Below are 57,671 nucleotides of genomic sequence, written 5' to 3'. Positions count from 1 at the left end.
GAAAACACGTCTGAAAGAAATGACTCCGGCGAATTACATCGGTCGCGCCATCACCATGGTTGATGAACTGAAGTAATCCTCCTTCTACCCTCTTTCCGCCCGGAAAGAGGGTTGCTTTTCCCCGGTTTAATAAATGTTTATCCCCACGACAACATAATCGGCGTTAAACTATTCATACCATTAATTTAGGGAGAAGAGATGATGCGCGTATTGGTTGTTGAAGATAATGCATTGCTACGCCATCACCTGAAAGTACAACTTCAGGAGATGGGACATCAGGTGGATGATGCCGAAGATGCAAAAGAAGCCGATTATTATCTCAATGAACACCTGCCTGATATTGCCATCGTCGATTTAGGATTGCCGGATGAAGACGGTCTGTCGCTGATTCGTCGCTGGCGCAGTCATGACGTTTCATTGCCGGTTCTGGTGCTGACCGCCCGCGAAGGCTGGCAGGATAAAGTCGAAGTGCTCAGTGCTGGCGCAGATGACTACGTGACCAAGCCGTTCCATATTGAAGAAGTGGCCGCGCGGATGCAGGCACTGTTGCGTCGTAACAGTGGGCTGGCATCGCAGGTTATCTCTATTCCTCCCTTCCTGGTTGATCTCTCCCGCCGTGAATTCTCCATTGACGACGAAGTCATCAAACTCACTGCGTTCGAATACACCATCATGGAAACGCTTATCCGCAATAGCGGCAAAGTGGTGAGCAAAGATTCGCTGATGCTCCAGCTTTACCCAGATGCCGAACTGCGCGAGAGCCACACCATTGATGTGCTGATGGGACGTTTACGTAAAAAAATCCAGGCTCAGTATCCCCAGGATGTGATAACCACCGTTCGTGGCCAGGGTTATCTGTTCGAATTACGCTAAATGAAAAGGATACTCCGCCATATTTTACCTCTCTCGCTGCGGGTTCGTTTTCTGCTGGCGACCGCAGCCGTTGTGCTGGTGCTCTCCTTGTCTTATGGCATGGTCGCCCTGGTCGGGTATAGCGTTAGTTTTGATAAAACCACATTTCGCCTGCTGCGCGGTGAAAGTAACCTGTTTTACACCCTGGCAAAGTGGGAAGATGACCACATCAGCGTGGACATGCCGGAAAACCTGAATCAGCAAAGCCCTACCATGGCATTGATTTACAATGAAAAGGGGAAATTGCTGTGGGCGCAGCGTGATGTTCCCTGGCTTGTCCAGCGCATCCGCCCGGAGTGGCTCAAAACTAACGGTTTTCATGAAATAGAAGCCGATCTTAACGCCTCCAGCACCTTGATCCGTAACGATCTCTCCCTCCAACAGCGACTGGATGAGATCCGTGCAGATGATAACGAAACGGAGATGACGCACTCCGTCGCCATTAACCTTTATCCTGCGACAACGCACATGCCGCAGTTGACCATCGTGGTGATCGACACTATTCCGGTTGAACTAAAACGTTCCTATAAGGTGTGGAGCTGGTTCATTTACGTTCTGGCAGCCAACCTGTTGCTGGTCATCCCTCTGCTTTGGCTGGCCGCCTGGTGGAGCCTGCGCCCTATCGAGTCGCTGGCAAAAGAGGTGCGCGAACTGGAAGAGCATCACCGTGAGAAGCTCAACCCGGACACCACCCGCGAACTGACGAGCCTGGTACGTAACCTTAACCGCCTGCTCAAAAGCGAGCGCGAACGCTACGATAAATACCGCACCACCCTCACCGACCTGACACACAGTCTGAAAACACCGCTTGCGGTGATGCAAAGCACGTTACGCTCAATGCGCAGCGCGAAGCTCAGCGTCGATGATGCCGAGCCGGTGATGCTTGAGCAGATCAGTCGTATTTCGCAGCAAATCGGCTATTACCTGCATCGTGCCAGTATGCGTTCCGGTAGCGCATTGTTAAGCCGTGAATTGCATCCGGTTGCTCCTCTGCTGGATAACCTCACTTCCGCGCTGAATAAAGTTTATCAACGCAAAGGGGTAAATATCAGCCTCGATATCTCCCCGGAAATCAGCTTTGTGGGTGAGAAAAATGATTTTATGGAAGTGATGGGGAATCTGCTCGATAACGCGTGCAAATATTGCCTGGAGTTTGTGGAGGTGTCTGCCCGACAGACAGAAAACGAGCTGCATATTATTGTTGAGGATGACGGCCCGGGAATTCCGCGCAATAAACGCGATGTCGTTTTTGACCGCGGGCAACGAGCCGACACGCTGCGCCCGGGCCAGGGCGTTGGTTTATCTGTCGCGCTGGAGATTGTTGATCAATACGATGGCAAGATTGAAACTGGCGAAAGCTTGCTGGGTGGCGCACGAATGGAAGCTATTTTTGGTCGTCAACAACCCACATCGAACGATAGTTAATCCGTTATGTGAAAAATGCGAGGATCTCGCACCCAGTCTCTGCTGCTTCCGTTATAATCCGTTTCAGTAAGAGCCTGCGGAATAAAAAAATATGGAATATCACTTAACACTTAACTGGCCCGAATTTATTGAACGCTACTGGCAAAAACGCCCGGTCGTTCTGAAGCGCGGGTTCAGCAATTTCGTCGACCCCATCTCACCTGATGAGCTGGCCGGTCTGGCAATGGAAAACGAAGTGGACAGCCGCCTGGTAAGCCACCAGGACGGGAAATGGCAAGTCAGCCACGGTCCGTTCGAAAGCTACGATCACCTGGGTGAAAACAACTGGTCTTTACTGGTTCAGGCGGTCAACAACTGGCATGAACCTACCGCAGCGTTAATGCGTCCGTTCCGCGCCCTGCCCGACTGGCGAATGGACGATCTGATGATCTCCTTCTCCGTTCCCGGCGGTGGCGTTGGCCCGCATCTGGATCAGTACGACGTGTTTATCATTCAGGGTACCGGTCGCCGCCGCTGGCGCGTGGGTGAGAAAGTGCCGATGAAACAGCACTGCCCGCATCCGGACCTGCTTCAGGTAGATCCATTTGAAGGGATTATCGACGAGGAGCTGGAGCCTGGCGACATTCTCTATATTCCACCTGGATTCCCGCATGAAGGTTACTCGCTGGAAAACTCCCTGAACTACTCCGTTGGTTTCCGCGCGCCAAGCGGCCGGGAAATGATCAGCGGTTTTGCCGACTACGTGTTGCAGCGTGAGCTGGGCAGCTATCGTTACAGCGACCCGGATGTACCGGCACGTGAGCATCCGGCCGATATCCTGCCGCAGGAGCTGGATAAGTTGCGCGGGATGATGCTGGATTTGATTAACGAACCTGAACATTTCAGACAGTGGTTTGGTGAGTTTGTCAGCCAGTCCCGTCACGAGCTGGACGTTGCGCCGCCGGAACCGCCATACCAGGCCGACGAAATTTATGATGCGCTGCAACAGGGCGATAAGCTGGTTCGTCTGGGTGGATTACGCGTGCTGCGCATTGACGAAGATGTTTTCGTTAACGGCGAGAAGCTGGATTCTCCGCACCGCCCGGCACTGGGATCCATCGCCAACAATATGGTGCTGACTGCCGATACCTTTGGCGATGCACTGGAAGACCCGTCATTCCTCGCGATGCTGGCCGCGCTGGTGAACAGCGGGTATTGGTTCTTTGAGGACTGAGTCGTCTTAACGCCCGGTGGCGCTGCGCTTACCGGGCCTAAAATTTGAACGTAGGCCGGGTAAGGCGTAGCCGCCACCCGGCTTAACGTGGCTACCGTTTCGCCGTTAACTCCGCGATCCGCACGATCACTTTCACCGCTTTCTCCATGCCTTCCAGCGTCACGAATTCGTGTTTGCCGTGGTAGTTATACCCGCCGGTAAACAGGTTCGGGCACGGTAGTCCCATGAACGAAAGCTGCGAGCCGTCGGTGCCGCCGCGAATCGGTTTCAACAGGGGTTCAATATCGCAGTCCCGCATCGCCTGCTGGGCGATATCAAGGATATGCGGATGCTCCATCACCTTCTCGCGCATATTGTAATAGCTGTCTTCGATGATCAGCTCAATATAGCAATCAGGGTGCAGCCCCTTGCCCACCTTTTTGGCGATTTCCATCATCTTGCGCTTGCGGGCTTCAAAGGCTTTGCGGTCGAAATCGCGGACAATGTAGTGCATCTGCGCGCTGTCCACGGTGCCTTTGATATTGGTCAGGTGGTAGAACCCCTCATACCCTTCGGTCAGTTCCGGGCTCTCTTCTGCCGGGACTTCTGCATGAATGCGTGCCGCCAGCGACAACGCATTCACCATCACCCCTTTTGCCGAGCCTGGATGTACGTTGTTGCCCACAATTTTAATAGTGACCGACGCCGCATTGAAGTTTTCATACTCCAGTTCGCCAACGCCGCCGCCGTCAACGGTATAGGCCCATTGCGCGTTAAAGGCTTCAACATCAAAATGCTTCGCGCCCTTACCGACCTCTTCATCTGGCGTGAATGCCACGCGGATATCGCCGTGCGGGATATTTTTGCCTTTCAGTACCGCCAGCGCCGTCATTATCTCGGCAACACCGGCTTTGTCATCCGCACCCAGCAGGGTTTTACCGTCGGTGGTGATCAGCGTTTGCCCCAGCAGCTGATGCAATACCGGGAACATCACCGGAGAGAGCACTTCATCACCAATGCCCAGCGCAATATCACCGCCGCGGTAGTTTTCGACAATCTGCGGGTTAACATGCTTACCGCTAAAATCCGGTGAGGTATCGACATGGGAGATAAAGCCGATGGCCGGGATCTCTGCGTCGACATTCGCAGGCAGCGTCCCCATCACAGTGCCTTTATCGCTGAGTGTGACGTTGACCAGCCCCAACTCCTCGAGTTGCCCTTTCAGCAGGTTTAATAACTTCCACTGACCTTCGGTGCTCGGCACCTGTCGGACACCCGGTTTAGATTGGGTATCCAGCGAAACGTACTGTAAAAAACGCTCAAGTAATTTATCCATGCAGTCACCCTCACTTTTTGTGACAACATTATCAATAAGCATCAAAACGCAAATATTGCGTCAGGTCACTTTTATCCCGCAAACGAGAATTTTTTCCGTTTATGCTGAGGTGCGATAATAAATGTAGCTTATGAATCAGTGACAAGGATTGGCGATTACAGTGGTTTGCCGTAAAATGTCCGCCCTCATTAAGAGTCACCAAGGTGGTTACACACAAACCCCGCTTCGGAATGCCACCCGGAGCGTCTATATGGGACAGCGCAAAAATTGAATACACAACCCCGTTCCCTTTCGCCGCTGGTGCAACTGGAACGAATTCGTAAAAGCTTTGATGGTAAAGAAGTGATTTCCGATCTCAATCTGACCATCAATGACGGTGAGTTTCTTACGCTGCTTGGCCCTTCAGGCTGCGGCAAAACAACCGTATTGCGCCTTATCGCCGGGCTGGAAAATGTCGATAACGGCCACATCCACCTTGAGAACCTCAATATAACCCAGGTTCCTGCCGAAGAACGTCACGTCAATACCGTCTTTCAGAGCTATGCCCTGTTCCCGCACATGACCGTGTTTGAGAACGTGGCGTTTGGCCTGCGGATGCAAAAAACGCCGGCAAACGAGATCCCACCCCGTGTGACCGACGCGCTGAAAATGGTGCAGCTGGAAGAGTTTGCCCAGCGTAAACCGCATCAGCTTTCCGGTGGTCAACAGCAGCGTGTCGCCATTGCGCGCGCCGTGGTCAACAAGCCGCGCCTGCTGCTGCTGGATGAATCCCTCTCGGCGCTGGATTATAAACTGCGCAAACAGATGCAAAATGAGCTGAAAGCACTGCAACGTAAGCTTGGCATTACGTTTGTCTTCGTGACCCACGATCAGGAAGAAGCGCTCACCATGTCAGACCGCATTGTGGTGATGCGTGACGGCAAAATTGAGCAAGACGGTACGCCCCGCGAAATCTACGAAGAGCCCAAAAACCTGTTTGTGGCAAGCTTCATCGGCGAGATCAATATCTTCAACGCAATGGTGATTGAGCGCCTGGACGAACAGCGGGTGCGGGCAAATGTTGAAGGTCGCGAATGCAATATCTACGTGAACTTTGATGTTCAGCAGGGGCAAAAACTGAATGTGCTGCTGCGCCCGGAAGACTTGCGCGTCGATGAGATCCACCATCAGGCGGATGCCGAAGGGCTTATCGGCTATATCCGGGAACGGAACTACAAAGGGATGACCCTGGAGTCCGTGGTTGAGCTGGAAAATGGCAAAATGGTGATGGTCAGCGAATTCTTTAACGAGGACGACCCTGACTTTGACCACTCCCTCAATCAGAAAATGGTTATTAACTGGGTAGAAAGCTGGGAGGTTGTACTGGCTGATGAAGAACACAAGTAAATTCCAGAATGTGGTGATTGCCACTATCGTCGGTTGGCTTGTGTTGTTTGTCTTTTTACCCAACCTGATGATTATTGCGACCAGCGTCTTAACCCGTGATGATGCCAATTTCGTTACGCTGGTATTTACGCTGGACAACTACTCACGCCTGCTCGACCCGCTCTATTTTGAGGTGCTGCTGCATTCGCTCAATATGGCGCTGATAGCGACCGTCGCCTGTCTGGTATTGGGCTATCCCTTTGCGTGGTTTCTGGCGCGACTGCCGCAGAAAGTGCGTCCCCTGTTGCTTTTTTTACTGATAGTTCCCTTCTGGACCAACTCATTAATCCGTATTTACGGGCTGAAGTTATTCCTCAGTACCAAAGGGTACATGAATGAATTTCTGCTCTGGCTTGGAGTGATCGATACGCCTGTGCGTATCATGTTTACGCCAGGGGCGGTGATCATTGGTCTGGTGTACATATTGCTGCCGTTTATGGTAATGCCGCTCTACTCTAGCATTGAAAAGCTCGACAAGCCGCTGCTGGAAGCCGCGAAGGATCTGGGGGCGAACAGGCTGCAAACCTTTATCCGCATCATTCTTCCACTGACCATGCCGGGGATTATTGCCGGATGTCTGCTGGTGATGCTACCTGCCATGGGGCTGTTCTACGTTTCCGACCTGATGGGCGGGGCGAAAAACTTGCTCATTGGTAACGTCATTAAGAGTCAGTTCCTTAACATCCGTGACTGGCCGTTCGGCTCTGCCACCAGCATTACCCTGACACTGGTAATGGGCCTGATGCTGCTGGTGTACTGGCGCGCCGCACGTTTACTGAACAAGAAGGTGGAACTCGAATGATCGGTCGACTGCTTCGCGGCGGTTTTATGACCGCCATTTATGCCTATTTATACATCCCGATTATCATTTTGATCGTGAACTCGTTTAACAGCTCGCGTTTCGGGATCAACTGGCAAGGTTTCACGACCAACTGGTACAGCCTGTTGATGAACAACGACAGCCTGTTGCAGGCGGCTCAGCACTCGCTGACGATGGCTATCGTCTCTGCAACCTTTGCCACGCTGATAGGCTCCCTGACCGCGGTGGCGCTCTATCGCTACCGCTTTCGCGGCAAACCGTTCGTCAGTGGGATGCTGTTTGTGGTGATGATGTCGCCAGATATCGTGATGGCGATTTCACTGCTGGTGCTGTTTATGCTGCTGGGTATACAGCTTGGCTTCTGGTCGTTACTGTTTTCCCATATCACCTTCTGCCTGCCGTTTGTGGTGGTCACCGTCTACTCGCGTCTGAAAGGGTTTGATGTCAGGATGCTTGAAGCGGCGAAGGATCTGGGTGCCAGCGAGATGACTATCCTGCGCAAAATCATACTACCGCTGGCAATGCCTGCCGTTGCCGCCGGGTGGCTGCTGAGCTTTACCTTGTCGATGGATGACGTTGTGGTCTCCTCTTTCGTGACCGGGCCTGGCTATGAAATTCTGCCGTTGAAGATTTACTCGATGGTGAAAGTTGGCGTTTCGCCTGAGGTGAACGCGCTGGCGACTATTCTGTTGGTGTTATCGCTGGTTATGGTTATTGCCAGCCAACTTGTTGCGCGTGATAAAACAAAATCTCTGGGGACATCGAAATGAAAAAAATGTTTGCCGCTGCGGCGCTGGTGCTGGGTATGAGCACGGCGCACGCTGATGACAGCAAAACACTATATTTCTACAACTGGACCGAGTACGTGCCGCCTGGTCTACTGGAACAGTTCACCAAAGAGACCGGCATCAAGGTTATCTATTCCACCTATGAGTCGAATGAAACCATGTACGCCAAGCTCAAAACGTACAAAGATGGCGCGTACGACCTGGTGGTTCCATCGACCTATTTCGTCGACAAAATGCGCAAAGAGGGCATGATCCAGAAGATCGATAAAACGAAGTTGTCCCACTTCAATAACCTCGATCCGCAGATGCTCAACAAGCCGTTCGACCCGAATAATGACTACTCCATTCCGTATATCTGGGGTGCAACGGCCATTGGGATCAACAGTGACGCCATTGACCCGAAAACCGTCACCAGTTGGGCAGATCTGTGGAAGCCTGAGTATAAAAGCAGCCTGCTGTTGACCGACGATGCGCGCGAAGTGTTCCAGATAGCACTGCGTAAGCTGGGGTATTCCGGTAACACCATCGATCCGAAAGAGATTGAAGCCGCCTATAACGAGCTGAAAAAACTGATGCCAAATGTGGCGGCGTTCAACTCTGATAACCCGGCTAACCCGTATATGGAAGGTGAAGTGAACCTCGGGATGGTCTGGAATGGCTCCGCCTGGGTTGCGCGTCAGGCCGGTACGCCGCTGACAGTTGTCTGGCCAAAAGAGGGCGGGATCTTCTGGATGGACAGCCTCTCTATTCCGTCTAACGCCAAAAACGTTGAGGGTGCACTTAAGCTTATCAACTTCCTGCTGCGCCCGGACGTGGCAAAACAGGTTGCCGAAACCATCGGTTATCCAACGCCAAACCTGGCCGCGCGTAAACTGCTAAGCCCGGAAGTCGCAAACGATAAGTCCCTGTATCCGGATGCCGACACAATCAGTAAAGGCGAATGGCAGAATGATGTTGGCGACGCGAGCCGCCTTTACGAAGACTATTACCAGAAGTTAAAAGCTGGCCGCTAATCGGCATCACGTTCTTCCTCACTCCGTCTGCACGGAGTGAGGAAGGATTAATTAACAGCATTCTCCCCGGCCCAGAGCGTTGCCATTCGCATAGCCTCGATAACCTCTTCCTCTGACAGCCCCAGCGCATTGCACATTTTGGCCGCATCACTCCACTTCTGCTGTTCGTACAAACGACAAAGCGATACCATTTCGGCCAACACGCCTTCCTGATGACACAGCGCATTGCTCACACTTTGCGGCACCGCAATTTGCTTCATCAACTCCGTCATCGGCAATTCAAGGATGGTATCGAGTAACGAGAACAAGCCGCAGATAAACGCATTTTCAGCCAGCATTGGCTCATCCATTTTCTCAGCCACCAGCTCGCAGAATTTGCCCCGCATCATGCTCAGAGGGTAAAGTTCGTTGACGGTATCAGTGCCTGCACTGGCCAGCACCACGACCGCCACAAACCGTCTGAGCTGGTTTTCACCCAGATACATGAGCACTTCGCTCAGGGTTAACTTACTGAAATTACAGGCTCCTGCATATTTAAATGCGGTGTGTTTCATATACCGCATGATCTTATAGGACAACGTGAGGTCAGTTTTAATCAACGACTCAATTATCCTGAAATCGGGTTTATTGCGTCCCACTTCCACCTGAAGCCGGAAAATTGCCAGCTGGTTTTGCGATAAGCGTTTATATTTAATGATCTCCGGACGGCAAAAAAAGTATCCCTGAAAAAGTGAAAATCCTGCATCGCGATATTTCTCGAATTCCTCTTTAGTCTCAACTTTTTCAGCAAGATACTTAATATGTCCGGTCAGGTTTTTACGGTGTTGCAAATAATTTTCAATTTGCGCTAAGGTATTATTCCTTACGTCAAATTTCAGTATCGAAATATAGGGTAAAAAAACATCCCATTCAGCCGCCAGAGTAAAATCATCCAGCGCAAAACGATAACCATTAGCATTCATTTCTTTGACGGCCTGAAGAAGCTCTTCTCCGGGTATGGCGTCTTCAAGGATTTCAATGACCACGTTATCTTTATCCAGCGCTTCCCCGCTGCGATTGATGACCATGTGTGAGGGGAAATTAATAAACGACGTCAGTGCGCCTGCGATCCGCTGGGACGGAACACATAAGAATTGGTCAGAAATCATCCGGGATGTGGCATATTCCGCCGACACATCCGGGAAGCGGTTATTCATCCCATCTCTGAACAACAATTCATACGCAATGGTATTCATGTCCGTATTAAAAATGGGTTGTCTTGCGATAAATGCGTACATATACCGCCCTCCTTATCGGCCTTATTGTTATAAGCATCCTCTTTCTACACGAGTATATCGATCATTATCGAGCGCTATTTTGATTTATGGCACAAATTAATATAAACCACATAAAATGAAAGGCTTTATGATTTGTAAAATTTAAATTAAATAAACTCTCCGCTATACAGAAAAATGACGATATATCCGATAAATGATCTGTGCCTGCCCGCCAGGCACAACTTTACGGGAGAAGAGAATGAAAAACGCCATGGTCCAGAAGCAAAGAATAAGAGTCAAGACGTTGATGCTGTTATCCATTTTCATCACCGTGACGGTGGGTTTTACGGCAACGATTGGTTTTATGATGTGGCAATGGATGGCTCAGCAGGAACAGCTGGCTAAAAAACACGTCCAGCAAATTGCCCAGGTTCAGTCGTTACAGGTCAGCAAGCAGATGGATTCCGCGCTAGCTGCCGCCCATGATATTGGCAACAGCGCGCTGGCGCTGCGTGACGCGGGGATCCCCGGGCGCCAGGGGCTAAACCAGTTGCTGGTTCATTATCTCGCGGCTCACCCCAATTTTCTGTCCATGTCGATGGCTTTTGAGCCCAATGCTTTTGACGACAAAGATGCCAGCTTTGCCGGTCAGAGCGGTGAGGATGCGGCAGGCCGCTACGCTCGTTACGTTGACCGCGATGCCACAGGTAAACCAGCTTTACACCTGCTGACCGACTTCGAAACGCCGGGCAGCGGCGACTACTATCTGCTGCCAAAGCAGCGCCAGAAAGATGTCATCATCGAGCCCTATATCTACCCCTATAACGGCGTGGATGTGATGCTCACCTCGATTGCGGCACCTGTCATGCACAATGGGCAGTTTCTGGGGTCTGTGACGTCTGATTTCTCGCTCGCCACGCTGCAAAAAATGATTGGGGCCATTAAACCCTGGAACGGCACAGGCTACGCTCTGCTCCTTTCGGCTGGCAATAACGTGGTCTCCAGCCCTGATAAAGGCGCAGTAGGTAAACCTTACTCCGGTAAAGTGACAGGCCGCGAGGTTTCACGCGCCGACGACCCGCTGCTGAAAGAAGAGGCGTTTATTACCTGGCAGACAATTAATATCGGCAACAGCCAGACGCCGTGGAAGCTGGCCATCGTGACGCCGGTGAGTGAAGTGATGTCCGAAGCGCGCCAGTTTTTGCTTAAAGCCATTATTCTGATGGTGTTAAGCATCGTGGTGGTGAGCCTGGTGATGGCGCAAATCTTTACCCGCAAAGTGGATCGGCCGGTTGGTGGAGAGCCTTTAGCGGCCGCAGGGATCGCCCTTGCGGTTGCCAGAGGAGATTTGAACAACGCTATTCCTGTGCGGGCGGGCGATACCAGCAGCATTTTTTACGCACTGCACACCATGCAGATGCAGCTTAAACGCATCGTCGATAACATCAACGAAGCCAGCCATTCTGTGCATGGCGGTACCAGCGAAATTGCGGCCGGTAATCTCGACCTGGCGTCCCGCACCGAAGAACAAGCAGCCGCCATTGTGGAAACCGCCGCCAGCATGGAGGAAATTTCTGTCACGGTGAAAAACAACGCCGACAATGCACATAAGGCGACGCGCCTCACCGACCAGGCGGCTACCATTGCCGGTCACGGCGAAATGCTGGTGAATGAAGTGGTGGAGGTTATCGGCGAAATCGACGAGAGCGCACGTAAGATTGGTGAGATCAACAGCATCGTGGACGGTATCGCCTTCCAGACCAATATCCTCGCGCTGAATGCCGCCGTGGAAGCAGCCCGGGCAGGCGAACAGGGACGCGGTTTTGCCGTGGTGGCAGGTGAAGTACGTAACCTTGCCCAGCGCAGCGCCAGTGCGGCCAAAGAGATCTCGCAACTGATTGCCGAGTCTTCGGGTCGCGTCAGTAAAGGGGTTGAGCTGGTTAACGAAACCGGTGGAATGATGAAACAGATCATTGAGGCCGTTTCACATGTTCATCTGGTGATTAACGAGATTGTACAGGCGCTGGACGAGCAAAACCGGGGCATTAGCCAGGTCAGCACAGCAGTCAATCAGATGGACAGCACGACCCAGCAGAATGCGTCGTTGGTTCAGCAGATCTCTGCGGCGGCCATGTCGCTGGACGAACAGGCCAAATCGCTGGAGAAGACGCTGGCGTTCTTTAATTCATAACCAAAAACAAGGCCGGGTAGCTTTTCGCACACCCGGCCTCGCCAATACACCATGCGCAGTTACAGCCCTTGCAGCAGCTTATCGACAAAATCCGGTACAACCTGACTTGCCAGCCCGTAGTGCTTCTCTTCAAACTCGCTACCGACCTGACTCGGTTCCAGGTTAAGCTCAACGGTATGCGCCCCCTGTAACCGGGCTTCATGAACAAACCCTGCCGCCGGATAAACATGGCCTGAGGTGCCGATGGCGATAAACACATCCGCCATGGCCAGCGCGCTATAGATTTCATCCATTCCCAGCGGCATTTCTCCGAACCAGACCACGTGCGGGCGCAGGCGCGACGGGAACTGGCAGCAATGGCAACGGTCATCAGGCTGCACATCGTCCGTCCAGTCGAGCACCTGTCCGCTCCAGGCGCAGCGCACCTTCAGCAGTTCGCCGTGCATATGGATGATATTGCGGTTACCAGCACGCTCGTGCAGGTTGTCGATGTTCTGGGTTATCAGCAGAAAACGGTCACCCAGCGTATCTTCCAGCCGGGCCAGCGCCAGATGAGCCGCGTTCGGGGCCACCTCAGGTTGCTGAAGCTGCCGACGGCGCGCATTATAGAACCCCTGGACTAAATCGGGATCCCTGGCGAAGCCTTCTGGGGTTGCCACATCCTCTACACGGTGCTCTTCCCACAGCCCGTCAGCCGCACGAAACGTGCGAATACCGGATTCGGCAGAGATCCCCGCGCCGGTCAGTACCACCACTCTGGGTTTATCCATCGCTTCTGGCATCATCCTGTCTCTGAAAAAGATCCGCTGGCGCAAGCGCTCACGCAAACGGCGTTTATTTTTACGAAAACGGCTGAGTCGACCTAACCGACGCGACAGCATAGTAACCTCGTAGACTAATCGGAGAGATGAAGGAAAGCGGCTCCGCGCATTCCTCCTGCATCCCCGTGGCGCGCACGTTCAATACGCGGCACACGGGCAACGGGCAATAAATGTCGGGGCAAACGCCCGGACAACTGTTCTGTTATCGCGGTAAAGTTTGATAACCCGCCGCCAATCACCAGCAGATCGGGGTCGACGATGGTCAGGATATTCCCCAGACACACCGCCAGCAAATCCAGGTAGCGTTCAACATGTTCACGCGCCTGTTCATTACCCTGTTCCCACAACGTAATGATGTGTGGGGCATCAATTTTCTGATGATAGAAGTGTTCGTATAGCCATGCAAACCCACCCCCGGAGAGATAGTTCTCGATGCAACCATGCTGGCCACACCCGCATCGGGTGAGCGGAAAATCACGCCCCACGACCTCCAGCGCATCCACTGGCAGGCGAATATGACCAAACTCACCGGTGATGTAACTGCGCCCGGTAATAGGCTTACCGTTGACAACGATTCCCCCGCCGACGCCCGTGCCGAGGATAAGCCCCATCACCAGCGGATACTGTCGAAACTCGTCATCCCAGGCTTCGGAAAGGGCAAAACAGTTGGCATCGTTGTCTAAACGCACGTCGCGTTCAAGGAGAGCGGAAAGGTCGGCACGCAGCGGTTTGCCGCTGGCCGCAGGCACGTTGGCGGCATACAGCGTGCCGTCGTCGGTTTCGGGCATCCCCGGAATACCAATGCCCACCGTGCCTTTCACGCCAAAACGCGCGTCGGCTTGTGCCACCAGCGTGGCAATAGCGGTTAAGAATTCATCGTAGCTTTCGCGCGGCGTGGGAACGCGGGTTTCCCACTGCAATTTGAGGTTTTCATCAAATACGCCCAGCGCAATTTTGGTGCCGCCAATATCAAATCCATAATACATAACGCATTCCTCTTTCTGATTTGGCGACCCAATAGCCGCTAAATCATGACGAAATTACTGGCCACTTAATACCCTCGCCGGATCAATTCGGCTTGCGCGACGCGCCGGATACCAGCTTGCCAGCAGACTCAGTAAAAGTGCTGTAACCAGCACATAAATAACGTCCAGCCAGTGCAATTCAGACGGCAGGAAGTCAATAAAATAGATATCACCTGACAGGAACTGGTGGCCGATAAGCTTTTCAATCAAGTTAATAATCGGCGTCAGCTGGAGAGAAACCACCACGCCAATCACCACACCGCAGAGGCTGCCAAACAGCCCCGCCAGTAAGCCATACCAGACGAAAATGGCGCGAATAAGACCGTCTTTCGCCCCCAGGGTGCGCAGCACGGCAATGTCACCGCTCTTGTCTTTAACGGCCATCACCAGGGTCGACACGATATTAAAGCAGGCTACGCCAATCACCAGCACCATGGCCAGGTACATAATGGCGCGGATCATCTGAATATCACGGTACATATAGCCGTACGTGCCAATCCAGCTCTTGATGTAGACGTAATTATTGGTGACCCCACCCGCATCACGGACCAGTTTATTGGCGTTAAAGACGTCGTTGACCTTAATGGCAATGCCCGTCACGCTGTCACCCATGTCCAGATACTGACGCGCATCTTCCATCGGCACCATTGCAAAGCTGTGATCGAGCTGGCCGCTCAGTTGGAGAATACCCGTTACGTGCAGACGCACGCGTTTTGGCTGCTGTAATTTATGGTCCGCACTGGCATTGGGGATCATGATGGAAACCCAGTCACCCTGCTTCACTTTCAGCGCGTCAGCCACGCCTTTACCCATAATGATTTGCTGCTCGCCGGGCTTAAAGTTCGCCCACGCGCCGTTCTGAACATATTTCGGTAATGCGCTTAAACGCTCTTCCTGCTGCGGGTTTACCCCTTTAACCTGAATGGCTCGCAGGTTTACCCCGCTTTCCACCAGCCCGGTAAAGTTGATATACGGCGCAGCAGCAGCAATGCCCGGCACTTTTTCCACTTTATTGAGCGCATCACTCCAGTTCGTCCAGGGTTGGTTAACCGGCTCGATTTCGCCGTGAGGCACCACCGCCAGAATGCGGTTGTTGAGCTCACGCTCAAAGCCGTTCATGGCGCTCAGCCCCACAATCAGCACGGCAACACCCAACGCAATCCCCACGGTGGAAATCACCGAGATAAGCGACACCATGCCGCCGCGACGGCGACCACGGCTAAAGCGTAAACCGATGAGTAACGATAACGGTGAAGCCATTACTCCGCTCCCATCAGGGTCAGCTCGGCGTTCAGATGACCATCGCGCATCTCAAGCTGACGGCCCATGCGTTTAGCCAGTTGCAGATCGTGGGTCACCACCAGAAATGCGGTTCCCTGGGACGCGTTAAGTTCGCCCAGTAGCTGGAAAATGCTGTCTGCATTACGCGCATCCAGGTTACCGGTTGGTTCATCTGCCAGCACCAGGCGCGGGTTGTTCACCAGCGCACGGGCAATCGCCACACGCTGACGCTCGCCGCCAGACAGCTCAGACGGACGGTGATTACCGCGATGCCCAAGCCCCACTGCTTTCAACATATCGCTGGCGCGGGCGTTAATTTCTGCCGGTTTCTTTTTGCCAATCAGCAGCGGCATCGCCACGTTTTCCAGCGCCGTGAAATCCGGCAGCAGGTGGTGGAACTGGTAGATAAAGCCCAGCTCTCGGTTACGCAATTCAGCTTTCGCCGCAGAAGACATTTTGCTCATCGGCTGGCCGGAGAAAATCACGTCGCCCTCCGTCGGCGTATCCAGCCCGCCCAACAGGTGCAGCAAAGTACTTTTACCGGAGCCGGAGCTGCCGACAATCGCCATCATCTCGCCTTCACCCACGCTAAAGCTCACATTGTGCAGGACATCAGTCTGTACAGTGCCTTCCTGATAGCGTTTGGACAGGTTGTCGCATTGCAACAGGATCTTATTCATAACGTAAAGCCTCAGCGGGTTGAGTGGCGGCAGCGCGCCATGAAGGATAAAGCGTGGAAAGCAACGCAATAGCCATCGCGGCCATTGCAATGCCAATCACCTGCAACGGCTCAATAGCGACTGGCAGCGCCGCGCCATCGAGAAGTGCACCGATAATTGGCATTAAATTATTGAGCTGACTGGCCAGCAATGCGCCCAGCACTGCACCTAACAGCGCGCCGATAATCCCGGCGCTGGCACCCTGAACCATAAACACAGCCATGATCTGACGCGGCGTTAGCCCTTGGGTTTGCAGAATGGCGACTTCGCCCTGTTTTTCCATCACCATCAGCCCAAGCGAGGTGATGATGTTAAACGCGGCAACCGCCACGATCAGGCTCAGAAGCAGCCCCATCATGTTTTTTTCCATGCGCACAGCCTGGAACAGCTCGCCTTTACGTTCACGCCAGTCCTGCCATTTTGTCCCTTCTGGCAGTTTTTGCTGGCTGAGAACATCCACTTTTAACGGCGCATCAAGCCACAGACGCCAGCCGGTGATATTACCCGCCGGATAGCGCATCAGGCGCGATGCATCCTGAATGTTCACCAGCATCTGATAGCCATCGACCTCGCTGTTGGCAGCAAAGGTGCCAATAATGTTGAACAGACGCTGGCTTGGCAGACGCCCCATCGGCGTGAACTGGCTGGCAGACGGCACCATCACACGCAGTTGATCACCACGGTTAGCACCAAGTTGCCCGGCAAGCTGCTCACCGAGGATCACGTTGTATTGCCCCGCCACGAGATCGGTTTGCTTCACGTTAACCAGATAAGGCGTGAGCGGATCGTCCTGTGCCGGGTCGATCCCCAGCATCACTCCAACCGCCACGCTGCGGGCGCTTTGCAGCACCACGTCACCGGTTGTGAGCGGCGCAACGCGCGTCACACCCTGCAATTTCGCGGCACTTTCCGGCAGCTGTTGCGGGTTAACGGAACCGTTTGAAGAAGAGAGTACGGCCTGTGGCATCAGCCCCAGGATGTTGTTTTGCAGCTCGCGCTCGAAGCCATTCATCACGGAGAGAACCGTCACCAGTGCCATCACGCCAAGCGTGATACCAATAGTGGAAAGCCAGGAGACAAAGCGACCGAATCGGTCCGCGGCGCGCCCACGCATGTAACGTAAGCCTATGAAGAGTGCGACAGGTTGGTACATGAAATCCGTCTGTTTGCTGATAGCAGACCCACGAGTATATAAGCGAATCCGTTAAGCGTAAATGACTGAAACCGTAAGCTTTGGTAATCATTTTTCCGAAAAAATCAGATAAATCATAGTGCTACTCGCTGAACATAGATACTGCGCCCTCCACCTTTTCCGAAAAACGTACTGATACAGACTGTTACTGATTACATCCCCTGCCCCTTCACCCAGGATAAACGGTTCGTTTATGGCAATACAGGTACCGTTTCCCGATGAAACAAAAAGCATTATGGATTAACCAGATAAAAGGGCTGTGCATCTGCCTGGTGGTGATTTATCACTCGGTTATCACCTTTTATCCGCATCTCAGCGGGCTACAACATCCTCTGTCCGGCCTCCTCGCCAAATGCTGGGTCTATTTTAACCTCTACCTCGCACCGTTTCGGATGCCGGTATTTTTCTTTATTTCAGGCTATTTGATACGCCGGTATATCGATGAAGTGGGCTGGCGAACCAGCCTCGATAAGCGCATCTGGAGCATTGTCTGGGTGCTGGCCCTGTGGGGTGTCCTGCAATGGCAGGCGCTGAGCCACCTGAATGCCTGGCTGGCCCCAGAGCGCGAATTAGCCACCTCATCCAACGCCGCCTACGCGGATTCGGTCCCAGCGTTTATTCTGGCGATGCTCACCGCCAGCACCAGCCTGTGGTATCTGTACGCCATGGTGGTCTACTTCACGCTGTGTAAGCTCTTAAGCCGCTGGAAACTGCCGGTGCTGGGGCTTCTGGCGTTGGCGAGCATCGCGATAAACTTCCTGCCGCTGCCGTGGTGGGGGATGAACAGTGTGGTGCGCAATATGGTCTACTACAGCATGGGCGCATGGTATGGTGCTCAGCTCATGGCATGGATGAAAGGGCTGTCACTGCGCCGCGCCTGGCTGCCCATTGCCGCGTTCGGTGCGGTATCTGTTGTGCTGTGGTTTGCCAATGCCCCGCTATTGCTCTCCCTGCTGTCCGTACTGCTTATCATGAAACTCTTCTATAGCGTTGAACAACGCTACGCTGTACATCCCAATAACCTGCTTAATGTGATTGGCTCAAACACGATTGCCATTTACACCACGCATCGCATTTTAATCGAGGCATTTAGCCTGTTCCTCATTGGCGAAATGAATGGCGCGTCCTGGCCTGTCTGGGCGGAGCTGGCGCTGCTGCTCATCTATCCGTTTGCCAGCCTGTTGATCTGTACACTTTTCGGTCTTGGTGCACGCAAGCTTTCTACCGCGCTGTTTGGTGACCTGTTCTTTTCCCCACCTGCTCGTCTTTCTCTGGTGTCAGCCGCCCGCTAACGTCCAACTCGCCCTGATTCAGGGCGAGTTTACCGCCTGTGCGGTTCCAGTTTGCTTATGCAAAACGATCGAGGATAATAAAGACATTGCGTATCAGTGATATGCCCCAATACTGGGTATACCCATAAGAGACTCTGACATAGCCATGCCTGAACACTACCGTTATTCCTTGCCCGGCAAAGCGGGCGACCAACGCCAGCTGGGTGAACTCACGGGCGCGGCGTGCGCCACACTGGTGGCAGAAATCGCAGAGCGGCATCCCGGTCCGGTCGTACTTGTCGCCCCGGATATGCAAAATGCATTACGCCTGCATGACGAAATCCGCCAGTTCACCGATAACCTGATCTTCAGCCTGGCTGACTGGGAAACGCTGCCGTATGACAGCTTCTCCCCGCACCAGGAGATCATCTCCTCACGCCTGTCCACGCTCTACCAGTTACCGTCCATGCAGCGCGGCGTGCTGATTGTGCCGGTAAACACCCTGATGCAGCGTGTCTGTCCGCACAGCTATTTGCATGGTCATGCGCTGGTGATGAAAAAAGGCCAGCGTCTGTCGCGCGATGCCCTACGCGCGCAGCTTGAAAGCGCCGGATACCGCCATGTTGATCAGGTAATGGAACACGGCGAATACGCCACGCGCGGCGCCCTGCTGGATCTGTACCCGATGGGCAGCGACCAGCCTTACCGTCTGGACTTTTTTGACGACGAAATCGACAGCCTGCGCGTCTTTGATGCCGACACTCAGCGTACGCTGGAAGAAGTTGAATCCATCAACCTGCTGCCTGCTCACGAATTCCCGACCGACAAAACCGCCATCGAACTGTTCCGCAGCCAGTGGCGCGACAAGTTCGACGTGAAGCGCGATGCGGAGCATATCTATCAGCAGGTCAGCAAAGGCACGCTGCCTACCGGGATCGAATACTGGCAGCCCCTGTTCTTTAACGAGCCATTGCCTGCGCTGTTTAGCTATTTCCCGGCAAATACGCTGATTGTTAACACCGGAGATGTCGACGCCAGCGCCAGCCGTTTTGAAGGTGAAACCCGCGCCCGTTATGAGAGCCGTGGGGTTGACCCGATGCGCCCACTGCTGCCACCCGAACAGCTGTGGCTGCGTGCCGATGAGTTAAATGCAGAACTTAAGCGCTGGCCGCGTGTGCAACTCAAAACGGACACCCTTGCCGGTAAAGCCGCGAACACCAACCTCGCCTTCCAGAAACTGCCTGATTTGGCCGTACAGGCGCAGCAAAAATCGCCACTGGATAGCCTGCGTAAATTCCTTGAGGCCTTTACCGGGCCAGTGATTTTCTCGGTAGAAAGTGAAGGCCGCCGCGAAGCATTAGGTGAGCTGCTCGGGCGCATTAAAGTCGCCCCTAAACGTATATTCCGTCTTGATGAAGCCACCGCTAACGGGCGTTACCTGATGATCGGCGCCGCCGAGCATGGTTTTATCGATACGCTCAATAATCTGGCACTGATCTGCGAAAGCGACCTGCTGGGCGAACGCGTGGCACGCCGCCGCCAGGATAGCCGCCGCACCATTAACCCGGATACGCTTATCCGCAACCTGGCGGAATTGCACCCGGGCCAGCCCATTGTTCACCTTGAGCACGGTGTTGGTCGTTATCAGGGGATGACCACCCTTGAAGCGGGCGGCATTAAGGGTGAATACCTGATGCTGACCTACGCCAACGACGCCAAACTTTACGTACCAGTTTCGTCACTGCATCTGATTAGCCGTTATGCCGGGGGTGCCGAAGATAACGCACCGCTGCATAAACTGGGCGGTGATGCCTGGGCCCGCGCGCGCCAGAAAGCCGCCGAGAAAGTGCGTGATGTGGCCGCTGAGCTGCTGGACATTTACGCCCAGCGCGCAGCCAAAGAAGGTTACGCCTTTAAGCATGATAAAGAGCAGTATCAGCTGTTCTGCGACAGCTTCCCGTTTGAAACCACGCCGGATCAGGCCCAGGCCATCAACGCGGTATTGAGTGATATGTGTCAGCCGCTGGCAATGGACAGGCTGGTCTGCGGAGACGTAGGCTTTGGGAAAACCGAAGTGGCGATGCGCGCAGCGTTTCTGGCCGTGGAGAACAACAAGCAGGTCGCCGTACTGGTGCCGACCACGCTTCTTGCCCAGCAGCATTATGACAACTTCCGCGATCGCTTCGCCAACTGGCCGGTACGTGTGGAAATGCTTTCCCGTTTCCGCAGCGCCAAAGAGCAGACGCAAATTCTGGAGCAGGCAAGCGAAGGCAAGATCGATATTCTGATCGGTACCCACAAACTGCTGCAAAGCGACGTGAAGTGGAAAGATTTAGGGCTGCTGATTGTCGATGAAGAGCACCGCTTCGGCGTGCGTCATAAAGAACGTATCAAAGCGATGCGCTCCGATGTCGACATCCTGACCTTAACCGCCACGCCAATTCCGCGAACCCTGAATATGGCCATGAGTGGAATGCGCGATCTGTCGATTATCGCCACACCACCGGCACGCCGCCTGGCGGTAAAAACCTTCGTACGCGAGTACGATAGCCTGGTGGTACGCGAAGCCATTCTGCGTGAGGTGCTGCGCGGCGGGCAGGTTTACTATCTCTTTAACGATGTCGAAAACATCCAGAAAGCGGCAGATAAACTGGCGGAGCTGGTTCCTGAAGCACGTATCGCCATCGGGCACGGGCAGATGCGTGAACGCGAGCTGGAACGGGTGATGAACGATTTCCACCACCAGCGTTTTAACGTGCTGGTCTGTACCACCATTATTGAAACCGGTATCGACATCCCAACGGCAAATACCATCATCATTGAACGCGCGGATCACTTTGGTCTGGCGCAGCTACACCAGCTGCGTGGCCGCGTTGGGCGTTCGCACCACCAGGCCTACGCCTGGCTGCTGACGCCGCATCCGAAATCGATGACCACTGATGCACAAAAGCGTCTGGAAGCCATCGCCTCGCTCGAAGATCTGGGGGCAGGGTTTGCCCTGGCAACGCACGACCTGGAGATCCGCGGTGCCGGTGAATTACTGGGTGAAGACCAGAGTGGTTCCATGGAAACCATAGGCTTCTCGCTGTATATGGAGCTGCTGGAAAACGCCGTTGATGCGCTAAAAGCCGGGCGTGAACCGTCACTGGAAGATTTGACCAGCCAGCAAACGGAAGTCGAGCTGCGGATGCCGTCCCTGCTGCCGGACGATTTTATCCCGGATGTGAACACTCGCCTTTCGTTCTACAAACGCATTGCCAGTGCGAAAAGTGAAAACGAACTGGAGGAGATCAAAGTTGAGCTTATTGACCGCTTTGGCCTGCTGCCAGATGCCGCGCGAAACCTGCTGGATATTGCCCGACTGCGTCAACAGGCACAGAAACTGGGCATTCGTAAGCTGGAAGGTAATGAGAAAGGTGGCGTGATTGAGTTTGCCGAGAAGAATCACGTCAATCCGGTGTGGCTGATTGGTTTACTGCAAAAACAGCCGCAGCATTTCCGTCTGGACGGGCCAACGCGCCTGAAATTCACCCAGGAGTTGGCTGAACGTAAAGCCCGTATGGACTGGGTGCGTAACTTTATGCGCCAGCTGGAAGAAAACGCGATCGCATAACTTGCCCTCACTCCCCGGCAGTATGAGCGCTGCCGGGGAGACAATTTACAAACTCTTTGCAAACCCCCTGGATTTCCCGACACATCCATTCGTCATAATTATCATTAACTTCTTGAATAACAATAACCTTATCATTTATATGGATTATGGTGATGATGACCTCTTCGCGTATGACTCGCTGGATAACGTTGTTTGCGCTGGCTGCGGCGGTGGCAATAGCGCTTCCTGCCCGGGCTAACACCTGGCCTCTTCCCCCTGCCGGCAGCCGTGTGGTGGGTGAAAACCGCTTTCATGTGGTTGAAAACAATGGCGGTTCACTTGAGGCGATTGCAAAAAAATATAACGTGGGCTTCCTGGCGCTGTTACAGGCTAACCCGGGCGTTGACCCGTATGTGCCGCGCGCCGGGAGCGTGTTAACCATTCCTCTGCAAACATTGCTGCCTGATGCGCCGCGCGAAGGGATTGTGATTAACCTCGCCGAATTGCGCCTCTATTACTACCCACCGGGTAAAAATGAAGTGACCGTCTACCCTATTGGCATTGGTCAGCTGGGCGGCGATACGCTCACCCCAACCATGGTGACCACAGTGTCGGATAAACGCGCCAATCCGACCTGGACGCCGACCGCCAATATTCGCGCACGCTATAAGGCTCAGGGGATAGATTTACCGGCGGTGGTTCCTGCTGGCCCAGATAACCCGATGGGCCACCATGCTATCCGCCTTGCCGCTTACGGTGGCGTCTATCTTCTGCATGGAACCAATGCTGATTTTGGTATCGGAATGCGGGTTAGCTCCGGCTGTATTCGCCTGCGTGATGACGATATCAAGACCCTGTACAGCGTGATAGCGCCAGGAACAAAAGTGAACATCATCAACACGCCGATCAAGGTGTCTGAAGAGCCTGGCGGCAAACGCCTGGTGGAGATCCATCAGCCTTTATCGAAGAACATCGGTGATGATCCACAAACGCTGCCGATCCCCCTCAATGCAGAGATGTATCGTTTCAAAACCAGCGTCGATACTGACGATATGGTAATAGAGCGAGCAATGGAGACGCGCGCGGGAATGCCGGTTGACGTTACACGTCATCAGGATATTCCTCAGCAGACGCTGTAAAAGCGCAAAAAAGCAAAACGCCCTGCATATGCAGGGCGTTTTTTTGCAGTGGCAAGTATGAGGGTTCTGCAAAACTTATTTGTAAATTACCGCAGTACCGTGAAGGGTGTTAGGACCGGTCACAGAGGTGATACGGAAGGATTTAGCACCCATCGCTTCTGCTTTTTGTGCCAGTTGATCTTCCAGAGAACCCAGGTTAGTACCTGCTGTCGCAGAAATCGTACCGGCTTTATGCTGGTCAGCCGGAGTAGATTGCACTTCAACAGCCGCAAAGCTTGCGAATGACAGAGAACTCAGTACAGCGGCAGCGATCAGGGTTTTTACGTTTTTCATGATGTTTACCTTTAGGCAGATGAATTTGGAGGTCGTTAGCTATTTACTTAACGATCGATAGGTAAATCATAAGTGTGATCTACATCACGCGTCAACATGTTTTTATAACGATCGTTACATTAATTTTAATTTCGTTATTTTTCATACCCATATGAATAATTTATTTTTGCTGAATCAGCACTGGTCGCGGGCGGCGAATATTTTTATAATGGTCATTCAACAAACCAACAGAGGATCCGCGGCAAATGACAACCGATGTAACGAGTTGCGCAAAGAAAAGCCGTGGCCGACCAAAAGTGTTCGACAGGGAAGCGGCGCTCGATAAGGCCATGACACTCTTCTGGCAGCACGGGTATGAAGCCACCTCGCTCTCCGATCTTGTGGAAGCCACAGGCGCCAAAGCACCTACGCTGTATGCAGAATTTACGAATAAAGAGGGTCTGTTCAGGGCGGTTCTGGACAGATACATTTCCCGCTTTGCGGCGAAACACGAAGCGCAGCTTTTCTGTGAAGAAAAAACAGTTGAGCAAGCACTGCGGGACTATTTCACCGCCGTCGCCACCTGCTTTACCAGCAAAGATACGCCGGCAGGTTGCTTTATGATCAACACCTCCGCCACCCTTGCGGCCGCTTCTAAAGAGATTGCCAACACGGTGAAATCGCGCCACGCGATGCAGGAGGAGACACTGTGTGCGTTTCTGACCGAGCGACAGCGCCGCGGTGAGCTTCCTGCCCATTGCCATCCGCAGGAGCTGTCGCAATACCTGAGCTGTATTTTGCAGGGTATGTCGATAAGCGCCCGTGAAGGCGCAAGCCTGGAAAAACTGCAAAGCATTACCCACACTACGCTACGTCTGTGGCCTGAACTGCTTAAAGTCTGATACCCCGGGCGGCTTCCCTGGCCGCCCTCTCTTCCCCCATTTTTATTCCTCGCTGCGCTTATCCTCTTATTTGATTGGTTGATAATGAGATTCTTTATCGGCAGTATTCGCATTTGCATTTTTTACATTTGTTACACAATGCAAAATTGTGGTGTTGACCTGCCTATAAAAAAGAGCGACCGCTCAACAAGGAATGATGATGAAGAAAAGCCTCTGGGTGCTAAATCCTGTATTGCTGGCCATCGCGATGCCGCTTTACGCCGAACAAACCAATGAAGAAAACCTGATTGTCAGTGCCAGCCGCAGCCATCGTACCGTGGCAGAAATGGCGCAAACCACGTGGATTATCGAAGGACATGAAATTGAACAACAAGTCCAGGGTGGCAAGGAATTCAAGGATATTCTCGGGCAATTGATCCCCGGTATGGATGTCAGCAGCCAGGGGCGAACCAACTACGGCATGAACATGCGCGGCCGCGCCATTGTGGTGTTAATTGATGGCGTGCGTCTGAACTCCTCGCGTACCGACAGCCGCCAGCTGGACTCGATTGATCCTTTCAACATCGAACATATTGAAGTTATTTCCGGCTCTACGGCCCTGTACGGTGGCGGCAGTACCGGTGGTCTGATTAACATCGTGACCAAAAAAGGTCAGCCAGAAACGCAGGTTGATCTGGAGCTTGGCAGCAAGACAGGCTTTAACAACAGCAACGACCATGACGAGCGCGTGGCAACAGCCGTCAGCGGAGGGAATGACCATGCATCGGGCCGCCTCTCGGTGGCCTATCAACGTTTTGGCGGCTGGTATGACGGCAACGGGGATGCCCTCACCTTCGATAACACCCAGACAGGATTACAACATTCCGATCGTCTGGATGTGATGGGTACAGGCACAATCGACATCAGCGATACCCGCCAGTTGCAGGTGGTGACGCAGTATTACAAAAGCCAGGGCGACGATGATTACGGGCTTTATCTCGATAAAAATATGAGTGCCGTGACCGGAAATGGTACCGCCCGGACCCGAAGCGGGTTCAGTTCTGATCGTATTCCGGGTACAGAGCGCCATCTCATCAGCCTGCAATATTCCGATTCCGACTTCTGGGGGCAAGAGCTGGTAGGGCAAATTTACTACCGTGATGAATCCTTGCGTTTCTATCCCTTCCCGACTATGGATCAAAAAACCAAAACCATCACTAGCTTCGCGGCGTCTGAGCAAAACACCGATCAATACGGCGCAAAACTGACCCTGAACAGCAGGCTGCTCGACAGCTGGCAGGTGACCTGGGGTATCGATGCCGACCATGAAACATTCGATTCCAACCAGATGTTCTTTGACCTGGCGAAGTCAGTGCCATCAGGCGGGATGAATAACCACTCTGCCTACACCACTGGTCGTTATCCGGGTTACAGCATTACCAACTTCGCGCCCTTCCTGCAAAACAGCTATGACATCAATGACATCTTCACCTTAAGTGGCGGGGTTCGCTATCAATGGACTGAGAACCGCGTTGATGACTTTATTGGCTATTCGCAGCAGCAGGCGATTGCGAATGGCAAAGCTACCTCAGCAGATGCAATCCCGGGCGGTAAAACGGATTACGATAACCTGCTGTTTAACGCCGGCATTCTTGCACACATTACGGAACGCCAGCAGCTCTGGTTTAACTTCTCTCAGGGTGTTGAACTGCCGGATCCGGGCAAATATTACGGGAACGGCGCGTACGCAAAAGCCGATGCACAAGGCCACCTGGCGCTGCTAAAAAGCGTTAACCCGAATGACGCGAAGCTTGAAGGGATCAAAGTCGATTCCTATGAGCTGGGCTGGCGCTATACCGGAGATAACCTGCGCACGCAAATTGCGGCCTATTACTCTCTCTCTGATAAATCCATCGACATCAACCGTAGCGACATGACCATTGACGTTAACCCGCAGGAACGCCGGATCTATGGCGTGGAAGGTGCGGTGGATTACGTTATCCCTGATAGCGTCTGGAGCGTGGGTGGTAATGTCAACATCCTGAAATCAGAGATAAAAACTAACGGTTCATGGGAAAAATGGGATGTGACTCAGGCCTCGCCGTCGAAAGCTACGGCCTATGTAGGCTGGGCGCCTGAACCCTGGTCACTGCGTGTTCAGACTCAGCAAACCTTTGACCTGAGGGACGCCGCAGGCAATGAAATTGAGGGTTATAACACCGTCGATTTCCTCAGCAGCTATCAGTTGCCGCTGGGTAAACTGTCGTTCAGCATCGAAAACCTGCTGGATAAACAGTATACCACCGTCTGGGGCCAGCGTGCACCGTTGCTCTACAGCCCAACTTACGGCAATGCCGCATTGTACGAGTACAAAGGGCGCGGTCGTACCTTTGGGCTTAACTATGCTCTGACCTTCTGATTGCCAAAAAAAAAGCTCCTCAGCCTGAGCGCTTGAGGAGCTAAATTCAGAGAACGTCTTTTTTACACTTTGTTATTCAGGACCAGCTGACCATTTCCGTCCAGCGGAATTTGGCTGCCAGGGTCTTTATCCATACGGATTTTGCCCTGCTGGTCACCAATTTTGTACGTCACGTCATAACCCAGCATTTTTTCTGACTTGTCATAGACGGTTTTGCAGCGCTGCTGAGTCGTGGTGTAGGTATCGTTATCCTGCATTGCGCCCTGAACCTGGTTACCGGCATAGCCGCCACCCAGCGCGCCAACCACGGTCGCCACAGATTTACCACGACCGTTACCAAACTGATGACCGAGCACACCACCTGCAACCGCACCCAGGACTGAACCGGCGATACGGTTTTCATCCTGAACCGGACGGCGATGCGTAACGGCCACGTTGCGGCATTCCTGACGCGGTGTTTTTACTGATTCTTTAATAGGGGTAGCAGAAACGACCTGCGCATACTGCGGGCCGCGATCAAGCACGTTGAGACTGGCAACCGCTGCCACACCTAACGCAGCAGCAACACCAATCCCGATACCCGCCAACATTGATTTATTCACGGGACTTCCTCCTTTGTTGCTATTGGTAACAATTCTGCAATTAACGACAGACTTAGCCAATCAGAAAAAGGATTAAAAATGTGGGGATGTAGGCAGAATCACCCTGTTTAGGAGAACTCCTAAGAGGTGCAGATGGAATGACCAGCATGATATGCTAAAAATCCCTCCGGGGAGCCCGGAGGGAGGGCGGGATTAGTGCAGTTTAAGGCGAGGACGGATCACGCGGTTGATTCTACCCACCAGCATCATCAGGCCGGTTTTGAAGTAACCGTGCAGCGCAATCTGATGCATACGGTACAGCGAGATGTACACGAAGCGTGCAATGCGCCCTTCTACCATCATTGAGCCGCGCATCAGGTTACCCATCAGGCTGCCTACGGTAGAGAAGTTAGAGAGCGACACCAGGGAACCGTGGTCTTTATAAACGTACGATTTCATTGGTTTGCCTTTGGTCTGCGCCAGAATATTGTGCAGCACAAGGCTTGCCATCTGGTGCGCTGCCTGAGCTCGTGGCGGCACGAAACCACCTTCAGGACGCGCACAGGATGCACAGTCGCCAATCGCGTAGATTTCCGGGTCGCGGGTGGTTTGCAGCGTAGGCTCAGTCACCAGCTGGTTAATACGGTTCGTTTCCAGGCCACCGATATCTTTCATGAAATCTGGCGCTTTAATCCCTGCCGCCCAGACCATCAGATCCGCTTCGATGTATTCGCCATCTTTGGTATGCAGACCGCCTTCATCAGCGCTGGTTACCATTGTCTGGGTCATTACGCGAACGCCCAGTTTGGTTAACTCGCTGTGTGCCGCACCGGAAATACGCGGAGGCAGAGCTGGCAGAATGCGTTCGCCCGCTTCGACCAGCGTCACGTTCAGCGCTTCGTTGGTCAGCCCTTTGTAGCCGTAGCTGTGCAGTTGTTTGACCGCATTGTGCAGCTCAGCAGACAGCTCCACGCCCGTAGCGCCACCGCCGACAATCGCGATGTTAACCTTGCCGTTGGCACCCATGTTATTGGTGTACTTCAGGAACAGGTTAAGCATTTCCTGATGGAAACGACGCGCCTGATGCGGGTTATCCAGGAAGATGCAGTGTTCTTTCACGCCAGGCGTGTTGAAATCGTTGGAGGTACTGCCCAGAGCCATCACCAGCGTGTCATAAGGCAGCTTGCGTTCAGGAACCAGCAACTCGCCTTTTTCATCACGCAACTCGGCAAGCGTGATGGTTTTGCTTTCACGGTTGATGTCCACCACGGAACCCAGCTGGAACTGGAAGTGGTGATTACGCGCATGTGCCAGATAGCTCAGCGCATCAACCCCTTCATCCAACGATCCGGTTGCAACTTCGTGCAACAGTGGTTTCCACAGGTGACTGTGGTTACGATCGACCAGCGTAATTTTAGCTTTTTTACCGCGACCCAGCTTTTTGCCCAGCTGTGTAGCCAGCTCCAGCCCGCCAGCACCACCGCCTACAATCACTATCTTTTTCAATGGCGTAGTCAACGTGACCCCCTCAAATTATTAACCAATTGTTAATTAAAAGTTATAAAAATAACCCTTAATTAACAACAGGTTACAGCACTGAAACCATTCAGGTGCATTGAGAATAACACGCCAGGCGCATTGGTCATACCAAAATTGATATGCATCAAGTTTTGATGGCTGATATTTGTACAGTTTTAGCAAAAAGAAAGCCCGGCAAGCTTACGCCGCCAGGCTTTAGAGAACGTCAGATGCCTTTAACCCAGGGTTTTAAAGGCCTTGATGCGTTGCAGATGCGGGGAGATACTTTTGAACTTGTGGGTCTGTTCTTCGTCCCAGACAATTTCATAGTAATGGTGAAGCAGCTCGGCGGCACGGGTGCTGCTCAGGGCTTCATCGTTACGCGACAGGATCACCAGACAACGATCGCGATTCTTTTCTCGGAAGTTGCTGACACACTTGGTCCCGATATCAGCATACTCTTCCGGACGGTCGATCTTCCCTTCCATATTTTCATGCGGGAACAGGTTCGGGTTGAACACCACCTGACGGATATCGCACAAGAATCCAATCCTCTCAGCCCAATATCCGCCCAGACCCACCCCACAAATCAGCGGGCGATCGTCGACATTAAGCTGCAACATTTTGTCCACTTCTTTGAGCAAATGCTGCATATCATGTTTCGGATGGCGCGTGCTGTAGCTAATCAGCCGTACATCCGGATCGATAAACTGCAATTGCAGCACTTTCTCATGATTACCAGGACTGTTTGAGTCAAAACCGTGTAAATAGATGATCATCGTCTTCTCACCACGCTACGCCTACCAGGAGGGATTAAAGGCCTGCCTTATGTGCCTGCCAGCGCTCATTCAGCGCCTCAAGCTGTGCATTGACCGTCTTCCAGCGCGCCGAGCCCATCAGCTCCTGACGGCTAAATGAACCTTTATGATACAATTGTGTAACACGCTCAGCATTGATCGGCGACAGGTTATCCAACACACTGACTGCGCCTTTACGATTATTGCAGACCAGGATCATATCGCAACCTGCATCCAGCGATGCCTGTCCGCGTTCAGCATAGCTGCCCATAATGGCAGCCCCTTCCATCGACAAATCGTCAGAGAAGATCACGCCGTTAAAACCTAATTCCTGACGCAGCACGGTTTTCAGCCAGTGTGCCGAGCCGCTCGCCGGGCGCGGATCGACATCGCTGTAGATAACATGTGCCGGCATAATGGCATCAAGTTTGTTATCGGTGATAAGCGAACGGAACACCGACATGTCTTTGATACGGATCTCCGCTTCAGGGCGTGGGTCGCGTGGGGTTTCTTTGTGAGAATCCGCCGTGACCGCCCCGTGGCCCGGGAAGTGTTTGCCGGTAGTTTTCATCCCGGCATCGTGCATCCCGTCGATAAAACGTGTGGCCATCGCCAGTGCGATGCGCGGGTCTTCATGATATGAACGCTCGCCGATAGCGGCACTGATATGCCCGACATCCAGCACGGGTGCAAAGCTGATATCAATATCCATCGCAATCATTTCGCTTGCCATCAGCCAGCCTGCGTCCTGCGCCAGCTTGCCGCCCTCTTCGGAGCCCAGCAGCGCTGCGAAAGACTGCGCCGCTGGCAGGCGGGTAAAGCCCTCGCGAAAACGCTGCACGCGCCCGCCTTCCTGGTCTACCGCCACCACCAGCTGATTGCGTGACGCCGCGCGAATTTGTCGAACCAGCTCCCGCAGCTGCTCCGGGTCGTGATAGTTGCGGGTAAACAGAATCAGGCCACCGACCAGCGGGTGCGCCAGAATTTCGCGCTCCTCCGCATCCAGCTCAAAGCCTTCTACATCCAACATGACTGGACCCACACGAACCTCTCTTATCCTTTAGTTTGTAACTGGCGCCAGACGTCATCTGCCAGCGCGATAAATTGTTTGTCGGCCGATTGCTGTAAGCGTACTTCAAACCAGCCAGCCATCAGCATCAGGACCCACGGCCGCCAGCGCCAGACCTGGTGTGCAAGCGTATGGGGATCTATATGCGCAGCTCTGGCGTAGGCCTGAATTAACAGCCTGCGCGCAGCATCATCCGCCGTCCAGACTGCCGCAAGCTCCAGCGCAACGTCCCCGTCACCGGCATATTCCCAGTCAATCAGTCTGTTACCCACTGGCGTGTGGACGATATTTCCGGCGTGAACATCCATATGCAAAGGCGTAAGCCGCAGCGGCTGCGGCTCACCCGCTTTACGCAGCCGTTTGAGCTGCGCCAGCCAAAAAGGCGTGCGTCTGGCGGGCGACGCCTGCTGCCAGTACTGTTCAAGCAAGGGTAAAAGCGTGATGCGCCAGCCCAGACGCCGTTGGCGGTGCAGATGATACAACATGGCGGCAAGCGTGGGAGTATCCGGTAATCCGGTTTTGATCTCGCCCGCAAGATATTCCACCGCCATCCAGCCCTGCATAAAAAACCGGGGTTTCGGCACAAGCTCTGCGGGAAGCCGCGTTAATGCGCGGTACTGTCGACGAAAATGGGAAGCCGGAGCGGAGTCATCATGATGCTGGCGTAACACCAGCCGATGTTCGCCCCGGGCGATAATGCAACTCGCGCCACCAAGCCCGGAATGGGCCAGCGGCGCGATAAGGCGATACTGCGAAAAATAACGTGTCAGAACGTCATCACGCGTGATGTTATTGTTGCGTAACGGCACCTTTACCCGACCAGATAATTTCGCCTGTCTGAACCAGCATCAGCTGCATCTGCAACGCTGGCGTATTCACGTTACCGCTGGCGTTAGAATAAAGCACATACTGCGCGCCGACGTTACGGGCGATACCAATCGCCTTGCTACGCGAGCCGAGACTATCCTGTGCAGACAACCCCAGTTGCTGTTTTGCAACAGCGAGCTGCTGCGCAGAAACCAGCGTAAACTTACCGTTATTCGCCAGAGCATTACGCAGCGTTTCGGTCGCTTCCCCCGCATTCAGGGAACCGTTAGTGCGGTTATTCACGCTATCCACCAGCAGCACACTGCCAGGGGTAACGCCCTGCGCCTGCAACATTTTACCGACCATTGGCTGCATTGCGCCGTTCCAGTCGTAGTGACGCACGCGCGGTGCAGGCTGCGCCGTTGCATCAGGATGTTCGATTGGGCCAGGCTGCGCCGGGATGGTCGGAACAGAAGGCACGGTTGGCACCGGCTGCGTTGGCGGTACAGGTTGTGCCGTGCCCGGTTTCGCCTCTTCCACAGGAGCAGGTTGTTCCATGCGCGTCATACACCCTGAAAGGAAGAGTGCAAATGCGGTAACGAGCGCAAAACGGCTCATATTTTTAATCAAGGTTCACCCCTTACAAATAAAGATAAAGTCTGACCTTATGTGCACCCAGGTAGTTCGCGCTGCCATACAGCGTGACCGATGACCTCGCCGGAATGATTACCGTGCGCGTCGCTTCAAGGGGGTGCATTTCAAGACCTCGTACGTCGTACCAGTAGAAACGGTAATGCACCGTTACTGGTTCGTGTCTTTCGTTATAAAGCGCAGAGGACGCAGAGGCCTGAATTTCGCTGATGGTCAGCGAAGGTTGTTCTGCCGTGATACCCGCCGCCAGAACAGAGGACTCCATCACCAGCGTCTGTTCATCATTCACCGGGATTGCGGGACGCGCGCTGCACCCGACCATCACCAGCGTCATTACCAGCGCTGCAAAACGCCCTCTTAGCATGTCAAAGACCTTTATGTGCCAGCATCGGCCCCAGCGGGCGGCCACCCAGCAGATGCATGTGAATGTGATAGACTTCCTGCCCGCCATGGCGATTGCAGTTCATGATCAGGCGATAGCCGTCCTGCGCAATGCCTTCCTGCTCAGCAATTTTTGCCGCCACCGTCAGCATACGGCCTAATGCCACTTCGTGCTCGGTTTTCACATCGTTCACGGTAGGAATCAGAATATTGGGAATAATAAGGATGTGTGTCGGCGCCTGAGGTGAAATGTCCCGGAAGGCTGTGACCAGCTCATCCTGATACACGATATCCGACGGAATCTCGCGGCGGATAATTTTACTGAAAATCGTTTCTTCAGCCATGACCTTTTCCTTTTTTGTTTAATCTGGCGTGGTGGGTCTGCCAATAACACACATTGTCTGCATTACTGTGTGACACAACTCAAGAGTATGAGCGAGTTTCTCCTGTCCTTTCAACCTTCTCCCTCGATTTCTTTCCTTATTGCACGACAGCTGCATGAAGAGTGAGCGCTCTTGTGCGTTGATATCCTGAAACAATATTTCACTTCCGTTCGAAACATCTGTTTACAGCGTTAATCACAATGCGTATATTTCGCATTTGCATTTTCATGCGCATTTCAAACATAGAAAACGACTTCAGCCCGGTTTCACGGGACTGACGCACACAACTTTCACCATTCATTAAGGGTTTGATGATGTCTTTCATTAATCACACCAGGGATGGGCAACGTCAGCCTGCCACAACACCTTCGTTGCTGGCTGCCTGCATTGCTATGGCATTGATGCCAACCGTAAGTTTCGCTGCCACCACTTCCACTGAAGACACCGTTGTTGTTGATGGCGGTTTTGATAACGCGCAGGATCCATCTGCCGGCCAGGAGCAGGATTACAGCGTTAAAACCACCACCACCGGCACAAAACTGCTGCTCGTGCCGCGCGATATTCCGCAATCCGTCAGTGTTATCAGTCAGCAACGCATGGCTGACCAGAATCTGCAATCGATCGGGCAGGTATTGACCAATACCACCGGGGTGACGTCGCAGGTTCAGGACAGCGACCGTTCTGTATTTTACTCCCGTGGTTTCTTCGTGAGTAACTATGCATACGATGACCTGCCAACCTCCATCAGTGAAGTGTGGAACTTTGGCGATACGGCGGCCGATACCGCCATTTACGATCGTATTGAAGTGGTTCGTGGCGCAACAGGCCTGATGTCCGGCACGGGTAACCCGGCCGCCTACGTCAACATGGTGCGTAAACATGCTGACAGCAATGAATTCAAGGGCAACGTATCGGCCAGCTATGGCAGCTGGGATAAACAGCGCTATGTGCTAGATTTACAGGCTCCGCTGGTTGAGTCCGGTAAAGTCCGTGGGCGGTTGATCACCGGTTATCAGGACAACGACAGCTTTGTCGATAACTATCACTACCGTAAGAAATTCCTGTACGGTGTGGTGGACGCCGATGTCACCGACAGCACTACCCTCTCTCTGGGATACGAATACCAGGAGAGCAAGACCGAAGATCCTACCTGGGGCGGCCTGCCAACCTGGTACAGTGACGGTAGCAAAACGCATTACAACCATAGCCAGACCGTTGCACCAGACTGGGCGTATTCGGACAAAGACAACACCCGGATTTTTGCCAACCTGACCCAGCGTTTCGACAACGGCTGGGAAGCGCACATCAACGGGATGCACGCGGAAACCAACTTTGATACCAAGCTGATGTACATGTCCGGCTACCCGGATAAAGACACGGGAGCAGGGATGGTGGGTTACGGCGGCTGGAATCGTGGTGAGCGTAAACAGGATGCGGTCGATGCCTTCCTGCGCGGTGATTTCGATCTCTTCGGTCGCCAGCACGAAATGATGTTTGGCGGCAGCTTCAGCCGTCAGCGCAACCACTACGACAACTCAATGCCGGATGCCCAGTACGGTATGGTTGATGTGGGTAATTTCAAAAACTGGAACGGTAATATTGCCGACCCACAGTGGACGCCGTGGAAGCTCTACAGCCAGGACGATATTCGTCAGTCGTCAGCATACACCTCTGCCCGCTTCTCGCTGGCCGATCCGCTGCACCTGATCCTGGGCGCGCGCTACACCAATTACAACATTCGCTATAACCCGGCCGGGTCCCCGGACACCCGACTGGAGAGCACCAAAGACAACGTGACGCCGTACGCGGGCCTGATCTATGACATCAACGAAGACTGGTCAACATACGTCAGCTATACCTCTATCTTCCAGCCGCAGGACAAGCGTGACGCCAATGGTCGCTACCTTGATCCTACAACGGGCAAAAGTTACGAGGCGGGCGTGAAGGCTGACTGGTTTAACACCCGCCTGACCACCTCTCTGGCCATCTTCCGTATTGAGCAGGATAACGTTGCCAACAATACCTATACCTATATGCCAAGCGGTGAGTCGATTTATGAATCACTGGATGGCGTGGTGAGTAAAGGGATTGAGTTTGAGCTGAACGGTGCCCTGACCGATAACTGGCAGCTGACCTTCGGTGCGACCCGCTTTATCGCCGAAGATAAGAACGGTAATGCAGTGAGCTCTGACCAGCCTCGCACCACCATGAAGCTCTTTACCCGTTATCAACTGCCGATGCTGCCAGAGCTGGCTGTGGGCGGCGGTGTTAACTGGCAAAACAAAGTCTGGACGGATGTTGATGGCGGTCCTGCCGGTCGTTCCCATGCAGAACAAGGCAGCTACGCGCTGGTGAATCTGTTCAGCCGCTACCAGGTGACCAAAGACTTTGCCGTACAGGCGAACGTGAACAACCTGTTCGATAAAGATTACTACGACTATGTCGGGTCTTATCTCGTGTACGGCGCACCGCTTAACTTCTCGGTGAGCGCGAGCTACGATTTCTAAGACAGTATCAACAACAAAGGGAGCCAGATGGCTCCCTTTGTTGTGCCCGTTTTTCGCACCCCGGCGCACAAGCAATAAAAAAGGCAGCCAGTCGGCTGCCTTAGTCTCCCCAGTCACAACTTAGTTGCCGCGGATGTATTCATCCATTTCGGTTTTCAGGTTATCGGATTTAGTACCGAAGATTGCCTGAACACCGGAACCTGCAACAACAACGCCCGCTGCGCCAAGTTTTTTCAGACCAGGCTGGTCAACTTTGGCTACGTCGGCAACACTCACACGCAGACGAGTGATACACGCGTCCAGGTTAGTGATGTTTTCTTTGCCGCCGAACGCTGCAACCAGAGCCGGAGCCATTTCGCTGGTAGCTGTTGCTTTGTTGTCTTCAGACACATCTTCACGACCTGGAGTTTTCAGGTCCAGTGCTTTGATAAGCACACGGAAGATGGTGTAGTAAACAACGGCGTAGCACGCACCAACGATTGGGAACAGCCACAGTTTGCTGCTGTTACCGGACAGAACGATAAAGTCGATCAGGCCGTGAGAGAAGGACGTACCATCACGCATACCCAGCAGGATACAGATTGGGAATGCCAGACCAGCCAGTACCGCGTGAATGATGTACAGGATCGGCGCAACGAACATGAAGGAGAACTCGATCGGCTCGGTGATACCGGTCAGGAACGAGGTCAACGCTGCGGAGATCATGATACCGCCCACTTTTGCACGGTTCTCTGGTTTAGCAGAGTGCCAGATTGCAATCGCAGCAGCCGGCAGGCCGTACATTTTGAACAGGAAGCCACCAGACAGTTTGCCTGCGGTTGGGTCACCTGCCATGTAACGTGGGATATCACCGTGGAACACCTGACCTGCTGCGTTGGTGAATTCACCAATCTGCATCTGGAATGGAACGTTCCAGATGTGGTGCAGACCAAATGGTACCAGGCAGCGTTCAACGAAGCCGTAGATACCGAATGCCACAACCGGGTTCTGGTAAGCAGCCCACTGAGAGAAGGTCTGGATTGCAGAGCCGATCGGTGGCCAAATGAAGGACAAGATCACGCCAGTGAAAATCGCTGCCAGACCAGAAATGATCGGAACGAAACGCTTGCCCGCGAAGAAGCCCAGATACTCAGGCAGCTTGATGCGATAGAAGCGGTTAAACATGTACGCTGCAATCGCACCGGAGATGATCCCACCGAGAACACCGGTATCAGCCAGGTGTTTCGCTGCGATCTCTTCAGCAGGTAAATGCAGGACCAGTGGTGCAACCACAGCCATGGTTTTCACCATGATGCCGTAGGCTACAACTGCGGCCAGCGCAGATACGCCATCGTTATTGGTGAAGCCCAGAGCAACACCGATAGCGAAGATCAGCGGCATGTTAGCAAAAACAGAGCCGCCTGCTTCGGCCATCACGTGGGAAACTACGGCTGGCAGCCAGCTGAAGTTAGCAGAACCGACACCCAGCAGGATACCTGCGATAGGCAGTACGGATACTGGCAGCATCAGCGATTTACCGACCTTTTGCAGGTTAGCAAATGCATTCTTAAACATAATTGAGAGTGCTCCTGAGTATTTGTGCTTTTTTTACGTTTTCACGCATTGGCCCGGGGGGAGTACCGCGCCGTGGACAGGACATCTAAGCGCCCTTTATTTATTACACAGAGTAAAATAAATCCCTCTGGGTTTGTTTGACGGCTATCACGTTTCAGCTCAAGGCAGACCAAAAACTTTCAGTTTTTTACAAAAAGCATTTCTGGATGTGTCTAAAAACACCGTCACTGCCCCAAATGAGGCGGTGAACTTTACTCGCTTTATTTATTAATTACGAGCCTAAAAAAAACAGGTGTATCAAACAGATTGCAGGCGGGCGGGGTCGATGTGGAACAGATTTGCGAAGTTATCCGTCGTGACGCGAGCCAGCTCATCAATGCTGACACCCTTCAGAACGGCCATATACTCAGCCACATCTCTCGTCATGGCAGGTTGATTCTCTTTGCCGCGATGCGGCACCGGTGCCAGATAAGGAGAGTCTGTTTCCACCAGAATGCGATCGAGAGGGACATAGCGCGCAGCATCACGAAGCTGCTCTGCGTTACGAAACGTCACGATCCCAGAAAACGAGATATAAAAACCTAAATCAAGCAGCTTACCCGCCGTTTCTCTGTCTTCTGTGAAACAGTGTAGTACGCCACCACAATCCGTCACGTTTTCTTCCTGGAGGATCGCCAGCGTATCGGCTCGTGCATCACGCGTATGCACGATAACCGGCTTGTTCAGCTCGCGGCCAATGCGGATGTGGTTACGGAAAGATTCCTGCTGGCGGGGTTTAGTTTCAGGTGTGTAGAAATAGTCCAGCCCCGTCTCGCCCATCGCGACAACACCCTCTTCCGCCGCAAGACGACGTAAGTCCTCAACGTCGTACTCTTCATCCTGATTCAGTGGGTGCACGCCGCAGGAAAATACAACGTTATCGCGGACACCCACCAGCTCGCGCATGGTGCGATAGCCCGGCAACGTGGTTGCCACCGCCAGGCAGAATTTCACATCGCGGGCGGCGGCTTTCGCCAGCACATCGTCCACGTTTTTATGCAGGGATTGGTAATCCAGGCCATCAAGATGGCAGTGTGAGTCGACTAAAAACATAATGTCTCTCTCAGAGATGGGAAACAGGCAGCGGTGTGCCTGGTTGCAGGTAATGTTCGATACGCAGTAACTGGTCCGTTAGTAAAAGCTCGCGATTAAGACCGGTTACGGTTAAGAGTTGTTCACGGCTCTGGCAGACATCATGAAGGATAGCACGCAGCATATTGCCCGAAAGACGGTTGGCCAGCGTATTGATAAGCCCCCAGGCATCCACGTTGGACAGCAATGTTGCGCCCTGCTGACATTTCAGCGCATCCAGCAGCATTGACGCCAGCCAGTGCAAGCGCTCAGCCGCCTGGTCATGGTTCAGAACAGCCAGTAAACTCAGCCAGTCGCGGCTATCCAGTGCTGACGCCATGGCACGGCAAAGAGCCTCACGCTGTGACCAGCTATCAGGTTGCAGCAGTGCCAGTGCTGCCGCCGGCGCACCGCTGCATAAGCGCAATGCGGTGAGGGCTGCTTCTTGTGACGTTGTCACTTCACGTTCAAGCCAGCTTAACGCCCAGGATTCTTGCGGTACAGAGAGATGATGAAGACGACAGCGGCTACGCAATGTTGCCAGCAATCGCCCCGGTTCACGGCATGACATAAAGAACCAGGTCTTCTCCGGGGGTTCTTCAAGCGTTTTCAGCAGTGCGTTTGCCGCTGCCTCGGTGAGTAACGCCGCATCTTTCAGCCAGACTACTTTTGCCCCGCCCAGTCGCGCATGTTCGTACAGTTTTTCACTGACCTCACGCACAGCATCAATACCGAGGGTCGTTTTGCCTTTTTCTGGCTCCAGGGTGTAGTAATCAGGATGGGTACCCGCCTGCATCAGCTGGCAGCCCCGGCATTTACCGCAGCTTTTGTGCCCTTCTGGCTGCTGGCACATCAAAAAACGGGTGATCGCGTAAATCAGCGCGTCATCACCCATGCCCGGCAACGCCTGAATCAGTAACGCATGATGCCCCCGACCAGCCTGATAGCTGTTAATCAGCTGCTCAAAGTGTGGGCGCAACCATGGATACCATTTCATGCCTGCTGCTCCTGTACCCACTGGGTCACCGTTTCACGAATAGAGCGCGCCACGTCATCGAGTGACTGGGTAGCATCAATTGTGCGAATGGAACTGTCCTGCCCGGCAAGCTCCAGATAGCGCGCGCGAGTACGGTTGAAGAAATCCAGCGACTCCTGTTCAATGCGGTCCAGCTCGCCACGCGCACGGGCGCGTTTCAGGCCTACTTCAGGGGTGACATCCAGATAGAGCGTCAGATCCGGGCGGAAGTTACCCAGCACCGCATCGCGCAGCGTGGCTAACATCGTCTGGTCGATACCCCGACCACCGCCCTGATAAGCCTGAGTCGACAGATCGTGACGATCGCCAATCACCCATTTGCCTTCGGCCAGTGCAGGTTTGATAACGGTTTCAACCAACTGAACGCGCGCGGCATAAAACATCAGAACTTCGGCTTTATCTGTGATGATTTCGTCACCAACCGATTTGATATCCAGCACCAGGCTTCGCAGTTTTTCCGCCAGCTGCGTGCCGCCCGGCTCGCGGGTGAACACCATATCCCCGATACCCAGCGTTTTGAGTGTATCCACCACCAGATTACGCGCGGTCGTTTTACCTGCGCCTTCCAGTCCCTCAATAACAATGTATTTACTGCGCATTTTTTTCCTTAAGTGCCTTCAGATAGTCCTGAACAGAGCGATTGTGGCTGGCAAGGTTAGTATTAAAAGTATGCCCGCCTTTTCCATCAGCCACAAAATAGAGATAAGGTGTTTTTGCCGGATGAGCCGCCGCGTTAAGTGAGGCTTCGCTCGGTGTGGCAATTGGGCCTGGCGGTAATCCGCTAATCACGTAGGTATTATACGCGGTCGGCGTTTCCAGGTCTTTTCTCGATATCTTACCGGTGTAATTCTCACCCATGCCGTAAATCACCGTAGGATCGGTTTGCAGCCGCATCCCGATGCGCAGTCGGTTGATAAACACCGATGCCACCTGGTCACGCTCTGCAGCAACCGCCGTCTCTTTTTCGATGATAGAGGCCATGGTCACGAACTGGTTCTGATCTTTATAAGGCAGCCCATCTACGCGCCCTTCCCAGGCAGCATCAACGGCAGTAACCATTTTTTTGTGCGCACGCTTCAGGATGGAAACATCAGTAGTCCCGGCGGTATACATCCAGGTATCCGGCCAAAACCAGCCTTCAACCCATTCAGGGTGTTCGAGTTTCAGCACCTCAGCCACCGTCTGGTAGCTATCATCTTTCAGGGTATGTTTGATGTAAGGCGCATCGCGCAGCTGTTTGAGATAGTCGCTCAGACGCATCCCCTCGACAAAGCGCAGCGGGAATTGTGCCTCTTTGCCGCTTTCGAGTAATTGCAGCATTTCTCTGACCGTCATGCCTGGCGTCAGGCGATACGTGCCTGCTTTAAAATGCGACAGGTCAGGCTCAACGCGCAGCAGCCACTGGAACACCCGAGGGCGATTAATCACTTTATCGCCGTAAAGCTGTTCGCCGAGCGCCAGACGTCCGGTTCCTGCTTTAAGGGTAAATATTGTCTCTTCTTTAATCAGGATTTTACTGTCCGCCAGTTGACGAACCTTCCACACTCCGGCTCCGCCAGCAACAGCCAGCACAACAACCAGGAGCAGGATAAAGCGCAACATTTTCTTCATGACGTTCTGGTTTGCTCACATAACGGGGCTAAATAATGATACAGCTCGCGCGATGACCAGCGTTGCTGGCCGCAGGCGCGAACAGGTACAACTGGCATCAGTGCGTTACAGACAACGACTTCATCTGCCGCTAACAGCGCATCCTCAGCTGCGTTAACTTCGACAACGCGAAAACCAGAGTGTGCCAGCTGCTGCATACAAAACTGGCGCATGATGCCATTTACGCCAGCCTGATCAAGCTTCGGCGTGAAGACATCACTGCCCCGCCGCCAGAATAAATTAGCCGCACAGCATTCAGTAATGAGCCCTTCGCTGTCAAGGACCAGCGCCTCATCGGCTTCTGACTGCTCAAGATGAGCACGGATCAAGACCTGCTCAAGACGATTCAGGTGTTTTATTCCGGCAAGCGCAGGGTTTCGCCCAAGACGTATCGGACTTAATTGAAGCGTGATGCCATCCTGACGCCAGCGCGCATAATGTGAAGGATAAGCAGAAACGCTGAGGATCCGTGTCGGATGCTGGCAGCTCGTGCCGCTGTAGCCCCGTCCACCGCTGCCACGGCTGATGATCACTTTCAGTACGCCACTGGCGTGTCCTGCCGCCAACTGAACCATCTCATCAGCCAGGGTGTCCCATGCGGCAAACGGGATCAGCAGTTTTTCACAGGCACCCTGTAACCGACGGATATGCTCTGCAAGAAAACAGACCTCGCCCTGAAGAATACGTGCCGTGGTGAAGCAACCATCACCAAACTGAGTCGCCCTGTCGCTTGCAGGAAGCGTGTCCTGCTCAAGGCCATTAATTAGAAACATGCTGGCTCCTTATGCGTGGTCGTTCAGTCTGGCAAGGTGAATAAAATAGGACAAGGGGATAAAACCGAATAAAAAAGGTCCGACAAGCGGACCTTTTTATCGCCATCAGGCAGTCAGGCTCAGACCTTTTTAAAGATCAGGGAACCGTTAGTACCACCAAAACCGAAGGAGTTACACAGGGTGTACTCCATGCCGCTAACCTGGCGCGCTTCGTGCGGAACGAAGTCCAGATCGCAACCTTCATCCGGGTTATCCAGGTTGATGGTTGGCGGAACAGCCTGATCGCGCAGCGCAAGGATAGAGTAGATAGACTCTACTGCACCCGCCGCACCTAACAGGTGACCGGTCATGGATTTCGTCGAGCTCACCATTACGCGGCTGGCAGATTCACCGAAGATAGACTTAACAGCCTGAGTTTCTGCTTTATCGCCTGCCGGAGTGGACGTACCGTGCGCATTGACGTAGCCAATCTGTGCAGGAGTAATACCTGCATCACGAATCGCATTTTCCATCGCCAGCGCAGCACCTGCACCGTTCTCTGGAGGTGACGTCATGTGGTAAGCATCGCTACTCATACCAAAGCCAACGACTTCAGCATAGATTTTAGCGCCACGTTTTTTCGCGTGTTCGTACTCTTCCAGTACGATCATACCGGCACCGTCACCCAGCACGAAACCATCACGGTCTTTATCCCACGGACGGCTCGCCGCCTGAGGATTTTCGTTACGGGTAGACAACGCACGCGCTGCACCAAAACCACCAACACCCAGTGGGGTACTGGCTTTTTCAGCACCGCCCGCTACCATCGCATCGGCATCGCCATAAGCGATAATGCGCGCAGCCTGACCGATGTTATGCACACCAGACGTACAGGCAGTAGCAATGGAAATGCTTGGGCCACGCAGCCCGAACATAATGGTCAGGTGACCTGCCACCATGTTAACAATCGTTGACGGAACGAAGAATGGGCTAATCTTACGCGGGCCACCGTTCATCAGAGAAGTGTGGTTTTCCTCGATTAGGCCAAGACCGCCAATCCCGGAGCCAATAGCGGCACCAATGCGGGTTGCGTTCTCTTCCGTAATGACAAGGCCAGAATCCTGCATGGCCTGAACGCCAGCGACAATTCCATATTGAATGAAGGCATCCATCTTGCGCTGTTCTTTGCGCGAGATGATCTCTTCACAGTTAAAATCCTTTACTAAGCCAGCAAATTTCGTTGCATAGGCGCTAGTATCGAAATGGTCGATTAGGCTGATGCCGCTCTGACCGGCAAGGAGAGCTTTCCAGGTGGACTCTACGGTATTGCCGACAGGAGACAACATGCCAAGTCCGGTCACAACTACACGACGCTTAGACACGTTTGTCCTCCAGGGAGGGATAAAAAGGGATTCGTGGGACTAAAAAAGATAAAACTCAGGCGGTCGAATGACCGCCTGGAGATGTTCACTTACGCCTGGTGACCGTTGATGTAATCAATGGCAGCCTGAACGGTGGTGATTTTCTCAGCTTCTTCGTCCGGAATCTCAGTATCAAACTCTTCTTCCAGAGCCATTACCAGCTCAACGGTGTCAAGAGAATCTGCGCCCAGGTCTTCAACGAAGGAAGCGGAGTTCACAACTTCTTCCTGCTTAACGCCCAGCTGTTCGCCGATAATTTTCTTAACGCGTTCTTCGATAGTGCTCATACTCTTAAATTTCCTATCAAAACTCGCTTTCGCGATGGTTTTCGTAGTGTATAAAATGTTGAAAAATTTGCAACTAAATCCCGGCAGGTCTTACCACGATTTTACGTTATTTTGAGGCCATTCGCCCTAATAACGCAAATATTTTCGATCGTGATTAAACCATATACATCCCGCCGTTGACGTGGAGGGTCTCACCAGTGATGTAACCCGCTTCGTCAGAGGCTAAAAATGCAACCGCACTGGCAATTTCTTTAGGGTCGCCAAGACGGCCCGCAGGAACTGCTGCCAGTGTACCCGCACGCTGATCATCTGTCAGCGCACGCGTCATGTCCGTTTCAATAAAGCCCGGAGCAACAACGTTTACAGTAATACCGCGGGACGCAACTTCACGTGCCAACGACTTACTGAAACCGATCAGGCCTGCTTTCGCCGCAGCGTAGTTAGCCTGACCAGCATTTCCCATGGTACCAACCACAGAACCAACAGTGATAATACGACCATGACGCTTTTTCATCATAGCGCGCATTACCGCTTTTGACAGACGGAATACAGATGACAGGTTGGTTTCGATAATATCGTTCCACTCATCATCTTTCATTCGCATCAGCAGGTTGTCGCGAGTGATCCCGGCATTATTTACCAGAATATCCACTTCGCCAAACTCTGCGCGAATATTTTCCAGAACAGATTCGATAGATGCCGGTTCGGTCACATTCAGTACCAGACCTTTACCGTTTTCACCCAGATATTCGCTGATGGCTTTAGCGCCATTCTCGCTGGTTGCTGTACCAATCACTTTCGCGCCACGCGCAACCAGTGTTTCAGCAATTGCGCGCCCGATACCGCGGCTTGCGCCGGTGACCAGTGCGATTTTTCCTTCAAAACTCATGGTATTCCTCTTTTATTGCGAGAGTGCCGCTGACATCGCTTCCGGCTCGTTAATCGCCGAGGCAGTCAGGGTGTCAACAATACGTTTTGTCAGACCGGTGAGGACCTTACCAGGACCGACTTCATACAGATGCTCAACGCCCTGTGAGGCCATAAACTCAACGGTTTTGGTCCACTGTACCGGGCTATAAAGCTGACGAACCAGCGCATTACGGATAGCTTCCGGCGTAGTTTCGCATTTCACATCGACGTTGTTCACAACGGAAATCGTCGGTGCGTTAAAGGTGATTTTTTCCAGCTCAACCGCCAGTTTGTCGGCAGCTGGCTTCATCAGCGCACAGTGTGACGGCACGCTGACTGGCAGTGGCAGAGCACGCTTCGCGCCCGCAGCTTTACAGGCAGCACCCGCACGTTCAACCGCTTCTTTATGACCGGCGATAACCACCTGGCCTGGCGAGTTGAAGTTGACCGGAGAAACAACCTGACCTTCTGCTGATTCTTCACATGCTTTGGCGATAGACGCATCATCAAGACCGATAATCGCAGACATGCCACCCGTGCCTTCTGGTACCGCTTCCTGCATGAACTTACCACGCAGTTCAACCAGACGTACTGCATCGGAAAATGCAATCACACCTGCACAGACCAGTGCAGAGTATTCGCCAAGGCTATGACCCGCGAGCAGCGCTGGCGCTTTACCGCCCTGCTGCTGCCATACACGCCACAGCGCAACGGATGCGCTCAGCAGTGCTGGCTGCGTCTGCCAGGTTTTGTTCAGCTCTTCAGCAGGACCCTGCTGAGTCAATGCCCACAGATCATAACCCAGTGCATCAGAAGCTTCACGGAAAGTCTCTTCGATTACCGGATAGTTTGCTGCCATTTCAGACAACATCCCAACGGTTTGAGAACCCTGTCCCGGGAACACAAAAGCAAATTGCGTCATCTTTTTAATCCTTATACTAGAAACGAACCAGCGCGGAACCCCAGGTGAACCCGCCACCAAAGGCTTCAAGCAAGACCAACTGGCCCCGTTTGATTCGTCCATCGCGTACCGCTTCATCAAATGCGCAGGGTACCGACGCCGCAGAGGTGTTGCCGTGACGATCCAGGGTCACCACAACGTTATCCATCGACATGCCCAGCTTTTTCGCTGTTGCGCTGATAATGCGCAGGTTCGCCTGATGCGGAACCAGCCAGTCGAGCGCGGAGCGTTCAAGATTGTTCGCTTCCAGCGTTTCATCGACAATGTGAGCCAGTTCGGTCACTGCCACTTTGAACACTTCATTACCCGCCATGGTCAGGTAGATGGAGTTGTCAGGATTAACGCGATCCGCGTTAGGCAGAGTTAACAGCTCGCCGTAGCTACCGTCAGCATGTAAATGCGTGGAGATGATACCCGGCTCTTCGGACTGCCCAAGCAGTACCGCACCCGCGCCATCGCCGAAAATGATAATGGTCCCGCGATCTTCAGGGTTGCAGGTGCGTGCCAGCACGTCAGCGCCGATAACCAGCGCGTGCTTCACTGCACCGGATTTAACATATTGATCGGCAACGCTCAGTGCATAGGTGAAACCTGCACAGGCCGCGGCGACATCAAATGCCGGGCAACCTTTAATGCCCAGCATGTTTTGAATCTGACATGCGGCACTTGGGAAGGCGTGCGTCGCGGACGTTGTTGCGACCACGATCAAACCAATCTGTTCTTTATCAATACCAGCCATTTCAAGCGCACGTTGTGCAGCTTCATAGCCCATAGTGGCAACGGTTTCGTCTGGCGCGGCAATACGACGTTCACGGATACCTGTGCGCGTGACAATCCACTCGTCAGACGTATCTACCATTTTTTCCAGATCGGCGTTGGTTCGCACTTGTTTTGGCAGGTAGCTGCCGGTACCTATAATCTTCGTATACATGTACGCTCAGTCACTTTTAGCTAATACAGATTCCAGGCGAGCGGCAATCCGCTGTGGGACTTGTCGCTGCACCGCCTGCACTGCCTGTTCAATCGCGACGGAAAAAGCTCGCTGATTGGCCGCACCGTGACTCTTAATCACGATACCGCGCAATCCTAACAGACAGGCGCCATTATACTGGTCGGGGTTGAGGTGACTGAATCGCCGCGTCAGGCTTTTTTGTAACCAACGCTTTAATAAAATCAGCCACCAGGACCTTTTTTTCCCTTCGCCCTGTGATTTGAGCAGCGAAAGGAACATTCGAACAACCCCTTCCATGGTTTTTAACGTTACGTTACCGGTGAACCCGTCGCACACCAGCACATCAGTTTTGCCGGTGAGCAACTCATTGGCTTCGAGATAACCAATATAGTTGATAGAAGGCACCTGTTTTAACAATTCAGCTGCTTCGCGAATGTTATCCAGACCTTTTGTCTCTTCTTCACCAATATTCAGTAACGCAACACGGGGATTGTTGATCCCGACAACCTCTTCTGCCAGCACCGATCCCATGACGGCAAACTGAGCCAGCATTGTACTATCACAATCAACGTTAGCGCCCAGATCCAGCACTACCGTTTTGCCCTTTTGCTGATGCGGTAACACCGTCACCAGCGCCGGACGCTCAATGCCCTCTATCGGCTTGAGCAATAATTTCGACAGCCCCATCAGCGCACCGGTATTCCCGGCACTGACGCAAGCCTGTGCTCGCCCTTCTTTCACCAGCTCCAGCGCTATTCGCATAGAGCTGCCACGGCTATTGCGAATAGCCTGCGATGGCCGGGCATCACTGGCAATAACTGACTGCGCAGGAATAATCTGCAGACGCGAACGTTGTTCGAAGTCAGCTTTTGCAAGTAATGGCGTGATTGTGTCGGGATTACCGACTAAAAGAAGTGTGAGTTGCGAATTAGAATTCAGTGCCTGCAATGCTGCAGGCACTGTCACAGAAGGGCCAAAATCGCCCCCCATGACATCTAACGCCAGGGTTAGACGTGTCAAGGTGTCGTCACTGCCTGGTTTGGTGTTTCCCCAGTTGCCTGGGGAAATCCTCACTAAGCTTCATCACGCTTGCGCGTAATTACTTAGTGATTACCTTGCGGCCACGGTAGAAACCGTCAGCAGTGATGTGGTGACGCAGGTGTTTCTCACCAGAAGTCTTGTCTACAGACAGGCTGGTAACTGCGGTCAGCGCGTCATGGGAACGACGCATGCCACGTTTGGAACGGGTTGGTTTATTCTGTTGTACGGCCATGGACCTTACTCCTCAATTACTTACGCTTTAAGCTGGCTAATACGGCAAATGGGTTTGGTTTTTGCGCTTCATCAGGCAATTCCCCAAAGACCATGTCCGCCTCGGACACTTCACAGTGTTCAGAATCATGCACCGGAACGACTGGCAAGGAGAGGATGACTTCATCTTCAACCAGAGCCAGAAGATCGATTTCACCGAATTCGTTAACCTCAATCGGCTCATACGCTTCCGGGAGTGCTTCAGCCTGTTCGTCAGAACGAACCGGACTAAAACAATACGTTGTGTGAACATGCTGTACAAACGGTTTCCCGCAACGCTGACACGCGAGCGTTACCGTAACCTTTGCATCACCGGTTAAAACGGCAAGGCGCTGGTTATCGATAGCGAACGACATGGAGCATTCTACATCACTGTCCACACTGACTACGGATTCGGCGATACGCTCTGCCTGATCGGAAGAATAGATTCCTTCGTAATCGAGGCGTTTCTGAGCCGTACGAACCGGATCAAGAGTCAGGGGTAATTTTACCTTTTGCATAGGGCGCGCATATTAACTTTGTAACGTCATATAGTCAAAGAAAAAGGCAACCAGGGCTGCCTTTTGCCAATTATTCGCACACATTGCGGCCTGTAGTTTAAAATGGCTGGCATCGATACGCTATATCTGGTGATAAAAATATGCCAAATCTCGTTCTCGCCTCCACTTCACCCTACCGTCGAATGTTGCTGGAAAAACTCGGTATCCCGTTTGAATGTGCCGCACCAGCCGTTAACGAAACACCACAATCCGGTGAGTCGCCACGGCATCTGGTTACCCGTCTGGCGCAGGAAAAAGCTCAGTCTCTGGCTGCACGTTACCCTGCCCATTTGATTATAGGCTCCGATCAGGTTTGCGTACTTGAAGGTGTGATCACCGGAAAACCGCATACCGAAGAGAATGCCATCCAGCAACTGATGAGCGCACGCGGCAATATCGTAACCTTTTATACGGGCCTGGCGCTGTATAACTCGGCCTCTGGTCATCTGCAAACCGAATGCGAGCCTTTCGATGTGCACTTCCGCCATCTCAGCGAGCAAGAGATTGTGGATTACGTACGTAAAGAACGGCCGCTGAACTGCGCAGGCAGTTTCAAAAGTGAAGGGTTGGGAATTGCGTTGTTCGAAAGACTGGAAGGCCGCGACCCTAACACGCTGGTCGGTTTACCGTTGATTGCGCTTTGCCAGATGCTAAGACGTGAGGCGTTAAATCCGCTCAGTGCTTGATTTAACCGTTGCGGCCCGATGCCCTCACCCACAGGGAGAGGGTGCAAACATTAAAAACGACAACTTCGTTGCCGTTTTACTTTTACCTTAGCCGCGCAGAACTTTGAGGCAGCGTTTCAGCTGGTCGTCCAGCGGCGCTTCAACACGCATCACCTCACCCGTCCCCGGATGGGTGAACTTCAGCGCGGCGGCATGGAGGAACAGGCGCGTTAACCCGGTGCCAGCCAGCTGTTTGTCGAACTCCCTGTCACCGTAACGGTCGTCAAATGCGATAGGATGCCCGGCATATTGCGTATGCACGCGGATCTGGTGCGTACGGCCCGTCACCGGGCTACAGCGTACCAGGGTGGCAAACTCAAAGCGCTCTTCGACTTTAAAACGCGTCTCAGACGGCTTGCCTTCCTGGTTAACGCGAACAATACGCTCACCGCTTTGCAAGATATTTTTCAACAATGGTGCCTGAACCACTTTCACATGGGATTGCCACTGACCACGCACCAGCGCCAGGTAATCCTTCTGCATTCCTTTATCACGCAACTGCTCGTGCAGGGAACGCAACGCGGAGCGCTTTTTCGCTACCAGTAACACGCCAGAGGTGTCGCGGTCGAGGCGATGCACCAGCTCAAGGAAACGAGCTTCCGGACGCAAGGCGCGCAGACCTTCAATCACGCCAAAACTCAGACCACTGCCGCCGTGTACCGCCGTGCCCGATGGCTTGTTCAGCACCAGAATGTGATCGTCTTCATATAAAATTACATCGCTAAGGGCCGCGACTTTCTGCAATTTTGGTGAAACCGCCTCTTCTTCACGCTCAGCAACACGTACCGGCGGAATACGGACTTCATCGCCCGCTTCGAGTTTATATTCAGGTTTCACGCGTTTTTTGTTCACCCGCACCTCGCCCTTACGCAAGATGCGATAAATCATACTCTTTGGTACGCCTTTCAGTTGGGTACGCAAAAAGTTATCGATACGTTGCCCCGCTTCATCATCGGCGATGGCAACCATTTTTACGGCTGGAGTCTCTGTTTTCATGGTTGGCGATTCTAAATATCGTCACGCATTAGCGCCACTCATTTTTCTATGCTTATATTTACTTTTATCCGGCACGCTTTCTTCGTGCGCAATCGATTTGGTGGATATTAGACCAATCGCTTCGCTGAAGTGGAGAAACTGTGAGTAACCGGGTGATAATTGGTAAAAGTCATCTTGCTATAACCCGGCGAGCAGTGGAATAATGAGGCCGTTTTCCGTGTTAAATCCTGGTTAAGTAAGGATACTGACGGAATGACCAATTTTGTCTGACCGATCATCCACGCAGCAATGGCGTAAGACGTATTGATCTTTCAGGCAGTTAGCGGGCTGCGGGTTGCAGTACTTCCCGGTATAAGGATTGTTCTCTGGAGAGTTTTACCCAGGCAATTCCCCTGATAATTGCGCTGTGTTTCCGTATGAATCACAGGCAACCGACACTCTGCGCCTCTTAAGCGGGCGACAACCGTGAGGTTGGCGACGTGAATAGACACGAGGCCATCGGTTCATACCCCGGAAAGCGTCACCTTGCCCGCAGCTTTGTCGTCAATGTAAGAATAATGAGTAAGTTACGATGAAAAGAATGTTAATCAACGCAACTCAGCAAGAAGAGTTGCGTGTCGCCCTTGTGGATGGGCAGCGCCTGTACGATCTGGATATCGAAAGTCCTGGACACGAACAGAAAAAAGCGAACATTTACAAAGGCAAAATCACCCGCATTGAACCAAGCCTTGAAGCTGCATTCGTCGATTACGGCGCTGAGCGTCACGGTTTCCTTCCTCTTAAAGAAATTGCTCGCGAATACTTCCCTGCCAACTATAACTCCCACGGTCGCCCGAACATCAAAGATGTTCTGCGCGAAGGTCAGGAAGTTATTGTTCAGATTGATAAAGAAGAACGTGGCAATAAAGGCGCTGCGCTGACCACCTTTATCAGCCTGGCAGGCAGCTATCTGGTACTGATGCCAAACAACCCGCGTGCGGGTGGTATCTCTCGCCGTATCGAAGGCGACGACCGTACCGAGCTGAAAGAAGCGCTGGCAAGCCTTGAGCTGCCGGATGGCATGGGGCTTATCGTTCGTACCGCAGGCGTGGGCAAATCTGCCGAAGCCTTGCAGTGGGACTTAAGCTTCCGCCTGAAGCACTGGGAAGCTATCCAGAAAGCAGCTGAAAGCCGCCCAGCTCCATTCCTGATCCACCAGGAAAGTAACGTCATCGTGCGTGCTTTCCGTGACTATCTGCGTCAGGACATCGGCGAAATTCTGATTGATAACCCGAAAGTGCTTGAGCTGGCTCGCCAGCACATCGCGGCACTGGGTCGCCCGGATTTCACCAGCAAAATCAAACTGTACACCGGTGAAATCCCGCTGTTCAGCCATTATCAGATTGAATCCCAGATTGAGTCCGCCTTCCAGCGTGAAGTGCGCCTGCCATCCGGTGGTTCTATCGTTATCGATACCACTGAAGCGCTGACCGCAATCGACATCAACTCCGCACGCGCAACACGCGGTGGCGATATTGAAGAAACCGCCTTCAACACCAACCTTGAAGCAGCCGATGAAATCGCCCGCCAGTTGCGCCTGCGCGACCTGGGTGGCCTGATTGTTATCGACTTCATCGACATGACCCCTGTACGCCACCAGCGTGCGGTTGAAAACCGTCTGCGTGAAGCGGTACGTCAGGATCGTGCGCGTATCCAGATTAGCCATATCTCTCGTTTTGGCCTGCTGGAGATGTCCCGTCAGCGTCTTAGCCCATCACTGGGTGAGTCCAGCCATCACGTCTGCCCACGCTGTTCTGGTACAGGTACCGTTCGTGACAACGAATCACTGTCCCTGTCTATTCTGCGTCTGATCGAAGAAGAAGCGCTGAAAGAGAACACCAAAGAAGTCCACGCCATTGTTCCGGTGCCGATTGCCTCTTACCTGCTGAACGAAAAACGCGCGGCAGTCAGTGCAATCGAAGCGCGTCAGGGCGGCGTGCGCTGCATCATCGTGCCAAACGACCAGATGCAGACCCCGCACTACCATGTGCTTCGCGTCCGTAAAGGCGAAGAAACCTCTACGCTGAGCTACCTTCTGCCTAAGCTGCACGAAGAAGAGATGGCGTTGCCTGCTGATGAAGAGCCTGCCGAACGCAAACTGCCTGAGCAGCCTGCATTAGCGACCTTCATCATGCCGGAAGCACCACCAGAAACCGCACTGGAAAAACCGACTGAGAAACCTGCTGCACAAAAACCTGCTCCAGAAGCGGTTAAAGCACAGCCTGCTCAGCCTGGTCTTCTGGGTCGTTTCTTCGGCGCACTGAAAAAGATGTTCGCAGGCGAAGAAACACAGCCGGAACAAGTGCAGGAAACGCCGAAAGAGGTGAAACCAGAGCGTCAGCAGGACCGTCGTAAACGTCAGAACAACCGTCGCGATCGCAATGACCGTAACGATCGTAACGATCGTAACGAGCGCCGTGATAACCGTTCCGATAACAACGAAGGCCGTGAGCAACGCGAAGACAACCGTCGCAACCGTCGTGAGAAACAACAGCCAAACGTTGAAGATCGCGAAATTCGCCAGCAGGCGGGCGATGAGTCTGAGAAGAGCAAACAGCGCGACGAGCAGCAGCCTCGCCGTGAGCGTAATCGTCGCCGTAACGACGATAAGCGTCAGGCTCAGCAGGAAGTTAAAGACCTGAACCGCGAAGCGCCTGTTGAACAGCCGGAAACTGAGCAGGAAGAACGTACTCAGGTTATGCCGCGCCGTAAACCGCGTCAGCTGTCCCAGAAAGTTCGTTTTGCGTCAGAGCAAACGGAAGAGACGGCAATCGTCACTGCTGAAACCGTCGCTGAAATCGCGCCGAACACCCAGCTGGCTAAAGTAGACTTGCCAGCCGTGGTCGACAACAGCGCAGAGCAGGATGAAAACGCTGAAGGCCGAGATAACGCCGGGATGCCACGTCGCTCCCGTCGTTCTCCTCGTCACCTGCGCGTAAGCGGTCAGCGTCGCCGTCGTTACCGTGACGAACGTTATCCAGCTCAGTCGCCAATGCCGTTAGCCGTAGCCTGTGCTTCCCCGGAAATGGCCTCGGGTAAAGTCTGGATCCGCTATCCGGTTGCACGCCCAGAGCAGCTGGTTGAAGAAGCGGTTGTGGCTGAAGAGATCGTCGCTCCAGTTGAAGCTGCGCAGGAAGTGGTAACAGAAGCAGCAACGGTTGTTGAGCCTCAGGCTGTTGAGAGTGCTCCTCATGCGGTTGTCGTTGAAACGACCCATCCGGAAGTAATTGCTGCGCCGGTTGATGACGCTGTACACATCATCGCGGAAGAAGACACTGTGGTTGCTGAGCAGGTGGCTGAAGAAGTTGAACCTGCCGCACCGGTTGAAGAGATCGTTGAAGCTGTCACTGAAAACGTGGTTGCCGAAGCACCAGTTGAAGTTAAAGCTGAACCTGCACCTGTCGTTGCCGAAGCCATTGTTACAGAAGTGAAGCCTGAACCGGTTGTCGAAGTGGCTGCCCATGCTCACGTTGCCACTGCGCCAATGACGCGTGCGCCAGCGCCAGAGTACGTTCCGGAAGCGCCTCGTCAGAGCGACTGGGTTCGTCCGAGCTTTAACTTCGACGGCAAAGGCTCTGCCGGTGGTCACAGTGCAACGCAACAGGCGACTGCACCGGCTACCCGCCCACAGTCTGTTGAGTAAGCCTGCGTAAAATAAGAAAAGCCGACCTTCGGGTCGGCTTTTTTATTGCTACTGCCCGGGTTTTCTCATGCCGGCGATGTCCGGCATCACCTGGCGCATCATCTCCAGAAAACGCCGCAGGCGCGCCGGGTAATAGCGTGACCACGGATAAACCAGATGCACAGGCAACGCCGCAGGTTGCCAGCCGGGAAGCAAATGCACTAGCCGCCCTTCCTGAATATCCTCTTTGACCGTCCAGCTTGAAACAACCGCCACGCCCAGCCCGCTCAGCACGGTATTGCGTGCCACATGCAGGCTATCGGTACTCAGTCTTGGGGTAATGGCAACACGCGCGGGCAACTCAGAAACGCCATCGAATAACTCGACATGGCGCTGATAGAAGGTGTTGATCGCAATCCACGGCAGCGCAGAGAGATCTTCCGGTGTTTTCACAGGCGCAAACTGAGCCAGCAGCTCCGGCGATGCCACCACACAGCGCGGGACTTCAGCCAGCAACACGGAAACGGTCGCCGGATCGATTTCCGCCCCCACGCGGATGGCACAGTCGAGATTATCGCTCAGGAAGTCGACCGACTTATCGTTGAGCATCCACTCCACGGACAACTGCGGGTAACGCTGCAAAAATTGCGTGAGCGGTTTCAGAAGCTGATCCTGCCCGAAAGCATGGGGCGCACGCACCCGCAGCACGCCAACCGGTTCATCTTCGGTCTGCCCGACTTCATCCTCCAGCGCCAGCCAGCTATCAATCACCCGCCGGGCATGTTGATAACAGCGTTCGCCATCATCCGTTAATTTAGTTGCATGGGTGGTACGGAGCAACAACCGGACACCCAGCACGGTTTCCAGCGATTGCAGACGTCGGCTGACTGTCGCCTGCGTTGTGTCAAGCTGCCTTGCTGCCGCCGACAACGAGCCCGACTCCACGATGCGCACAAACGTCCGCATCAACTCAACCCTGTCTATACGTTCAGTTCGTTTCATTATTTTACTGGTAATACGTTTAACGTATAAGCGTTTTACCACCAGGCCGTCTACCACCACAAGGCTGACTGCGAAAAAATGTCCTCACACTATGACTGAGGAACGTCTTATGAACACAACAACTGCCACCCATGCCGTAAGCCGCTGGGTTATTTTTATGCTGGCGATGGGTGCCGGATTCAGCGTGGCATCGATTTACTATGCCCAGCCTCTGCTGCCCCTGATGGGTTCAGACCTGCATTTAAGCATCGAAGGCATGGGTCTGGTACCCACGCTGACCCAGACAGGCTATGCGCTTGGTATTCTTTTCCTGCTGCCGCTTGGCGATCGCCATGACCGCAGAACGCTAATCCTGATAAAGAGTGCCGCACTGGCCCTCTTCTTACTGGGCTGTAGCCTGACCGGGCAATTGCATTCCCTGCTGCTGGCAAGCCTGTTAATCGGGATGGCCGCAACCATGGCACAGGATATCGTCCCTGCGGCAGCCATTCTCGCGCCGGAAGGTAAACAAGGGAAAACCGTGGGCACGGTCATGACCGGTTTGTTACTGGGTATTTTGCTGTCGCGTACCGTCAGCGGCGTGGTGGGTGAAGCCTTTGGCTGGCGCGTCATGTATCAGCTGGCCGCCGTCAGTATTGCCATTATCGGCGCGGTGATGTGGGCGGTACTGCCGCGTTTTGCGACCCACTCAACACTCAGCTATCCGGCACTGATGCGCTCCATGGAGCACCTGTGGCGTCGTTATCCGGCCCTGCGCCGTGCGGCTCTGGCTCAGGGTTTCCTTTCCGTGGCGTTCAGTGCGTTCTGGTCAACGCTTGCCGTAATGCTGTTTGAGCGCTATCACCTGGGCAGCGCCGTTGCCGGCGGGTTTGGTATTGCCGGTGCGGCGGGTGCACTGGCCGCACCGCTGGCGGGAGGGCTGGCGGACAAACTGGGTGCAGGTAAAGTCACCCAGCTTGGTGCGGTACTGGTGACCGTCTCTTTTGCCCTGATGTTCCTGATGCCTGCTCTTGGCACACACGGGCAATTGTTCCTGATTGCACTGTCCGCCGTCGGTTTCGACCTGGGTCTGCAATCGAGCCTGGTGGCACACCAGAACCTGGTTTACAGCCTGGAACCTCAGGCACGCGGTCGTCTTAACGCCCTGCTGTTTACGGTGGTCTTTATCGGGATGGCGCTGGGTTCAGTGGCGGGCACGAACATCTACTCTCTGGCAGGCTGGTCTGGCGTGGTAGCGCTGGCAACCCTGTGTGGCGCCATTGCACTGGTGATCCGCTTGATTGAAAGCGCCCGTGTGATGTCTGCTCAGGCTGAAGCATTATAAAAAAATGCCCAATCCAGATACGGATTGGGCAGTCAAAACATGTCCAGTTTCGAGACATGTTCTAAGAGGTCAAGATGTTACTTGTTCATCTGGAACAGAGACATGCCCTGCATATCGCTGAAGGCTTTATAAGACGCCTGCAACGCTGCCTGCTGCATGGTGTAAGACGAAATCACTGAGTTCCAGTCAACGTCAACCAGGTCGCTCATCTGCTGAGTTTGCCCCAGCGCACGGTCATCACCCAGTGCATCCAGTTTATCCAGCTCATTCAGCTTCGTACCCAAATCAGCACGCACCGTCAGGACGTTATCCAGGGAGTTGCTCAAGCCACGGTTGGCTTTACCAACCGAAGCGGTCAGAGCGTCAGCCGCGGTCTGGTCGTCGGCAATCGGGGTATTCAGCGCGGCAATCGCCGAGTCCAGGATCTTGAACAGGTTCGTTTCCGGGGCACTGCCATCTGGCTCTGGTTTCGCGCTGCTGGTGAAATTATCAAAAACTTCAGTGCCGGTATGGCTGATTTGCATGGTACGCGCCGAATCAACCTGCTGGCTGATAGGCGTCGTGCCGCCAGCGTAATTACCGGTCGTTGAATCAAAGGCTGCTGCTTCGGTTTTGTAACCGGCAAAGATATAGCGGCCATTACCGTCGGTGCTGTTTGCCAGGTTCATCAGCTGATCGCGGATACCCTGAAGGTCAGTCGCCAGTGAAGCGCGGTCGGTATCACTCAGCGTGCCGTCGCCCGCATACACGATCTTTTCCTGCGCGCTCTGGATAGCCGATGTCACCTGCGTCAACACGTTCTCTTCCAGAGAGACTTTGGTCGTTGCAAAGCTACGTGCCAGCGTATACTGGCTGTTCTGGGTTTGCGCCTGAGACAGGACAACAGCCTGAGACGCGGCAATCGGGTCATCGGATGGGCGGTTCACACGCTTACCGGTAGACATCTGTTCGCCATAACCGAGCCAGAGACTCTGGGAGTTTGTCACCCCACGCATACTCTGCTCATACATCATTTGAGTGCTAATACGCATTTTTCACTCCGGTCCTTAGCGAATATTGATTAACGCATCAAAGAGCGTGCTGGCAGTCTGAAGTACCTGCGCATTCGCCAGGTAATACTGCTGATAGCGTTGCAGGTTGCCGTACTCTTCGTCCAGGTTAACCCCGGAGATAGACTGCTGCTGCTTGGTCAGCTGCGTCACGACGTTAGTCTGCGTTTCGCTACTGGTTTTCAGCGATGCAGTGGTGCTACCCACCGTACTGACCAGTGCAGCGTAGGCATCGTTGAAGGTCTTATTGCCACCAACCACTTTGGCGCTTTGCAGATCCAGCAGTTTTTGACCGTTAGTGTTATCGCTATCGCCACTGCCGCTGGCAGATGCCATTGCCAGTTTGGATTCGTCGCTAATCGCCAGATCCATATTGATGATGACGTCGTTCACCGGCTTCACCACGAAACTGTCTTTGGTGTTAGCAGAGCCGCTGATGTTGACGTTCAGGCCGTCAAACGACAGGTTGCCGCTGGCATCAGCCGTTGCGGTAAAGCTGGTTTTATCCGCCAGACGCGTTACCGTCCAGTTCGTGCCGTTGTATTCGACTTTGTAGTTAGTCGCCTGCACCGCAGAGCTGTCGGTTACGCTCGCCGTCACAGCTGCACTGCCGGTATTTTTGCTGTTGCTCAGTACTGACGGAGATCCATAATCAAACAGTTTGCCGCCCGCATCGCCATTCGCATCAAACCCGGCTTCATGCTGGATATTCATGGCATCGGCAAACG

Annotated in this window: 52 protein-coding genes (2 of these 52 only partly in view); 18 read left to right on the top strand and 34 right to left on the bottom strand. The window is 53.4% G+C overall.

From position 1 onward, the window contains the following. The 4 genes from purB to ACT9TW_RS14310 form a co-directional block, all read left to right on the top strand. Positions 1-76, top strand: the end of a protein-coding gene (gene purB, locus ACT9TW_RS14325; RefSeq protein WP_446492796.1) for an adenylosuccinate lyase. 1,295 nt of this gene lie to the left of the window's left edge; only the last 76 of its 1,371 coding nucleotides appear in the window; its start codon lies off the left edge, out of view; the stop codon is at positions 74-76. Between the two features lie 125 nt (positions 77-201). Continuing rightward, positions 202-873, top strand: a complete 672-nt coding sequence (phoP, locus tag ACT9TW_RS14320) for a two-component system response regulator PhoP (RefSeq protein ID WP_446493836.1) — start codon at positions 202-204, stop codon at positions 871-873. After that, complete coding sequence (phoQ, locus tag ACT9TW_RS14315) at positions 874-2,337, top strand: two-component system sensor histidine kinase PhoQ (RefSeq protein ID WP_182060555.1); 1,464 nt, start codon at positions 874-876, stop codon at positions 2,335-2,337. A gap of 91 nt (positions 2,338-2,428) precedes the next feature. Further along, entirely contained in the window at positions 2,429-3,550 is a 1,122-nt protein-coding gene (locus ACT9TW_RS14310) for a ribosomal protein uL16 3-hydroxylase (RefSeq protein WP_446492795.1), read from the top strand. Positions 3,551-3,641: 91 nt separating this feature from the next. On the opposite strand, the gene pepT is transcribed toward ACT9TW_RS14310, so the two are convergent. Further along, positions 3,642-4,865: a peptidase T gene (gene pepT / locus ACT9TW_RS14305; RefSeq protein ID WP_446492794.1), complete on the bottom strand. Its 1,224-nt coding sequence runs from the start codon at positions 4,863-4,865 to the stop codon at positions 3,642-3,644. 267 nt (positions 4,866-5,132) lie between these two features. On the opposite strand from pepT, the gene potA reads away from it, so the two are divergent. Genes potA through potD form a run of 4 tightly spaced genes read left to right on the top strand, consistent with a single transcriptional unit; the run spans position 5,133 to position 8,911 of the window. Then, a complete protein-coding gene (gene potA, locus ACT9TW_RS14300) occupies positions 5,133-6,251 on the top strand; it encodes a spermidine/putrescine ABC transporter ATP-binding protein PotA (protein ID WP_446492793.1) in 1,119 nt (372 codons plus the stop codon). After that, positions 6,235-7,092: a spermidine/putrescine ABC transporter permease PotB gene (gene potB, locus ACT9TW_RS14295; RefSeq protein WP_446492792.1), complete on the top strand. Its 858-nt coding sequence runs from the start codon at positions 6,235-6,237 to the stop codon at positions 7,090-7,092. Before potA ends, potB begins: the two co-directional genes overlap by 17 nt. Then, on the top strand, positions 7,089-7,880 hold the full coding sequence (gene potC / locus ACT9TW_RS14290) for a spermidine/putrescine ABC transporter permease PotC (protein ID WP_446492791.1): 792 nt from the start codon (positions 7,089-7,091) through the stop codon (positions 7,878-7,880). Before potB ends, potC begins: the two co-directional genes overlap by 4 nt. Then, a complete protein-coding gene (gene potD / locus ACT9TW_RS14285; RefSeq protein ID WP_446492790.1) occupies positions 7,877-8,911 on the top strand; it encodes a spermidine/putrescine ABC transporter substrate-binding protein PotD in 1,035 nt (344 codons plus the stop codon). Before potC ends, potD begins: the two co-directional genes overlap by 4 nt. 47 nt (positions 8,912-8,958) lie before the next feature. Here the strand turns inward: potD and ACT9TW_RS14280 are convergent, their stop codons facing one another. Further along, positions 8,959-10,188 carry an EAL and HDOD domain-containing protein gene (locus ACT9TW_RS14280; RefSeq protein WP_446492789.1) on the bottom strand — a complete coding sequence of 410 codons (1,230 nt, stop codon included), beginning with the start codon at positions 10,186-10,188 and terminating at the stop codon, positions 8,959-8,961. Between the two features lie 238 nt (positions 10,189-10,426). Here ACT9TW_RS14280 and ACT9TW_RS14275 point away from each other — a divergent pair, with 238 nt between their 5' ends. Beyond that, positions 10,427-12,358, top strand: coding sequence for a methyl-accepting chemotaxis protein (locus tag ACT9TW_RS14275; RefSeq protein WP_446492788.1), 1,932 nt, complete (start codon positions 10,427-10,429; stop codon positions 12,356-12,358). Between the two features lie 59 nt (positions 12,359-12,417). Here the strand turns inward: ACT9TW_RS14275 and cobB are convergent, their stop codons facing one another. From cobB to lolC, 5 genes are read right to left on the bottom strand one after another with little or no spacing between them, the layout of a single operon-like run. Then, on the bottom strand, positions 12,418-13,239 hold the full coding sequence (gene cobB, locus ACT9TW_RS14270; RefSeq protein WP_446492787.1) for a Sir2 family NAD+-dependent deacetylase: 822 nt from the start codon (positions 13,237-13,239) through the stop codon (positions 12,418-12,420). Positions 13,240-13,253: 14 nt separating this feature from the next. After that, positions 13,254-14,165 (bottom strand): N-acetylglucosamine kinase, encoded by a 912-nt coding sequence (gene nagK, locus ACT9TW_RS14265; RefSeq protein ID WP_446492786.1) that lies wholly within the window; start codon positions 14,163-14,165, stop codon positions 13,254-13,256. Between the two features lie 54 nt (positions 14,166-14,219). Beyond that, entirely contained in the window at positions 14,220-15,464 is a 1,245-nt protein-coding gene (gene lolE / locus ACT9TW_RS14260) for a lipoprotein-releasing ABC transporter permease subunit LolE (protein WP_166716935.1), read from the bottom strand. Then, positions 15,464-16,165: a lipoprotein-releasing ABC transporter ATP-binding protein LolD gene (lolD, locus tag ACT9TW_RS14255; protein WP_010429765.1), complete on the bottom strand. Its 702-nt coding sequence runs from the start codon at positions 16,163-16,165 to the stop codon at positions 15,464-15,466. Before lolD ends, lolE begins: the two co-directional genes overlap by 1 nt. Further along, positions 16,158-17,357: a lipoprotein-releasing ABC transporter permease subunit LolC gene (gene lolC, locus ACT9TW_RS14250; RefSeq protein ID WP_446492785.1), complete on the bottom strand. Its 1,200-nt coding sequence runs from the start codon at positions 17,355-17,357 to the stop codon at positions 16,158-16,160. Before lolC ends, lolD begins: the two co-directional genes overlap by 8 nt. Positions 17,358-17,614: 257 nt before the next feature. Between lolC and ACT9TW_RS14245 the strand changes: the two genes are divergently transcribed. The 3 genes from ACT9TW_RS14245 to ldtC all read left to right on the top strand — a co-directional run bounded on the left by ACT9TW_RS14245 (position 17,615) and on the right by ldtC (position 23,398). Continuing rightward, positions 17,615-18,688: an acyltransferase family protein gene (locus tag ACT9TW_RS14245; protein ID WP_446492784.1), complete on the top strand. Its 1,074-nt coding sequence runs from the start codon at positions 17,615-17,617 to the stop codon at positions 18,686-18,688. A gap of 145 nt (positions 18,689-18,833) precedes the next feature. Next, the gene (mfd, locus tag ACT9TW_RS14240) at positions 18,834-22,280 is read left to right on the top strand and encodes a transcription-repair coupling factor (RefSeq protein ID WP_446492783.1); all 3,447 of its coding nucleotides are present in this window, start codon (positions 18,834-18,836) and stop codon (positions 22,278-22,280) included. 152 nt (positions 22,281-22,432) lie between these two features. Continuing rightward, entirely contained in the window at positions 22,433-23,398 is a 966-nt protein-coding gene (ldtC, locus tag ACT9TW_RS14235) for a L,D-transpeptidase LdtC (protein WP_446492782.1), read from the top strand. Positions 23,399-23,473: 75 nt separating this feature from the next. Here ldtC and bhsA read toward each other — a convergent pair whose 3' ends face one another. Then, positions 23,474-23,731, bottom strand: a complete 258-nt coding sequence (gene bhsA / locus ACT9TW_RS14230) for a multiple stress resistance protein BhsA (RefSeq protein ID WP_446492781.1) — start codon at positions 23,729-23,731, stop codon at positions 23,474-23,476. Between the two features lie 245 nt (positions 23,732-23,976). Between bhsA and ACT9TW_RS14225 the strand changes: the two genes are divergently transcribed. Together ACT9TW_RS14225 and ACT9TW_RS14220 are read left to right on the top strand one after the other, a co-directional pair. Further along, positions 23,977-24,612 (top strand): TetR/AcrR family transcriptional regulator, encoded by a 636-nt coding sequence (locus ACT9TW_RS14225; RefSeq protein ID WP_446492780.1) that lies wholly within the window; start codon positions 23,977-23,979, stop codon positions 24,610-24,612. Positions 24,613-24,811: 199 nt separating this feature from the next. Continuing rightward, the gene (locus ACT9TW_RS14220; protein ID WP_446492779.1) at positions 24,812-27,010 is read left to right on the top strand and encodes a TonB-dependent siderophore receptor; all 2,199 of its coding nucleotides are present in this window, start codon (positions 24,812-24,814) and stop codon (positions 27,008-27,010) included. Positions 27,011-27,072: 62 nt separating this feature from the next. Here ACT9TW_RS14220 and ACT9TW_RS14215 read toward each other — a convergent pair whose 3' ends face one another. The 8 genes from ACT9TW_RS14215 to hinT form a co-directional block, all read right to left on the bottom strand. Then, entirely contained in the window at positions 27,073-27,612 is a 540-nt protein-coding gene (locus ACT9TW_RS14215; protein ID WP_182060479.1) for a glycine zipper 2TM domain-containing protein, read from the bottom strand. A gap of 192 nt (positions 27,613-27,804) precedes the next feature. Further along, on the bottom strand, positions 27,805-29,109 hold the full coding sequence (locus ACT9TW_RS14210) for an NAD(P)/FAD-dependent oxidoreductase (RefSeq protein WP_446492778.1): 1,305 nt from the start codon (positions 29,107-29,109) through the stop codon (positions 27,805-27,807). 236 nt (positions 29,110-29,345) lie between these two features. Then, a complete protein-coding gene (ycfP, locus tag ACT9TW_RS14205) occupies positions 29,346-29,888 on the bottom strand; it encodes an alpha/beta hydrolase YcfP (RefSeq protein ID WP_182060477.1) in 543 nt (180 codons plus the stop codon). A 34-nt stretch (positions 29,889-29,922) separates the two neighbouring features. After that, positions 29,923-30,948 (bottom strand): beta-N-acetylhexosaminidase, encoded by a 1,026-nt coding sequence (nagZ, locus tag ACT9TW_RS14200; RefSeq protein WP_446492777.1) that lies wholly within the window; start codon positions 30,946-30,948, stop codon positions 29,923-29,925. A gap of 11 nt (positions 30,949-30,959) precedes the next feature. Beyond that, the gene (thiK, locus tag ACT9TW_RS14195; RefSeq protein WP_446492776.1) at positions 30,960-31,784 is read right to left on the bottom strand and encodes a thiamine kinase; all 825 of its coding nucleotides are present in this window, start codon (positions 31,782-31,784) and stop codon (positions 30,960-30,962) included. Further along, positions 31,765-32,409 carry a penicillin-binding protein activator LpoB gene (lpoB, locus tag ACT9TW_RS14190; protein WP_182063552.1) on the bottom strand — a complete coding sequence of 215 codons (645 nt, stop codon included), beginning with the start codon at positions 32,407-32,409 and terminating at the stop codon, positions 31,765-31,767. The genes thiK and lpoB overlap by 20 nt, the downstream gene beginning before the upstream one ends. 13 nt (positions 32,410-32,422) lie before the next feature. Beyond that, the gene (locus tag ACT9TW_RS14185; protein ID WP_182060474.1) at positions 32,423-32,797 is read right to left on the bottom strand and encodes a YcfL family protein; all 375 of its coding nucleotides are present in this window, start codon (positions 32,795-32,797) and stop codon (positions 32,423-32,425) included. 1 nt (position 32,798) lies between these two features. Continuing rightward, positions 32,799-33,158 (bottom strand): purine nucleoside phosphoramidase, encoded by a 360-nt coding sequence (gene hinT, locus ACT9TW_RS14180; protein ID WP_014069796.1) that lies wholly within the window; start codon positions 33,156-33,158, stop codon positions 32,799-32,801. A 353-nt stretch (positions 33,159-33,511) separates the two neighbouring features. Between hinT and fhuE the strand changes: the two genes are divergently transcribed. Beyond that, complete coding sequence (fhuE, locus tag ACT9TW_RS14175) at positions 33,512-35,704, top strand: ferric-rhodotorulic acid/ferric-coprogen receptor FhuE (protein WP_446492775.1); 2,193 nt, start codon at positions 33,512-33,514, stop codon at positions 35,702-35,704. A 120-nt stretch (positions 35,705-35,824) separates the two neighbouring features. Here fhuE and ptsG read toward each other — a convergent pair whose 3' ends face one another. From ptsG to yceD, 14 genes are all read right to left on the bottom strand, one after another. Next, positions 35,825-37,258 carry a PTS glucose transporter subunit IIBC gene (gene ptsG, locus ACT9TW_RS14170; protein WP_182060472.1) on the bottom strand — a complete coding sequence of 478 codons (1,434 nt, stop codon included), beginning with the start codon at positions 37,256-37,258 and terminating at the stop codon, positions 35,825-35,827. Positions 37,259-37,555: 297 nt separating this feature from the next. Then, positions 37,556-38,350 carry a metal-dependent hydrolase gene (locus ACT9TW_RS14165; protein ID WP_446492774.1) on the bottom strand — a complete coding sequence of 265 codons (795 nt, stop codon included), beginning with the start codon at positions 38,348-38,350 and terminating at the stop codon, positions 37,556-37,558. A gap of 10 nt (positions 38,351-38,360) precedes the next feature. Continuing rightward, positions 38,361-39,365: a DNA polymerase III subunit delta' gene (holB, locus tag ACT9TW_RS14160; protein WP_446492773.1), complete on the bottom strand. Its 1,005-nt coding sequence runs from the start codon at positions 39,363-39,365 to the stop codon at positions 38,361-38,363. Continuing rightward, positions 39,362-40,003 (bottom strand): dTMP kinase, encoded by a 642-nt coding sequence (gene tmk, locus ACT9TW_RS14155; protein ID WP_182060469.1) that lies wholly within the window; start codon positions 40,001-40,003, stop codon positions 39,362-39,364. Before tmk ends, holB begins: the two co-directional genes overlap by 4 nt. Next, positions 39,993-41,015 carry a cell division protein YceG gene (gene yceG, locus ACT9TW_RS14150; protein ID WP_446492772.1) on the bottom strand — a complete coding sequence of 341 codons (1,023 nt, stop codon included), beginning with the start codon at positions 41,013-41,015 and terminating at the stop codon, positions 39,993-39,995. The genes tmk and yceG overlap by 11 nt, the downstream gene beginning before the upstream one ends. Next, positions 41,012-41,827, bottom strand: a complete 816-nt coding sequence (gene pabC / locus ACT9TW_RS14145) for an aminodeoxychorismate lyase (RefSeq protein ID WP_446492771.1) — start codon at positions 41,825-41,827, stop codon at positions 41,012-41,014. Before pabC ends, yceG begins: the two co-directional genes overlap by 4 nt. 119 nt (positions 41,828-41,946) lie before the next feature. Beyond that, complete coding sequence (gene fabF / locus ACT9TW_RS14140; RefSeq protein ID WP_182060466.1) at positions 41,947-43,188, bottom strand: beta-ketoacyl-ACP synthase II; 1,242 nt, start codon at positions 43,186-43,188, stop codon at positions 41,947-41,949. An 89-nt stretch (positions 43,189-43,277) separates the two neighbouring features. Beyond that, positions 43,278-43,514 (bottom strand): acyl carrier protein, encoded by a 237-nt coding sequence (gene acpP, locus ACT9TW_RS14135; protein ID WP_003857954.1) that lies wholly within the window; start codon positions 43,512-43,514, stop codon positions 43,278-43,280. Positions 43,515-43,668: 154 nt separating this feature from the next. Continuing rightward, positions 43,669-44,403, bottom strand: a complete 735-nt coding sequence (gene fabG, locus ACT9TW_RS14130) for a 3-oxoacyl-ACP reductase FabG (protein ID WP_014069787.1) — start codon at positions 44,401-44,403, stop codon at positions 43,669-43,671. Positions 44,404-44,415: 12 nt separating this feature from the next. Further along, complete coding sequence (fabD, locus tag ACT9TW_RS14125) at positions 44,416-45,345, bottom strand: ACP S-malonyltransferase (protein WP_315688317.1); 930 nt, start codon at positions 45,343-45,345, stop codon at positions 44,416-44,418. 16 nt (positions 45,346-45,361) lie between these two features. Further along, positions 45,362-46,315 carry a beta-ketoacyl-ACP synthase III gene (locus tag ACT9TW_RS14120; protein WP_182060464.1) on the bottom strand — a complete coding sequence of 318 codons (954 nt, stop codon included), beginning with the start codon at positions 46,313-46,315 and terminating at the stop codon, positions 45,362-45,364. A gap of 6 nt (positions 46,316-46,321) precedes the next feature. Beyond that, positions 46,322-47,356, bottom strand: coding sequence for a phosphate acyltransferase PlsX (plsX, locus tag ACT9TW_RS14115; protein ID WP_182060463.1), 1,035 nt, complete (start codon positions 47,354-47,356; stop codon positions 46,322-46,324). A 79-nt stretch (positions 47,357-47,435) separates the two neighbouring features. Then, the gene (gene rpmF / locus ACT9TW_RS14110; protein WP_003857964.1) at positions 47,436-47,609 is read right to left on the bottom strand and encodes a 50S ribosomal protein L32; all 174 of its coding nucleotides are present in this window, start codon (positions 47,607-47,609) and stop codon (positions 47,436-47,438) included. Positions 47,610-47,625: 16 nt separating this feature from the next. Then, positions 47,626-48,147 (bottom strand): 23S rRNA accumulation protein YceD, encoded by a 522-nt coding sequence (gene yceD / locus ACT9TW_RS14105; RefSeq protein ID WP_182060462.1) that lies wholly within the window; start codon positions 48,145-48,147, stop codon positions 47,626-47,628. Positions 48,148-48,287: 140 nt separating this feature from the next. Here yceD and ACT9TW_RS14100 point away from each other — a divergent pair, with 140 nt between their 5' ends. Further along, a complete protein-coding gene (locus ACT9TW_RS14100) occupies positions 48,288-48,872 on the top strand; it encodes a Maf family protein (protein ID WP_446492770.1) in 585 nt (194 codons plus the stop codon). A gap of 87 nt (positions 48,873-48,959) precedes the next feature. Here the strand turns inward: ACT9TW_RS14100 and rluC are convergent, their stop codons facing one another. Next, positions 48,960-49,907, bottom strand: a complete 948-nt coding sequence (rluC, locus tag ACT9TW_RS14095; RefSeq protein ID WP_446492769.1) for a 23S rRNA pseudouridine(955/2504/2580) synthase RluC — start codon at positions 49,905-49,907, stop codon at positions 48,960-48,962. A gap of 571 nt (positions 49,908-50,478) precedes the next feature. Between rluC and rne the strand changes: the two genes are divergently transcribed. Continuing rightward, positions 50,479-53,589, top strand: a complete 3,111-nt coding sequence (rne, locus tag ACT9TW_RS14090; RefSeq protein WP_446492768.1) for a ribonuclease E — start codon at positions 50,479-50,481, stop codon at positions 53,587-53,589. Positions 53,590-53,637: 48 nt separating this feature from the next. On the opposite strand, the gene ACT9TW_RS14085 is transcribed toward rne, so the two are convergent. After that, on the bottom strand, positions 53,638-54,570 hold the full coding sequence (locus tag ACT9TW_RS14085; RefSeq protein ID WP_446492767.1) for a LysR family transcriptional regulator: 933 nt from the start codon (positions 54,568-54,570) through the stop codon (positions 53,638-53,640). 109 nt (positions 54,571-54,679) lie between these two features. Here ACT9TW_RS14085 and ACT9TW_RS14080 point away from each other — a divergent pair, with 109 nt between their 5' ends. Beyond that, entirely contained in the window at positions 54,680-55,894 is a 1,215-nt protein-coding gene (locus ACT9TW_RS14080; protein WP_446492766.1) for an MFS transporter, read from the top strand. 77 nt (positions 55,895-55,971) lie between these two features. Here the strand turns inward: ACT9TW_RS14080 and flgL are convergent, their stop codons facing one another. Together flgL and flgK are read right to left on the bottom strand one after the other, a co-directional pair. Beyond that, positions 55,972-56,925 (bottom strand): flagellar hook-associated protein FlgL, encoded by a 954-nt coding sequence (gene flgL, locus ACT9TW_RS14075; RefSeq protein WP_446492765.1) that lies wholly within the window; start codon positions 56,923-56,925, stop codon positions 55,972-55,974. A gap of 15 nt (positions 56,926-56,940) precedes the next feature. Further along, a protein-coding gene (gene flgK / locus ACT9TW_RS14070; RefSeq protein WP_446492764.1) for a flagellar hook-associated protein FlgK crosses the window boundary here: on the bottom strand, positions 56,941-57,671 show its final stretch. It continues 910 nt past the right edge of the window; the window shows 731 of its 1,641 coding nt (coding positions 911-1,641); its start codon lies off the right edge, out of view — the gene reads right to left on this strand; its stop codon occupies positions 56,941-56,943.

It is taken from the genome of Enterobacter sp. C4G1 (genome assembly GCF_052886895.1).
The sequence above is the reverse complement of the archived record's forward strand: the minus strand, read 5'-3'. Positions and strand labels throughout refer to the sequence as shown.

Excerpts from the sequence above, each read along its gene's own strand:
- phoP (WP_446493836.1), top strand. The coding sequence starts at position 202 with ATGCGCGTATTGGTTGTTGAAGATAATGCATTGCTACGCCATCACCTG.
- phoQ (WP_182060555.1), top strand. The coding sequence starts at position 874 with ATGAAAAGGATACTCCGCCATATTTTACCTCTCTCGCTGCGGGTTCGT.
- ACT9TW_RS14310 (WP_446492795.1), top strand. The coding sequence starts at position 2,429 with ATGGAATATCACTTAACACTTAACTGGCCCGAATTTATTGAACGCTAC.
- pepT (WP_446492794.1), bottom strand. The coding sequence starts at position 4,865 with ATGGATAAATTACTTGAGCGTTTTTTACAGTACGTTTCGCTGGATACC.
- potB (WP_446492792.1), top strand. The coding sequence starts at position 6,235 with ATGAAGAACACAAGTAAATTCCAGAATGTGGTGATTGCCACTATCGTC.
- potC (WP_446492791.1), top strand. The coding sequence starts at position 7,089 with ATGATCGGTCGACTGCTTCGCGGCGGTTTTATGACCGCCATTTATGCC.
- potD (WP_446492790.1), top strand. The coding sequence starts at position 7,877 with ATGAAAAAAATGTTTGCCGCTGCGGCGCTGGTGCTGGGTATGAGCACG.
- ACT9TW_RS14280 (WP_446492789.1), bottom strand. The coding sequence starts at position 10,188 with ATGTACGCATTTATCGCAAGACAACCCATTTTTAATACGGACATGAAT.
- ACT9TW_RS14275 (WP_446492788.1), top strand. The coding sequence starts at position 10,427 with ATGAAAAACGCCATGGTCCAGAAGCAAAGAATAAGAGTCAAGACGTTG.
- cobB (WP_446492787.1), bottom strand. The coding sequence starts at position 13,239 with ATGCTGTCGCGTCGGTTAGGTCGACTCAGCCGTTTTCGTAAAAATAAA.
- nagK (WP_446492786.1), bottom strand. The coding sequence starts at position 14,165 with ATGTATTATGGATTTGATATTGGCGGCACCAAAATTGCGCTGGGCGTA.
- lolE (WP_166716935.1), bottom strand. The coding sequence starts at position 15,464 with ATGGCTTCACCGTTATCGTTACTCATCGGTTTACGCTTTAGCCGTGGT.
- lolD (WP_010429765.1), bottom strand. The coding sequence starts at position 16,165 with ATGAATAAGATCCTGTTGCAATGCGACAACCTGTCCAAACGCTATCAG.
- lolC (WP_446492785.1), bottom strand. The coding sequence starts at position 17,357 with ATGTACCAACCTGTCGCACTCTTCATAGGCTTACGTTACATGCGTGGG.
- ACT9TW_RS14245 (WP_446492784.1), top strand. The coding sequence starts at position 17,615 with ATGAAACAAAAAGCATTATGGATTAACCAGATAAAAGGGCTGTGCATC.
- mfd (WP_446492783.1), top strand. The coding sequence starts at position 18,834 with ATGCCTGAACACTACCGTTATTCCTTGCCCGGCAAAGCGGGCGACCAA.
- ldtC (WP_446492782.1), top strand. The coding sequence starts at position 22,433 with ATGATGACCTCTTCGCGTATGACTCGCTGGATAACGTTGTTTGCGCTG.
- bhsA (WP_446492781.1), bottom strand. The coding sequence starts at position 23,731 with ATGAAAAACGTAAAAACCCTGATCGCTGCCGCTGTACTGAGTTCTCTG.
- ACT9TW_RS14225 (WP_446492780.1), top strand. The coding sequence starts at position 23,977 with ATGACAACCGATGTAACGAGTTGCGCAAAGAAAAGCCGTGGCCGACCA.
- ACT9TW_RS14220 (WP_446492779.1), top strand. The coding sequence starts at position 24,812 with ATGAAGAAAAGCCTCTGGGTGCTAAATCCTGTATTGCTGGCCATCGCG.
- ycfP (WP_182060477.1), bottom strand. The coding sequence starts at position 29,888 with ATGATCATCTATTTACACGGTTTTGACTCAAACAGTCCTGGTAATCAT.
- ACT9TW_RS14185 (WP_182060474.1), bottom strand. The coding sequence starts at position 32,797 with ATGCTAAGAGGGCGTTTTGCAGCGCTGGTAATGACGCTGGTGATGGTC.
- hinT (WP_014069796.1), bottom strand. The coding sequence starts at position 33,158 with ATGGCTGAAGAAACGATTTTCAGTAAAATTATCCGCCGCGAGATTCCG.
- fhuE (WP_446492775.1), top strand. The coding sequence starts at position 33,512 with ATGTCTTTCATTAATCACACCAGGGATGGGCAACGTCAGCCTGCCACA.
- ptsG (WP_182060472.1), bottom strand. The coding sequence starts at position 37,258 with ATGTTTAAGAATGCATTTGCTAACCTGCAAAAGGTCGGTAAATCGCTG.
- ACT9TW_RS14165 (WP_446492774.1), bottom strand. The coding sequence starts at position 38,350 with ATGTTTTTAGTCGACTCACACTGCCATCTTGATGGCCTGGATTACCAA.
- holB (WP_446492773.1), bottom strand. The coding sequence starts at position 39,365 with ATGAAATGGTATCCATGGTTGCGCCCACACTTTGAGCAGCTGATTAAC.
- tmk (WP_182060469.1), bottom strand. The coding sequence starts at position 40,003 with ATGCGCAGTAAATACATTGTTATTGAGGGACTGGAAGGCGCAGGTAAA.
- yceG (WP_446492772.1), bottom strand. The coding sequence starts at position 41,015 with ATGAAGAAAATGTTGCGCTTTATCCTGCTCCTGGTTGTTGTGCTGGCT.
- pabC (WP_446492771.1), bottom strand. The coding sequence starts at position 41,827 with ATGTTTCTAATTAATGGCCTTGAGCAGGACACGCTTCCTGCAAGCGAC.
- acpP (WP_003857954.1), bottom strand. The coding sequence starts at position 43,514 with ATGAGCACTATCGAAGAACGCGTTAAGAAAATTATCGGCGAACAGCTG.
- fabG (WP_014069787.1), bottom strand. The coding sequence starts at position 44,403 with ATGAGTTTTGAAGGAAAAATCGCACTGGTCACCGGCGCAAGCCGCGGT.
- fabD (WP_315688317.1), bottom strand. The coding sequence starts at position 45,345 with ATGACGCAATTTGCTTTTGTGTTCCCGGGACAGGGTTCTCAAACCGTT.
- ACT9TW_RS14120 (WP_182060464.1), bottom strand. The coding sequence starts at position 46,315 with ATGTATACGAAGATTATAGGTACCGGCAGCTACCTGCCAAAACAAGTG.
- rpmF (WP_003857964.1), bottom strand. The coding sequence starts at position 47,609 with ATGGCCGTACAACAGAATAAACCAACCCGTTCCAAACGTGGCATGCGT.
- yceD (WP_182060462.1), bottom strand. The coding sequence starts at position 48,147 with ATGCAAAAGGTAAAATTACCCCTGACTCTTGATCCGGTTCGTACGGCT.
- ACT9TW_RS14100 (WP_446492770.1), top strand. The coding sequence starts at position 48,288 with ATGCCAAATCTCGTTCTCGCCTCCACTTCACCCTACCGTCGAATGTTG.
- rluC (WP_446492769.1), bottom strand. The coding sequence starts at position 49,907 with ATGAAAACAGAGACTCCAGCCGTAAAAATGGTTGCCATCGCCGATGAT.
- rne (WP_446492768.1), top strand. The coding sequence starts at position 50,479 with ATGAAAAGAATGTTAATCAACGCAACTCAGCAAGAAGAGTTGCGTGTC.
- ACT9TW_RS14085 (WP_446492767.1), bottom strand. The coding sequence starts at position 54,570 with ATGAAACGAACTGAACGTATAGACAGGGTTGAGTTGATGCGGACGTTT.
- ACT9TW_RS14080 (WP_446492766.1), top strand. The coding sequence starts at position 54,680 with ATGAACACAACAACTGCCACCCATGCCGTAAGCCGCTGGGTTATTTTT.
- flgL (WP_446492765.1), bottom strand. The coding sequence starts at position 56,925 with ATGCGTATTAGCACTCAAATGATGTATGAGCAGAGTATGCGTGGGGTG.